Origin of the sequence: Phenylobacterium conjunctum (genome assembly GCF_042679085.1) — a bacterium.
GTDB classification, from domain to species: Bacteria; Pseudomonadota; Alphaproteobacteria; order Caulobacterales; family Caulobacteraceae; genus Phenylobacterium; species Phenylobacterium conjunctum.
In genome coordinates, this window is sequence record NZ_JBHTLQ010000021.1 from 1 (window position 1) to 54,412 (window position 54,412).

Here is a 54,412-nt window from a genome sequence, read left to right on the forward strand (position 1 = left end):
TGCCCGAGCGAGCGGTGCGGCTGGCGGCGACGCCGGTTCCGCCGCCCCGGCCCGGCGAACGCACCTTCAACACCGGCCGCACCCTGATGGACGCCCGCGCCCAGGCGGCCTGGAGCCGTTCGGCCCGACGGGCGGTACGGAGCCTGTCCGCAGGGGACTTCGGCTATGCCGATCCGGCCGGCGACCTCGCCCTGCGCGAGGCCATCGCCGCCTATCTGCGCGCCGCGCGCGGGGTCCGCTGCGAGGCCGATCAGGTGATCGTCACCACCGGCGCCCAGCACGCCCAGGACATTGTCGCCCGCGTGCTGCTGTCGCCAGGCGACGCGGTGTGGGCGGAGGATCCCGGCTATCCGGCCAGCCTGCGGATCCTTGAGGCGGTGGGCGCGCAGATCACGCCTGTGCCCGTGGATGCGGACGGCCTGGTCGTCGCCGAGGGGCGTCGCTTGGCGCCCGAGGCGCGGGCCGCCTTTGTCACGCCCTCGCACCAGTATCCCCTGGGCATGGCGCTCTCCATGGCCCGGCGGCTGGAGCTGCTGGCCTGGGCCCGCGAGGCCAGGGCCTGGGTGGTGGAGGACGATTACGCCAGCGAGTTCCGCTATGACGGCCCGCCGCTGACCGCCCTCCAGGGGCTCGATGGCGGCCAGCGGGTGATCTATGTCGGCACCCTGAACAAGGCGCTGTTTCCCGGCCTGCGCCTGGGCTACCTGGTGGCGCCGTCGGCCCTGGTCGAGCCCTTCCGCCAGGCCCGCCGGATGATGGACCGCCAGGCCCCGACCCTGACCCAGGCCATGGTGCTCGACTTCATGCAAAGCGGCGAGTTCGCCGCCCATATCCGCCGCCGACGGGTGGCCTATGGCGCCCAGCGCGACGCCCTGGTCCGCGCCCTCACCGAGCGGCTCGGCCACCGGGTCGAGGTCGCCCAGCCCGACCAGGGCCTGCACCTGGTGGCCTATCTCAAGGACGGCCTGGGCGACCAGGAGGCCGAGGCCCTGGCCGACGCCAACAATGTGACCGTCCAGGCTATCAGCCGCCTGTACCGGGGCGCCGCCCCCCGCCAGGGCCTGCTGCTCGGCTTCTCCGGCTTTCCCGTCCGGGCCATGGCGCCGGGGGTGGCGCGGCTGGCGCGGGCGATCGGCTAGGGGCTTCTCAGAGCCTTCCGGGTCCGAACTCCGCGGGGCGTTCAGCGAAATGGCCTTGCTCGAGCTGCTCAGTCTCATAGGTAAGTACCGTCAGGTCTCAATCCTGACCAACGCGCTCCGCCTCGCGCCCGAGGCTGGAACGCCCGCCCTGCCCCGCCGCCTGACCCCGCCCTGAGGACACCTTGACCGACCAGCCCGCCGACCGCACCGCCCTGGCCGCCGGGTTCGTCTGCTACCTGATCTGGGGGTTCGTGCCCCTGGCCTTCCAGGCCATGGGCCACCTGGGCGCCGGCGCCTGGGAAATCCTCAGTCACCGCACCCTGTGGGGATCGATCACGGCCCTGGCCCTGGTGCTGCTGGCCGGGCAGTGGGGCCAGACCCTGGGGGTGTTCCGCAACCCGCGCCTGCTGGGCGGGCTCGCCCTCTCAGCGGCCCTGATCGCCATCAACTGGAGCCTGTTCATCTGGGCGGTGAATTCCGGCCGGGTGCTGGAGAGCAGCCTCGGCTACTACATCACCCCCCTGCTCAACATGGCCGCGGGCGTGCTGCTGTTTCAGGAACGGATGGACCGCATCGGGGTCGGCGCCATCGTCCTGGCGGTGGTGGGCGTGGTCATCCAGACCCTGGCCCTGGGCCATCTGCCCTGGATCTCCCTGGTGCTGGCCTTCTCGTTCGGCGGCTATGGGGTGGTGCGCAAGCTCGTCCCGGCCGACGCCCAGACCGGCCTGCTGATCGAGTGCCTGATCCTCTCCGTGCCGGGCCTGGCCTATGTGATCTGGCTGGAGCAACAGGGGCTGGGGCACTTCACGGCCAGCCCGGCGGCTACCGCCTGGCTCGTGGCCGCCGGACCGATCACCGCCGTGCCTCTGGCCCTGTTCTCCTGGGCCGCGCGGCGGATCCCCCTGTCCTATATGGGCTTCCTGCAGTTCATCGGCCCGACCATCTCGTTCGGCATCGGCCTGGCGGAAGGCGAGGCCTTCAGCACCCTGCGGGCGGTGTCCTTCGTCTTCATCTGGGGCGGGGCGGCGGTGTTCACCTATGGCGCCTGGCGCCGGGCGCGGATGCTCAAGCCGGCCTAGATCCGCCGGTAGATCATCACCGAGCCGTCCTTCAGCTTGCCGCGCAGGGCCAGCCAGGCGCCGTCGGCGTCGTACCAGTCGTCGATCTCGGCCTCCTCGCGCAGGGACCAGAGCACCGCCGCGCGCCGGCCGTCCGGGGTGATCAGACTGTCCTGGCGCCGCCGGCCGGTCACCGACAACAGCTTGCCCTCCTGCGGATTGAACAGCGGGCCGCTCAGGGCCTGGGGGTTCCAGTGGGTCAGGGGCGCGGTGGTCGGCGCTGCGGTGATGCGCTTCTTGCCATAGGCGATGTTGACCGCATCAGCCTCGCGCACCGCCTCGACCGTGCGGCGGCGGCCATTGGCGTCGGTGATGGTGGACAGGCTGGCGAACCGGCCGCCGCGCCAGCGCTCGGTCGCCTGGTGCCGATAGCGGTAGATCGGCACGGCGCCGATCTTGACCAGCATCTCAACCTCGGTGGTGACGGTGGGGGAGGCGTCATCGCCGGAGAAGCTCATCCGGTGCTCGCCGATCTTCACGCCGTCGCGCTCCACCGAAAAGGCGAGGCTGCGGGGCAGGGCCAGGGCCGGCGTGGCGGTCAGCGCCAGGCCGGCGGCGAGGAAGCTGCGGCGGTGCAACGTCATGGGGCGGGCTCCGTCTGGTCCTGTCCAAGTCTACGCAAGCGCCGGCGGGGCGGATGCGCAAGCCTCAATCCGTCTTCAGGCTGGGGTCGAGCTTGAGCGCCCGGGCCTTGTCGGCCGCCGCCGCCGCCTTGTCGCCCAGGGCCTCGCGGACCCGGCCGCGGCGCAGCAGGGTAATCGCGTCGTCCGGAGCCATCTCCAGGGCCGCGTTCAGCTCTTCCAGCGCCCGGGTTTCGTCGCCCAGACGGTGGAAGGCCTCGCCCTTCAGAGACCGCGCCGCATAGTCCTTGGGCTCCAGGAAGAGCAAGGCGTTGAGGTCCCGGATCGCAGGGTCGTTGCGGCCTTGGGACATATAGACCAGGGCCCGGTTGAAGAGGGCGTCCAGCATCTTGGGCTCCAGGGCCAGGGCCTGGTTCAGCTCCGCCAGGGCGGCGTCGAAGCGATCCCGTTCCAGGTTGAACAGGCCCCGGGCGTTGAAAACCTCCGCCGACTTCGGCGCCGCCGCCAGGGCGGCGTCGAAATCGGCTTCGGCGCCCGAAAGGTCGCCCGCCTTGCTGCGGGCGCTTGCGCGGCCCAGCAGCAGCCGGACATCCGTGGGCGTGATCGCGAGCCCGCGGTCAAAGGCCTTGAGAGCGTCTCGGCCACGTCCAAGGCTGGACAACAGCTCGCCCTTGTCGGCCCAGGCCCGGGTCCAGGTCGGATCGGCCTTCAGGGCCTCGTCATAGAGCGCCAGGGCCCGGGCGGTGTCACCAGCGGCCTCAAAGCTTTCCCCGGCGAAGAGGGTCGCGCCGCCCTTCAGGTAGGCCTGGGCGGCCTCGGGCCAGGCCTCGGCGTCGGCATGCAAGCCCCCCTGTGCGATCCAGGCGTCGGACGAGTCGGGATCAAGCTTCAGGGCCCGTTCCACGGCGGCCAGGGCGACCGGGCGCTCGCCGCCCAACTGGGCTTGGTGGGCAAGGGACAACCAGATGCTGGGTGAGTCGGGGGCGAGCTCGGTCGCCTTGCGCAGATCAGCCATGGCGCCCACGGCGTCGCCCTTGCCGGACCTGTGCAGTCCGCGCTGGTGGTAGGCGTCGGCGCTGGGGTCCAGCGAGACGATGAGGTCGTCGTCGGCGAGGGCGCCGGCCCAGTCTTCAGCGTTAGCGCGGAGTTCGGCGCGAAGGCCAAGCGCTTCGACATCGTGGGGGTCGAGCTTCAGGGCGCTGGCGATCAGGGGCTCGGCCAGGTGCGGCTGGTCCTTGTCGAGATAGATCCGCGCCAGGTCGTGGAACCCGGACGCCTCCTGGGGGGCCACCTCGTTCAAACGGCGCAGGACCGGGATCGCTTCATCGACGCGATCAAGGTGATAGAAGGCTCTGGCCTTCAGCAACAGGGCTCCGTCGTTGTCTGGGGCGGCCTTGAGCACGCGTTCCGCCAAGGCGAGGGATTCCGCCGGCTTGTCCGCGAGGATCATGAAGCCGAGCCCGTTCATGGCCTCTGTGTTGTCGGGGTCCAGCTTGACCGCGGCCCGGTAGTCTGCGGCCGCGGCCTCCGGGCGCCCGGCCAGAATATTGGCGTCGCCCCGTAGCTTGAAGATGAAACTGTGGTCGGGCTCGGTCTTGATCACCACGTCATAGTCGGCCACCGCCCCGGCCCAATCCTTGACCCGGCCGCGGCTCAAGGCTCGGCCAAGCCGTGAGATCAGGTCGGAGGGATCGTTGAGAACTGCGGCGTCATAGGCGGCCAAGACCTTCTCGGCCGGTGCGTCCTCGGCGTCGAGCAGGTCGCCCAGCAGCCGTAGGGCCAGCTGGTTGCTGGGATCCAGGCGCAAGGACGCCTCCACGTCCGCGCGCGCGGCCGGCAGCCGCCTGAGCGCCAGCAGCGCATCGCCGCGGGTTGTCAGCAGATCGGTGTCCAAGGGGGCCAGGCGCAGGCCCTCGGTGGCGTCGGCGACCGCGGCTTCCAGCGTCTTGTCGTCGCTTCGCCTGATCCCGGCCCGGGCCTTGAGCGCGGCGATGCGGTCGGCCTGGGGCGCGGCGCGATCGTCGATCACCTGACCGCAGGCGCGCAGAGCCGCCTCCAGATTAGCGTCAGGGTTCGTGCAGATTTTCAGCGGCGATTCCGCGGCCAGGGCGGGGCCGGCCGCCAGCAGGGCGGCGGCGATGACGAAGGGCTTCATGGGGCCTCCTTGGGGCCGGGGGTGACGACCACCTGGATCGGCTGGGGCGAAAGCCAGCGGGCGGCGGCGGCGCGGACCTCCTCCAGGCCGACCTCGGCGGTGAGGCGGGGCAGGAGGCGGAGGTCCTCGGCGCGGTGGGGGAAGCGGGTTGAGCCGGCCATGCGGTCGGCCCAGGCGGTGTTGGTCTGCAGGGCGGCGGCGTAGCCCGACAGGGCGGGCTTGCGGGCGGCTTCCAGCTGGGCCGCGCTGGGTCCGGTCCTGGCGAGATCGGCGGCGACGCGCAGGGCGTCTAGGCGCACCCTTTCGGCGTCGGCGGGATAGGTCTCGATCTGGGCCTGCAACAGTCCCTGGTCGGCCTCATCCGGCGTGAGGGCGGTGACGTTCGGGGTGTAGGTGCGGCCCTGACGGTCGCGAACCTCGCGGGTCAGGGCGTCGGTGAGGATGTCGGCCAACAGCTCCGCCACGATCTCTTCCCGGCGGGTCTTGGGGCCGGCGCGGAACAGGGGCCAGGTCAGGCTGACCATCGCCTTGTCGGCGGGACCCTGATGGCTAAGGCGCAGGGGCGCCGGCGCCTGGTCCGGCAGGGCCAGGAAGGCGATATCCGTGCGCTGGCGGTTGGCGGGCTTGCGCGGCGGCAGGGCGCCGAAGGTGCGGGCCACCAGGTCGATGGCGGTCTTCTCGTCCAGGTCCCCGACAATCGTCACCTCCATCGGCGAGGTCGTCAGGGGCGCGCGGAGCAGCCGGTCGATGTCGGCCGAGCTCAGGGTCCCAAGGGTCTCCCGCGGCGGCGGGGCCTGGCCCGAGTCCGGGGCGAAGACCTGATAGACGGCGCTTGCCGCCACCACACCTGGATCGCCGCCGAGGTCGCGATAGGACTGGTCCACCACCGACTTCAGTCGCGCCGCCGGCTGCGGCCGGAAGCCGGGATCGCTGACATAGGCGGCGAGCACCTGCAGCTGCAGCAGCAGGTTGCTGGTCATCGGCGCGGCGGCCAGGGTGAAGGCCCGGTCGCCGATCCAAAGGTTGAAGTCCCAGTCGATGGGCGCCAGGGCCATGTCCGTCTCGCGCCAGGACTGCCGCCCAAGCCCGCCGGTCCGCAGCAGGCTGGCGGCCAGCCGCGCGCGATAGAGGTCGGCCGGGGCGATCTCCAGGCGGCCGTCGCCCAGCACCACCCGCACCTCGGCGGTCTCCTTGGCGAAGCTGGTCGACTTGACGTTCAACACCACGCCATTGCGGAAGGTGATGCGGACAAAGTCCGGCTGGGCCTCGCGCCGGGCCACGCGACCCGGTTCGCCGAAATCGGCATAGGCCCACTTGGGCCGGGGCGGGTCGACATAGGCCGGGGGCTCGGCCTCGGCCTCGGCCGCGGTCCAGGCCGCCAGCAGCGCCGTCCGAGACGGCGGCGCGGTCCCCAGGGCGTCAATCAGCGGCCCGGCCCCGGCCCAGTCGCGGGCGATCGCCTCGCGCAGATCGGCCGGGGTCAGGTCCTCCACGGCGCGGCCATAGGCGCTCATCAGGACGCGGGGGTCAGCGAACGGGGTGCGGTCCAGCAGCGACTGGACGATTTCGTCGGCCAGGTCCGTGGTCGGCTGGGTCTCGACGGTGGAGACGCCGCCGCGCAGGTCGGCGCGCGCCCGCTCCAGCGCCGCCTCCATCTCGGCCTCGGTCGGCCCGTCCCGGCGCAGGCGGCGAAGTTCCGACTGCAGGGCGATGAGGGCGGGCTCCCAGCCGCCTGGGTTGGGCGCGGCCTGCAGGCAGACCCGACGCAGATCCCGGTCCTCGGCCTCGGTCCAGGCCATGCCATCGACCATCTCGCCGTCACGATCCGCACGGGTCAGCAGCCGCTGATCAAGGATGTCGAGCCAAAGGTTGCGCAGGGCCACGCGGCGCCGGTGCTCGGCGTCATCCCGGTCGAGCGGTTCGGCCGGCTGCAGGCGGCAGATCCTGAGACGGTCATCAAGGCGAGCATCCTCCAGGCTCATGGCGTCGAGGCCGCGCCGCACATCGGGTGCGCCCCGGACGGCGCGGACCGGGGGCGGACCCTCTGCGGTCCAGGTCGAAAAGGCGGTCCTGATCCAGGTCTCCATCGCCTCCGTCGGCAGGTCGCCGGCTATGGCGATCACGGCCGTATCGGGCCGATACCAGCGGGCGTGGAACCTGCGCAGCTCCTGTGGTCCTGCGCTCCGCAGCACGCTTTCCAGGCCAATGGGCGCGCGGGCCTGGGAGCGCAGACCCTGGGCCTGGAACGCGCCGATCCGATCTTCCGCCGTCTGGTCGTTGGAGCCGCGCGCCTCCTTTTCCGCCAGGATCACGCCCCGCTCGTGGTCCACCGCCACGGGATCGAACACCACGCCCTCGGCCACGTCGCGGAGCCAGCGGAAGGCGAGATCCAGGTGGTCCCGGCCGCCATCGGGCAGGTCGATGACATAGAGGGTGGAATAGAGCCCGGTGAAGGCGTTGTGGTCCCGGCCAGCGCCCACCCCGATCTCGGCCAGCTGCTGTTCCAGCCGCCCTTCTGGAAAGTGGGTGGTGGCGCGGAAGGCCATATGCTCGACGAAGTGGGCCAGGCCGCGCTCGGCCTCGGTCTCCTCATAGCTGCCGACGTCGATGGCGAAGCGGATGGACACCGCGCCCTTGGGTGTCGCGCTGCGCATCACCGCATAGCGCAGGCCATTGGGCAGCACGCCTGTGCGCAGGTTCGGATCGGTCGGGGTGCGCCCGGCCCAATCCGGCGCGGCCGGGGCCTCTGCGGCGGCGGCCGGCGCAGCGACGGCTGGCGAGGCCACGACCACGCTAATCGCGGCGAGCGCCCCAAACACGGCTTTCCAGACCAAAACCCGCCCCCCAAGGACCTGTCGCAACCTAAAGTACCTATTTTGTTCCATTCGCCAAGAGGGTTGCTTAAGCGCCTGGTTCAACCCCTGGTCTGGGAGTTGCCAAGCCCGCCCGGCCCGCCGATATCTGGACCCGCCCCCTCACGCCCCCAGGAGCGCCCCCGATGCCCGCCCAGCACTGGCTCGTGAAGTCCGAGCCCGCCAAGTACAGCTACCAGGACCTTGAGCGCGACGGCTCGACCCTGTGGGACGGCGTGCGCAACAACCAGGCCGCCCTGTACCTCAAGGCCATGAAGCTGGGCGACCAGGCCTTCTTCTATCACTCCGTCGAGGGGCTGGCGGTGGTGGGGATCGCCGAGGTCTGTAAGGAGGCCTTCCTCGATCCCACCGATCCCAAGGGCCGGTTCGTGGCCGTGGAGTTCAAGCCGGTGCGCCCCCTGGCCCAGCCGGTGACCCTGGCGGCGATGAAGGCCGAACCGGCCCTGGCCGACATGGCCATGTTCCGCCAGTTCCGCCTGTCGGTCTGCCCGATCCGGGACGAGGAATGGGCGACGGTGCTGAGGTTGGCGGGGGAGTAGGCCCGCCGCCTTGTCGTCATCCCGGTTTCCCCGCAGGGGAAGACCGGGACCCATAAACACCGACTAGTCCGGACAGCCTCGCGCGTATGGGCCCCGGACAAGCGCTCCGCGCTTTCCGGGATGACACCAAGGACGATCTCCGAAGCTACGGCTCCACCGTCATCTGCGTCTGGGTCACGAGCGCCAGCAGCTTGCCGTCCTCCGCCGTGATCCTTGTCTGCCAGACACTGGACCGGCGGCCGATGTGCAGGGGGGTGGCTTCGCCGGTCACCGTGGTCCCGACCTTGGCCGAGCCCAGGAAGTTGGTCTTGGATTCCAGGGTCGTGGTGCGTGCGCCGGGCGGCAGGTTCAGGAACCCGCCGATGGCGCCCAGGGCGTCGGCGAAGGCCATGAAGGCGCCGCCGTGCAGGATGCCGCCGGCGGTGCACAGGTCCTCGCGCACGCTCAGGCGGCCGACCACCCGGTCCTTGGCGCGCTCCGTGATCTCCACGCCCATGAGGTTGGCGAACGGCATTCCGGTGTCAGCCATCAGTCTCTTCCCTTGCTCCATCCCTTGTCCCGCCTCTTTTGGCCCGCCTTGCGCCTGACGCCCCATCGGCGTAACGGGACGCTCCGCTTTTTCTTTGAGGAGGACCGCGATGAGCTATCGCGTCGCCGTCGTGGGCGCCACGGGCAATGTGGGCCGCGAAATGCTGAACATCCTCGAGGAGGTGGAATTCCCCATCTCGAAGATCCACGCCCTGGCCAGCCGCAAGTCGATCGGGGTCGAGGTTTCGTTCGGCGAACAGATCGTCCGCTGCGAGGACATTGAACAGTTCGACTTCTCCAAGGTCGACCTGGTGCTGATGAGCGTCTCGGGCTCGTTCTCCAAGGAATGGTCGCCCAAGATCGGCGCCGCCGGCCCGATCGTGATCGACAACTCCTCGGCCTTCCGCATGGACCCCGACGTGCCCCTGGTGGTGCCGGAGGTGAACCCGGACGATGTGGAATGGGCCGACCGCAAGAACATCATCGCCAACCCGAACTGCTCCACCGCCCAGCTGGTGGTGGCCCTGAAGCCCCTGCACGAGCGGGCGCGGATCAAGCGGGTGGTGGTCTCGACCTACCAGTCGGTCTCCGGGGCCGGCAAGGAAGGCATGGACGAGCTGTTCGACCAGACCAAGAACGTCTTCGTCCTGGGCGCCACGCCCCCGAAGAAGTTCCCAAAGCAGATCGCCTTCAACGTCATCCCCTTCATCGGGTCGTTCAACGACGACGGCTACACCGATGAGGAGGCCAAGATGTGGAACGAAACCCACAAGATGATCGATCCGGACATCAAGCTGACGGTCACCTGCGTCCGCGTGCCGGTGATGGTCGGCCACTCCGAGGCCGTGAACATCGAGTTCCACGAGCCCCTGGACGCCGACGAGGCCCGCGACCTGCTGCGCGAAAGCCCTGGCCTGATCGTCATCGATCAGCGTAACGACAAGGGCTACATCACGCCCAAGGAAGCCCAGGGTGAATTCCCGGTCTTCGTCAGCCGCATCCGCAATGACCCGACCGTCGAACACGGCATCAATCTCTGGGTCGTGGCCGACAATCTGCGCAAGGGCGCCGCCCTGAACGCGGTCCAGATCGCCCAGCTCCTGCACGAGCGGGACCTGATCAAGCGCTGAGAGATTTCATCTCGATGTCATCGAAAGGCCCGGCTCGCGCCGGGCCTTTTTTGTTATGGCGCATGGCGAGCCGCCGGGCCGGGGCGCAGACTGGCGTTGATAGGAAAAACCTATTCCATCGCGAGAAACTATCAATTTCCCCGATGCGCCTGGAGCCTGTATCAACCGCCCACGTTTCCTTCCGGAACGCCAACCAAGAGAGCGCCATGTCCCTGATCAACTCCGAAATCAAACCCTTCTCCGCCCAGGCCTATCAGAACGGCAAGTTCGTGAGCGTCTCGGACGCCGACCTGAAGGGCAAGTGGTCCGTGGTGTTCTTCTACCCGGCCGATTTCACCTTCGTCTGCCCGACCGAGCTGGAAGACCTGGCCGACACCTACGGCGAGTTCCAGAAGCTGGGCGTCGAGATCTACTCGGTCTCCACCGACACCCATTTCAGCCACAAGGCCTGGGCCGACACCTCGCCCGCCATCGGCAAGATCAAGTACGTCATGGTCGGCGACCCGTCCGGCGTGATCACCAACAACTTCGGCGTGATGCGCGAAGGCCAGGGCCTGGCTGACCGCGGCACCTTCCTGGTCGACCCGCAAGGCGTGATCCAGTTCATGGAAATCACCGCCGAAGGCATCGGCCGCAACGCCGCCGAACTGCTGCGCAAGGTCAAGGCCGCCCAGTACGTCGCCTCGCACCCCGGCGAAGTCTGCCCGGCCAAGTGGGAAGAAGGCGAAAAGACCCTCGCCCCGTCCCTGGACCTGGTCGGCAAGATCTAAAGACCCGAGACGCGCCGTCCTGGCCGAACCCCCCGTCCGCTCAAGACGCGGCCGGGGCGGCGCAACCCTCCCCCGACTTGATATGGCGCGGCTCGCGCCTGGAGTTCCGCCATGTTGGATCAAGGCCTGAAGGCCCAGCTGAAGTCCTATCTGGAAAACCTGCGCCACCCGATCGCGCTGGTCGCCAGCCTGGACGCCTCGCCCAAGTCGGCCGAGATGAAGGCCCTGCTGGAAGACATCGCGGAAGCCTCCGACAAGGTGGCCGTCGCCTTTGACGGCGATGACGCCCGCAAGCCGTCCTTCACCATCGGCGTCCCCGGCGAGCCCGCCCGCATCAGCTTCGCGGGCCTGCCCATGGGCCATGAGTTCACCTCGCTGGTGCTCGCGCTGCTGCAGGCCGGCGGCCACCCGCCGCGGGTGGAGGCTGACGTCATCGAACAGATCAAGGCGCTGGACGGCGACTTCGTGTTCGAGACCTATTTCTCGCTCTCCTGCCAGAACTGCCCCGACGTGGTGCAGGCCCTGAACCTGATGAGCGTGGTCAATCCGCGTATCCGTCACACGGCTATCGACGGCGCCCTCTTCCAGGCCGAGGTCGAGGCCCGCAAGGTGATGGCGGTGCCCACCGTGATCCTGAACGGCGAGACCTTCGACCAGGGCCGCATGAGCGTCGAGCAGATCCTGGCCAAGCTGGACACCGGCAAGGCCGTCCGCGACGCCGAGAAGCTGAAGGCCAAGCCGGTGTTCGACGTGTTGGTGGTGGGCGGCGGTCCGGCCGGCGCGGCCGCGGCCATCTATGCGGCGCGCAAGGGTATCAAGACGGGCCTCGCCGCCGAGCGCTTTGGCGGCCAGGTGCTGGACACCATGGCCATCGAGAACTTCATCTCCGTCCCCCACACCGAAGGCCCGAAGCTGGTCTCCGGCCTGGAGGCGCATGTGCGCGACTACGAGGTCGACGTCATGAACCTGCAGAAGGCGGTTAAGCTGGTCCCGGCCAAGGCCGAGGGCGGCGTCCACGAGATCGAGCTGGAAAGCGGCGCGACCCTGAAGGCCAAGTCGCTTGTGCTGGCCCCCGGCGCCCGCTGGCGCCAGATGGGCGTGCCCGGCGAGGACCAGTACCGCAACAAGGGCGTGGCCTACTGCCCGCACTGCGACGGCCCGCTGTTCAAGGGCAAGCGCGTGGCGGTGATCGGCGGCGGCAATTCGGGCGTGGAAGCGGCCATCGACCTGGCCGGCATCGTCTCCCACGTGACCCTGATCGAGTTCGACGCCCAACTTCGCGCCGACGCGGTCCTGCAGAGGAAGCTCGCCAGCCTGCCGAACGTCACCGTCATCACCCAGGCCCTCACCACCGAGGTGTTGGGCGACGGGAACAAGGTGACCGGCCTCGTCTATCGCAACCGCGAGACCACCACCGAGCACACCGTCGAGCTGGAAGGCATCTTCGTCCAGATCGGTCTGGTGCCGAACACCGAGTGGCTGGCGGGCGCGCTCGCGCTCACCCCGCGCGGCGAGATCGAGGTGGACGCCCATGGCCGCACCTCCCTGCCCGGTGTGTTCGCCGGCGGCGACGCCACCACGACGCCGTTCAAGCAGATCGTCATCGCGCTCGGCGAAGGCGCCAAGGCCTCGCTGTCCGCCTTCGACTACCTGATCCGCCTGCCGGCGGAGACGGCGGACGCCGCGCAGGCGGCGTAACTCCGTCCGCTCATCCCCGCGAAGGCGGGGATCCATGCGGCAGCGCGACGGGCGGCGGACTCAGCTTAGGTCCCCGCTTTCGCGGGGATGAGCGGATTTGTGTGCTCTATCAATCTTCCCCAAACCATAGGTTCAACCTATATGGGCCCCATGCTGCCCACCATTCGCCAGCTCCAGTACCTGAAGCTGCTCGCTGAGCACGGCGCCTTCGGCAAGGCCGCCGAGGCCGCGCACGTGACCCAGCCGACCCTGTCGGCCGGTATCCAGGAGCTGGAACGGACGCTTGGCGCCCCGGTGGTGGATCGGGCGCGGTCCGGGGTGATCCTCACGGCGGTGGGCGAGGCGGCGCTGTCGCGCGCCAACCTGATCCTGAATGAGGCCGAGGAGATGGTGCAGGCCGCCCGCCACGCGGCCCAGCCCCTGACCGGGCGCTTCCGGCTGGGGGTCATCCCCACCATCGCCCCCTTCCTGCTGCCCAAGGCCCTGCCGCTGTTGCGGACGCGGTTCCCCAAGCTGCGGCTGTTCCTGCGCGAGGACCTGACCCAGCGCCTGATCGCGGCCCTGAAGGCCGGCCAACTGGACGCGGCCCTGATCGCCTTGCCCTTCGACATGGCGGGTCTGAACTACGCCCACGTCTCCGATGACGAACTGCTGGCCGCCGTGCCGGCCAATCACCGCCTGGCCGCCGCGCCCAAGACCTCGCCGGTGGCGCTGGAGGGCGAGGACCTGATCCTTTTGGAAGACGGCCACTGCCTGCGCGACCATGCGCTCGCCGCCTGCGGCCTCAGACCGCCCAAGGCCACCGGCGAGGAGGAGGCCTTCGCCGCCACCTCCCTGCCGACCCTGGTGCAGATGGTCGGCTCAGGCCTGGGCGTCACCTTCCTGCCGGCCATGGCGGTGAAGGCCGGCCTGGCCGAGGCCGCCCCCGTCGAGGTGCGGCCGCTCAGCATGGAGCATCCCAGTCGCGAGATCGTCGTCGCCTGGCGGGCGGGCTCCAGCCGCGGGGCCGAAGGCCGCCTGCTGGCCGAAGCCCTGAGGGACGCTTAGTCTTTCCTGAGCCGGATCAGGGCTTCCTGCGCCACGCTGGCCACCAGCTTGCCGTCGCGGTTGTAGATCGAGCCGCGGATGAAGCCACGGCCGCCGGAGGCCGAGGGGCTGTCCTGGTCGTACAGGTGCCAGTCGTTGAAGTTGGTCGGCTCGTGGAACCACATGGCGTGGTCCAGGCTGGCCGACTGGAAGCCCTTGGTCTGCCAGTGGACGCCATGCGGGCGCATGGAGACCGACAACAGGCTCATGTCCGAGGCGTAGGCCAGGATCGCCTGCTGCATCTTGATGTCGTCGCCGATCGGCTGGACCGACCGGAACCAGATCTGGTTCTCCGGATCCTTCGGCGGCGGGTTCTTGCCCTTGAAGAAGAAGCCGCCGTCCACCGGGCGCAGGTCGATGGGCCGCGGGCGCTTCATCCAGGTGGTCAGGTGCTCGGGCAGGCCCTCCATGGCCTCGGCCCAGACCTCGGCCTCGGGGCGCACGGTTTCCGGATCCGGCGCGTCCGGCATGGTCGACTGGTGGACGAATCCGTCTTCCGGCACCTGGAACGAGGCGGCCAGGTTGAAGATCTGCCGGCCGTGCTGGATGGCGATCACCCGACGGGTGGTGAAGGAGCCGCCGTCGCGGGCCCGGTCCACCTCGAAGACGATCGGAACCTTCGGATCGCCCGGGCGGATGAAATAGCAGTGCAGGGAGTGGCAGACCCGGTCGTCCACCGTCGCATAGGCCGCCAGCAGAGACTGGGCGATCACCTGGCCGCCGAAGATGCGGGGTCCGGAATCCTTGCTGTTCTGGCCGCGGAAGAGATTCACTTCCAGCTGTTCCAGGGCGAGGGCCTCGGTCAGGATTTCCATCTGGTCCATGCTTACTCTTGAAAATTGCTGCGCTGCGAAAGCGCTCGCTCTACCCCTCGTAGGCCAGCGGGGCAAGGCGACGCACCGGCAGGCGAAGGTGGCGAAACGTCGCCTGATGGGTCAAAAGGCCGCCCATGTCCTTCGACGTCACCATGCTGACCATGTTCCCCGAGGCCTTTCCTGGGCCGCTCGGCGTCTCCCTGATCGGGACCGCCTGGCGCGAGCAGGGCCTTTGGTCCTTGGAAACCCTGGACATTCGCGGCTTTTCCAAGGATAAGCGCGGCTTCCTCGACGACACCCCTGCGGGGGGCGGTCCGGGACAGGTGATGCGGGCCGATGTGATCGCCGCGGCGCTGGACAGCGTCGAGGTGCGCGGACGTCCGCTTTTGTACATGAGCGCCAGGGGTCGGCCCCTGACCCAGGCGCGCGTGAGTGAGTGGGCCAAGGGGCCGGGACTGATCGTCCTGGCCGGGCGGTTCGAAGGGGTGGACCAGCGGGTGCTCGACGCCCGGGGGTTCGAGGAGGTCACCGTCGGGGATGCGGTGCTCGCCGGTGGCGAGGCGGCGGCCCTGGTGACCATCGAAGCGTGCGTAAGGCTCGTGCCCGGCGTCCTCGGCCAGGCGGAGAGCTTGAGTGAAGAGAGTTTCGAGGACGGGCTCCTGGAGCATCCGCAGTACACGCGACCGCGGACCTTCGAAGGGCTCGATATTCCCGAGGTGCTGTTGAGCGGCCATCACGCTGAAGTGCGGAAGTGGCGGCGGGCGCAGCGGGAGCAAGCGACGCGGGAGCGGCGCCCGGACCTCTGGGCGGCCTATCTCGCCAATCAACAGGCAAAGGGCGAGTAAAGCCCAGTAAGGATGAAGACCATGAATCTGCTGCAGCAGCTGGAAAAGGAAGAGGCCGATCGCCTCCTCGCCACCCGCTCGATCCCCGACTTCAAGCCGGGCGACACCGTGCGCGTGAACGTGAAGATCAAGGAAGGCGACCGCGAACGCGTCCAGGCCTACGAAGGCGTCTGCATCGCGCGCCAGGGCCAAGGCATCAACGAGAGCTTCACCGTCCGCAAGATCTCCTTCGGCGAAGGCGTGGAACGTCTGTTCCCGATCCACTCGCCGAACATCGACTCCATCGAAGTGAAGCGTCGCGGCGTCGTCCGTCGCGCCAAGCTCTACTACCTGCGCGACCGTCGCGGTAAGTCGGCCCGGATCGCCGAGCGTCAGATGACCTCGACCAAGGACACGACGCCCGCCGGCGAATAAGCCTCCAGGCGACACTGTTCAGAAGCGGCGGCTCCGGTGACGGAGCCGCCGTTTTCGTATCTGGCGTCTGAGCAGCCTCCTAACCCAGCCCTCACCCCCAAGGGGGGCGAGGGTTCTCTGCTCCCTCTCCCCGCGGGCGGGGAGAGGGCTGAGGTGAGGGGCTAGCGCCGCCCTTCGGCGGCGAACCGCGACAGGCCCTCGACCAGGTGGTCGAACATCAGGCGCATGCGCCGCGAGCCCTTCAGGGTCTCGGGCATGGCCACCCACATCTCCAGTTCGAAGTGGAAGGCGTTGGCGAGCACGGGCACGAGGCCATAGCGGCGGCCCAGGGCGTGCTGGATGGCGCCTATGCCCAGGCCCGCGCGCACAGCGGCGATCTGGGCCGCGTCGTTGTCCGTGCGGAAATTGAAGATCTCGCGGGTGATCTCGCGGCCCACATTGACCCCCTCCAGCGCCTCGATCGCCGGCCGCGCCCGGTCAAAGCCGATCAGCAGGTGATTGGGCTCCAGGTCGTCGATGCTCGTGGGCATGCCCCGGCGCTCGATATAGTCCGGCGTCGCATAGAAGCCGACCCCGGTGGTCCCGACCTTGCGCGCGACCAGAGAGCCTTGCGTCGGGCGCATCATCCGCACGGCGATGTCGGCGTCGCGGCGCGACAGGTCCTCGGTCTTGTTGGACAGAACCAGCTCGATCTGGATGTCCGGGTGCAGCTTGACGAACTCCGCCAGGATCGGCGGCAGCACTTCGGCGCCCATGATGTCGCTGGCCGCCAGGCGGACCACCCCACCCTTGGTGTCGGCCACGCCGGAGGCGTCACGGACCGCGCAGGCGGCGGCCGCGGCCATTTCCTCCAGGTGGGGCTTGAGGGTCTGGGCGAGGTCGGTGGGGGTCAGGCCCCGGGGCGAGCGGACGAACAGCGGCGCGCCCAACGCGGTCTCCAGGGCCTCGATGTGACGGCCCAGGGTCGGCTGGGTCAGGCCGCGCGCGCGGGCGGCGGCGGAAAAACTGCCGGCCTGCATGACTGCGTGCAGACTTTGAAACAGGTCCCAGGCCGGATCGCTCATGCGCTTATGAATACCTGTTCCAATATAATCCGCAATTCCGTTTAGCCGGTCCCGGGGAGAGGATCATCAGGCCTTCAAGCAGATGGAGAGGCCCCGATGGTTGAACAATCCCCCGCCAATATTGCGGCCCGTACGGCCCTGCTCATCGGCGCCACCGGTTCGATCGGCGGCGCGGTGGGTCGCGCCCTGATGGCGCACGGCTGGACCCTGCGGATCATGGCCCGCAGCCCGGATCGCGCCCGCCGCGAGGCGCCCGAGTTCGCCGCCTGCGACTGGGTGCGCGGCGACGCCCTCAACGCCGATGATGTTCTGGCCGCGGCCCAGGGGGTCCAGCTGATCGTCCACGCCGCCAATCCCAATGGCTATGCCGGCTGGGCCAAGCTCCTGCCGCCGATGATGGAGGCGGTGATCGCCGCCGCCAAGGCGACCGGTGCGCGGATCCTCTATCCCGGCAATGTCTACAACTATGGCCCCGACGCCTGGAGCCACATCACCGAGGACGCCCCGCAGAACCCGAAGACCCGCAAAGGCGCGATTCGCGTCACCCTGGAAAAGCGCCTGGCCAAGGCCGCGCGCGAAGAGGGCGTGCGCACCCTGATCGTCCGGGCCGGCGACTTCTTCGGCCCCGTCTCCGACAGCTCCTGGCTCACCGAGGGCTGGGTGAAGAAGGGCAAGCCCCTGACCGCCTTCAGCATCCCCGGCCCGCTGGAGGTCCTGCACGACTGGGCCTACCTGCCCGATCTGGCTGAGACCATGGCGCGGCTGGCCGACCGGGAGGCCCGGCTCGCCGATTTCGCGGTCTACAATTTCCGCGGCCACGTCCTGACCAATGGCGAGATGGCCGACGCCCTGGACCGCGTGGCCGGCCGCAGGCTGAAGCGCAGCCGCCTGCCCTGGATGGCGCTGATGCTCGCCGCGCCCTTCGTCGAGATGCTGCGCGAGATGCTGGAGATGCGCTATCTCTGGGACAATCCCGTGGTCATGGACAACGCCAAGCTGGTCGCCGAACTGGGCGAGGAGCCGCACACGCCGCTGGATCGCGCCCTGAGGATCGCCCTGGAGGGACAAGGCTGCCTCAAACCCGTGGTCGCAAAGGCTGCCTGAGGCAAAAACTTGCGGCGAGGGCGCTGGACTTCGGCGCCCCTCCGACCCTACATGCCGCCCATGGCCGGCAAGACACTTTACGACAAGATCTGGGACGCCCACGTCGTCGCTCAACAGGACGGCGAGGCGATCCTCTACATCGACCTGCACCTCATCCACGAGGTGACGACGCCCCAGGCTTTCGCAGGCCTTCGGGCCGCCAAGCGCCCCGTGCGCCGGCCCGACCGGACGCTCGCCGTGGCCGACCACAACATCCCCACCGAGGGCCAGGCGCTGGGCGTCGGCAAGGTGGCGGACGACGAGGCGCGCCTGCAGCTCCAGACGCTCGAGCAGAACGTCAAGGCCAACGGCATCGAGTTCTTCCCCATGGGCGACATCCGCAACGGGATCGTCCACGTGGTGGGGCCTGAGCAGGGCCGCACCCAGCCGGGCATGACCATTGTCTGCGGCGACAGCCACACCTCGACCCACGGCGCCTTCGGGGCCCTGGCCCACGGGATCGGCACCTCGGAGGTCGAGCACGTCCTGGCCACCCAGACCCTTCGCCAGAAGAAGGCGAAGAACATGCGGGTGACCATCGAGGGGACGCCGGCCCCCGGCGTCGGCGCCAAGGATTTCGCGCTCGCCGTCATCCGCGAGATCGGCACCGCCGGCGGCACCGGCTATGTGATCGAGTACGCCGGCGACGCCGTGCGGGCCCTGTCCATGGAAGGCCGCATGACCCTGTGCAACCTGACCATCGAGGGCGGGGCGCGGGCAGGCCTGGTGGCGCCGGACGAGACCACCTTCGCCTACATGATGGGCCGCCCGGCCGCGCCCAAGGGCGGCGCCTGGGAGATAGCGGTCAGCTACTGGAAGACCCTGGTCAGCGACGCCGACGCCGTGTTCGACCGCGAAATCCGCATCGACGCCGCCGCCATCGCGCCGCTGGTCACCTGGGGCACCAGCCCTGAGGACGTCATCGCCATCACCGACGTGGTGCCGGACCCCGACAGTTTCGCCACCCCGGACAAGCGGGCCTCCGCGGCGCGGGCCCTGGACTATATGGGCCTCAAGGCCGGCCAGCCGATCAGCGAGGCCAAGGTCGACGTGGTGTTCATCGGCTCGTGCACCAACAGCCGCATTGAGGACCTGCGCGCCGCCGCCCAGGTGGTCCAGACCGCCTTCGTCAACGGCAAGCTGGTCGCGCCCGGCGTACGGGCCATGGTGGTGCCGGGCTCAGGGCTCGTGAAGGAACAGGCCGAGGCCGAGGGCCTGGACGCCATCTTCAAGGCCTCGGGCTTCGACTGGCGCGAGCCGGGCTGCTCCATGTGCCTCGGCATGAACCCGGACAAGCTGGCGCCCGGCGAACGCTGCGCCTCGACCTCGAACCGCAACTTCGAGGGCCGTCAGGGTCGCGGCGGCCGCACCCACCTGGTCAGCCCGGCGATGGCCGCCGCCGCCGCCATCGCCGGTCACCTGGCCGACGTCCGGGACTTCCTCTGAAGGGGACAGCCATGATCACCGCCCTGGACCACGTCGCGCTGGCCGTGAACGACCTGGACGCGGCGATCGCGTCCTACACCGCCCTGCTGGGCCGCGAACCCAACTGGGTGGGCGGTGACGGCGGGGCGCGGCACGCCTGGTTCCAGCTGCCCAACATGGCCCTGGACGTGATCACGCCCCATGGCGAGGGCGCGTTCGGCGCCACCATCGCCAAGCACCTGGCCGAACATGGCGAGGGCATCTGGGCTGTGGCCTTCACCGTGGCCAATGTGGAAGAGAGCCAGAAGCTGGCCCAGCGCCGGGGCCTTCGCGGCTCCAGGCCCGGCCCGACCCGCTCGACCCACGATGACGGCCGCAAGCGCTACTGGACCACCACGGCGCTGAACGCCGCCGACACCGGGGGCCTCAACATCCTGCTCTGTGATCCGCCCCGCAGCGGCGAGCCCTGGCCCCTGTCGCCGGCGACCGGCGACGAAGGCGCGGCGGTCACCGAGCTCGACCACGTGGTCGTCCAGACCGTCAATTGCGACCGAGCGCTCGCCATCTGGGGCGCGAAGCTCGGTCTCGACCTGCGGCTTGATCGCTCCAATGAAGGCTGGGGCGTGCGCCAGCTGTTCTTCCGCACCGGCTCGGCCGTGGTGGAGATGGCCGCCAGCCTGAAGACGCCCGCCTCCGACGGCCCCGACAGCTTCGGCGGCCTCGCCTGGCGGGTCGCCGACGCCGACGCGGTGCGAGCCCGCCTGGCCGCCGCCGGCTTCAACGTCTCCGAGGTCCGCATCGGCCGCAAGCCGGGCACCAAGGTCTTCACCGTCCGCGACGCCGCCGCCGGCGTGCCGACCATCCTCATCCAGCAGAACGCATCCTAAGGCCGCCCGATGAAAGCCTTCACCAAGCTCGACGCCAAGCTGGCCCCCCTGCCGCTGGCCAACATCGACACCGACCAGATCATTCCTAAGCAGTTCCTCAAGACCGTGGAGCGCGAGGGCCTGGGCCGGGGCCTGTTCTATGACTTCCGCTTTGACGGCGACGGCAAGGAGCGTGGCGACTTCGTGCTGAACCGGCCGGAGTACAAGGGCGCGGGCGTCCTGGTGACCGGCGACAACTTCGGCTGCGGGTCGAGCCGCGAGCATGCGCCCTGGGCCCTGATGGATTTCGGCATCGACTGCGTGATCGCCACCAGCTTCGCCGACATCTTCTACAACAACTGCTTCCAGAACGGCTTGCTGCCGGTGGTCCTAAAGGCCGAAGAGGTCCAGGCTCTGATGGACGAGGCCAAGGGCGGCAACCATATGGCCACCGTCGACCTGGAAGCCCAGACCGTCACCTCGCCGTCGGGCCAGGTCTTCAGCTTCGAGATCGACGCCGCCCGCAAGGAGAAGATGCTGAAGGGCCTCGACGCCATCGGCGAGACCCTGCAGTCGGCCCGCGACATCGACGTCTTCGAGCAGAAGCGCGCCATCTCCCAGCCCTGGCTGGAAGACGCATGAGCCTGATCATCGCCGGCACGGTGCGGGTGCCGCCGGAGAACCTGGAGCGCTTCCGGCCGCACATGCTGGCCATGCTGGCGGCCAGCCGGGCCGAGGACGGCTGTATCGAATATTCCTACGCCGAAGACGTGGCCGAGCCCGGCCTGATCCGGGTGTTCGAGGCCTGGCGCGACCAGACGGCGATCGACGCCCACTTCCAGACCGCGCATATGGCCGAATGGCGGTCGCACTGGCCCAGTTTCGGGGTTTCCGACCGCCGTCTGTTCGCCTACGAGACGGCCTCGCAACGCTCTCTCTGATCCGCTCATCCCGGCGAACGCCGGGATCCAGATTCACCCGCCGCAGACCGTGACTTCGCGCCCTACGCCCAGACCTATGACCTGGATCCCGGCATTCGCCGGGATGAGCGGGACAACAAACTACCCAAAGGTTCTCCCATGACCGACCTCCTCCTCCTGCCCGGCGACGGCATCGGCCCCGAAGTGATCGCCGAGGTGCGCAAGGTCGCCCGCGTGCTCACCCCCGACCTGCAGATCGCCGAGCGGCTGTTCGGCGGCTCGTCCTATGACGAGCACGGGGTCCCGCTGACCGAGGAGGCGCTCGCCGCCGCCAAGGCCGCCAAGGCGGTGCTGATGGGCGCGGTGGGCGGGCCGAAGTGGGCCAACGCCCCCCGCGACAAGCGCCCGGAAGCCGGCCTGCTGGCCCTTCGCGCCGGCATGGAGGTGTTCGCCAACCTGCGTCCGGCCCTGTGCTTCAATGCGCTCGCCGACGCCTCCAGCCTGAAGCGCGAGGTGGTCGAGGGCCTGGACTTCATGATCGTCCGCGAGCTGACCGGCGGCATCTATTTCGGCTCGCCCCGCTTCATCGAGGACGTCCCCACCGGCGGCAAGCGCGCCGTGGACACCCAGGTCTATACGACCGCCGAGATCGAGCGCGTGGCCCGCGTCGCCTTCGAACTGGCCCGCGGCCGGCGCAACAAGGTGACCTCGGCCGAGAAGTCCAACGTCATGGATTCCGGCCTGCTCTGGCGCCAGGTGGTCACCGACCTGCACGCCCGCGACTATGCCGACGTCGAGCTGGAGCACATCCTGGCCGACAACGCGGCCATGCAGATCGTCAAGAACCCCAAGCAGTTCGACGTCATGGTCACCGACAACCTGTTCGGCGACATCCTGTCGGACATCTCGGCCCAGCTGACCGGCTCGCTCGGCATGCTGCCCTCGGCGGCGTTGGGCGAGGCCGGCAAGCCTGGCCTCTATGAGCCCATCCACGGCTCGGCCCCGGACATCGCCGGCCAGGGGATCGCCAACCCGCTGGCGGCCATCCTGTCCTTCGAGATGGCTCTGCGCTGGTCGCTGGATCAGGCTGAGGCCGCCGACAAGCTCTATGCGGCGGTGATCAAGGCCCTGGACAGCGGCGCCCGCACCCGCGACCTGGGCGGCGCCCTCACCACCGCCCAGATGGGCGACGCGGTGATCGCGGCGCTCTAGAGCGCGGTATAGGCCGCTTCGATCAGCCGCCGGGCCCTGGGGTCGCCCAGGAGGTCGGCGGACTGGCGGTTCATGACATAGGCGCCGGCCAGCCCCGTTTCGGGGTCGGCGAAGGCGCAGGACCCGCCCCAGCCGGAGTGGCCGAAGGTCTCGGCCCCCGGTCCCCAGGGATGGACAGTCTCATTGCGCATGACGCCCGCGCCCCAGCTCATCTCATAGGGCAGGACCAGGTCCTGGCCGCGGATGCGCTCCCGCGAGAGCTCGGCGATCAGGGCCGGCGCCAGCACCATTTCGCCCTCCAGCCAGCCGCCATTGGCCAGCGCCCCCATCAGTCGGGCGAGGCCCAAGGCCGTGGCGTGGCCATTGGCCGAGGGGATCTCGATGCGGCGCCACTCCGCCTGGCCGCGGCCGGCCGGCGACGACCAGGCGGTCTGGAAGGCGGCGGCGAGGGCCGGGTTCGGCGCCCCGAACTTGGCCAGCGCCGAGGGCCGCTGCAGGTCGGCCACCCGGCCATGCTGGTCGTCGGGCAGGCCGATCCACAGGTCGAGATTAAGCGGCGCGGCCAGGTCCTCGCGCAGGGCGGTTCCCATGGTCCGCCCATCAACCCGACGGAAGATCTCGCCCGCCAGGTAGCCATAGGTGATCGGGTGATAGCCGCTGGCGGTTCCCGGCGGCCACAGGGGCGCCAGGGCGGCCAGCTTGGCGCAGATGGCGTCCCAGTCGAACCACAGGGCCGGATCCATCGCCTCGGGAAAGCCGGAGAGCCCGGCCTGGTGGCTCATCACCTGCTCGACGGTGATCCCGGCCTTGCCGGCTTGGGCGAAGTCCGGCCAGACCTCGGCCACCGGCTGGGCGTAGTCGAGCCTTCCCGCCTCCACCAGCCGCGCGATCAGGATCGCGGCGATGGCCTTGGTGGTGGAAAAGACCGGGGTCAGGGTCGCCGCGTCGAAGGCGCGCGTGCGGGCGCGGTCGGCGTGCCCGGCCCAAAGATCAACCACCACCTCGCCGCGCTCCACCAGGCAGAAGCGCGCGCCCAGCTCCCGGCCGGCGTCGAAATTGGCGGTGAAGGCCTCGCGGACGGAGGCGAAGCGGTCCGGGCAGACGCCGTGGACCTCGACCATCTAGGCCAGGCGCTCCATGCGCACGGTGGGCGAGGTGGCCTTCATCTTCTGGCCCATGGTCACGATGGGCAGTTCTGCCGATCCGAAGGTCTGGGCGGCGACGATGGTCTCCGCCACCCCGCTGACCGCGCGGGCCAGGGCGTAGGAGGTGGTCAGGCCGTCGATCAGGGCCGCGCCATAGAGGGCCGAGAGCAGATCGCCGGTGCCCTTGGGGGCCGAGTCGGCGCGCTGGTGGGCGGCCAGCCAGGCTTCCTTCTTGTCGGCATAGACCACGCCGATCTCCGAGCCGCGCTGGACCGAGGAGACCAGGACCGGCTTGCCCAGCAGGCGGGCGGAGTGCAGGGCCTGGGTCGGGGTGCGAGCCTCGGCCCCGGTCATCCGCTGCAGCTCCCAGGTATTGGGGGCGACGATGTCGGCGCGCGGCACCAGGTCGGTCAGCACAGCCTCGGCCACATCGGCTGGGACATAGAGCCCCTTGCCGGCGTCGCCGATGGTCGGGTCGACGATGATCACCGGCTTGCGGGCCTCGCGATCACGCGGCGCCCCGCGCACGGCGTCGATGGCCCGGGCCGCGGCGCGCACCTGGGGGGCGGAGGCGAAATAGCCGGTGAGCACCAGGTCCGTCTGGGCGAAGAGGCCGTTGGCCTCGATGCCGTCCAGCATGCCCTCCAGGGCTTCGACCGGCACGGCCGCGCCGCCGGGCGCGCCCCAGCCGGGGTGGCGGCCATAGAGGACCGTCGGGGCCACCATGCAGTCGATGCGGAAATGAGCCAGGGCGAGCGCCTGGGCGCCCCCGCCGACGCGGCTGGCGGAGACATGACTGGAAAGAATGAGCGCAAGCGGCATGGCGGTTTGCTTAGCCGACGGCGTCTTGGCCGTCATCCCCGGTTTGGGGCGGCCAGGCCCGGGAAGAACTCAGGATGAGGCCGGACCCGAAAAGAAGAGGCGGCCGAGGCCCGCGCCGGACTGGAAACAGCGCAGGCCCCGACCGCCGGGGTAGATCCTAGTAGCGGTAGTGCGAGGGCTTGAACGGGCCCTCGACCGGCACGCCGATATAGTCCGCCTGTTCCGTGGACAGCTTGGTCAGCTTGGCGCCGAGCTTTTCCAGGTGGAGCAGGGCCACCTTCTCGTCCAGGTGCTTGGGCAGGGTGTAGACGTCGGTCTTGTAGCTGTCACGGTTGGTGTGCAGCTCGATCTGGGCCAGGGTCTGGTTGGTGAAGCTGGCGCTCATCACAAAGCTGGGATGACCCGTGGCGTTGCCCAGGTTCACCAGGCGGCCTTCCGACAGGACGATGATCTTCTTGCCGTCCGGGAATTCCACGTGGTGGACCTGCGGCTTGATTTCGTCCCACTTGAAGTTGCGCAGGCCGGCGATCTGAATTTCAGAATCGAAGTGGCCGATGTTGCAGACGATGGCGTTGTTCTTCATCCGCCGCATGTGCTCGACGGTCAGGACGTCCTTGTTGCCGGTGGCGGTGACGAAGATGTCCGCCTTGTCGGCCACGTCGTCCATGGTCTGGACCTCAAAACCTTCCATGGCCGCCTGCAGGGCGCAGATCGGGTCGATCTCGGTGACCACGACGCGGGCGCCGCCATTGCGCAGGGACTGGGCCGAGCCCTTGCCGACGTCGCCATAGCCCAGGACCACGGCGACCTTGCCCGACAGCATCACGTCGGTGCCGCGGCGGATGGCGTCCACCAGGCTCTCGCGGCAGCCATACAGGTTGTCGAACTTGGACTTGGTGACGCTGTCATTGACGTTGATCGCCGGGAACGGCAGTTCGCCGCGCTCGGCCATCTGGTACAGGCGGTGGACGCCCGTGGTGGTCTCTTCCGACACGCCCTTGATGGCGTCGCGGATGGCCGAATAGAAGCCCGGCTTTTCCTTGATGTAGCGCTTCATCACCGTGAACAGCGCTTCTTCTTCCTCGTTCTGCGGGTTGGCCAGGATCGAGATGTCCTTCTCGGCCTTGGGGCCGAGGACGCAGAGCAGGGTCGCGTCGCCGCCGTCGTCGAGGATCAGGTTCGGATAGCCGCCGTCGGACCATTCGAAGATCCGGTGGGCGTAGTCCCAGTACTCCAGCAGCGTCTCGCCCTTGGTGGCGAACACCGGGGTGCCGTTGGCGGCGATGGCCGCGGCGGCGTGGTCCTGGGTCGAGAAGATGTTGCACGAGGCCCAGCGGACGTCCGCGCCCAGGGCTTCCAGGGTCTGGATCAGCACGGCGGTCTGGATGGTCATGTGCAGGGAGCCGGCGATGCGGGCGCCCTTCAGCGGCTGGGCCTTGCCGAACTCGGCGCGCACGGCCATCAGGCCGGGCATCTCGGTCTCGGCGATGGCGATCTCCTTGCGGCCGAAGTCGGCGAGGGAGATGTCTTTGACGACGTAGTCGGTCATGTCGGTCCTTGCGGGCGAAAAGAGGCTTTTCCGCTCTATAGCGGTCACCGCGCAGGGTATCAACTTACATATAAGGAATTCTTTATATGCACTCGCGCGGGGCGAAGCCGTCGCTCAGCGCCAGAATTTCTCGCTCTCGGCCACACGTGCGGCGGCCTTGCGGGCCCGCTTCAGGCCCCGCTTGCCGGTTCTGGCCCGCGCGGCGACCAGGCTCGTGGCCGCCTCCCGCTGGGCGAGGTCGAGCCGCAGCCCATCGAGCAGGGCCTTGGCCACGACGGCGTCATTGAGGGCGCCCAGCTCGTCCTGAAGGGCCTTGACCCGGGTCACCAGCCGGGCGGCGGGCCTGGCCGGGAACAGGCTGGCGAAGGCCTCGGCCGCATAGCGCAGCCCCTTGGCCTTGAGGCGCAGGCGGTGACGGCCGGCGACGTCCAGGGTCTCGAAATCCCCGGCCAGCCGCTTCCAGGCCTTCCAGCGTTGGGCGAGCGCGCGGGCGGCGAAGGCCCGGGCCGGCTCGGCCCGTCGCTGGGCGGGCGCCTTGCCCGGTCCGGCCACCCAGGCCCCGGTCTCGATCCAGGCCGCGGCCTCGATCACCAGGTCGCGGAACCGGCCCGAGGACAGGGCCGCGCAGGCCTTGGCGTAGGCGTGCGCCCGGGCCTGGGCCAGGGGCTCGGCCAGTAAGGCCGCCTCCGGCGCGCCCTCCAGGCTGGCGATGAAGACATCCAGGTCGCGGGCCTCGCCGCAGGTTCCGGCCAGCCATTTCAGCCCGGCGCGGATGCCGGGAGCCTCGGCGTCGCCCACCAGGTCGGCGCAGGCGGCGATGGCGCTGCGCAGGCGGCGCACCGCCACCCGAAGCTGATGCAGGGCCGCCTCGTCCGAGGTCTCGCGCACCAGGGCGGCGTTGGCGGCGATGGCCGACAGGCTGGCCCGCGCGATGACCTGGAAGGCCTCGGCCGCGCTCAGGTCCGCGTCCAGGGCGATCTTCTCCAGCCGCCGCGGCGCCAGCAGCGCGCCGTCCCCCAGGGCCTGGCCCTGGGCGGCCTTGCCCTCATAGGACAGGTAGAGCGGCGCGGTCTTCGACAGCTCGCGGGCCAGGTCGAACAGGGCGCGCGGCGACCCCGCCTTTAGCTCCAGCTCCAGCTCGCTGATCTCCCGGCGCGCATCGCCGGCCTGGATGGTCCCGAGGTCGGCGGCGATCTCCACCGCCGCGCCATGATAGGTCACCACCCGCTGGCGGCGCTCCACCGCCACGGTGAAGGCCGGCGCCAGGGCGCGGCGGCGCGGCCCGGTCAGGGCCTTCTTCAGGGCCGGCATGTCGAGGTCCAGGGCTTCGACCCGCTGCTCGTACTCTTCGCGTCCAAAGCCGTCGCCGCGCTTCAGGGTCTGGACGTGCTTGCCGCCGCTCTCGCGGACCCGCAGCGAGATGCGCCGCGCCTTCAGCCGGCCGTCGGGGGTGTCGAAATAGGTGGCTCGCAGCGCCTTGAGCTCGGTCTCGCCCTCCGGGGCGGCGGCCAGCAGGGCGTCCAGATCGCGGGGTTCGCAGAGGAACTTCAGCTCGATCTCGCGCTCGGGACCGGAAGATCTTGGACCAGACAGGGGCGCCTCCTCTGCGTCTGGCGACGGGCTCGTCCATAGCACCGCGCGGGGCGTAACGCATGAGCCAGATCAATCCAAGGTTTGCCTGCCGCAGCGCGACCGGTGTAAGCGGACCGACCCAAATTGAGGAATAGGTTATGAACGCCCCCGTCCTGAACCTCTCCGCCCCGGCTTCGCCTGCGCCCCGTCACGACTGGACCCTCGAAGAGGTCGAGGCCCTGTTCGAAACGCCCTTCATGGACCTGGTGTTCCGGGCCGCGGAGGTGCACCGCGCGAACTTCGACCCGTCGGAAGTCCAACTGTCCCAGCTCCTGTCGGTGAAGACCGGCGGCTGCCCGGAAAACTGCGGCTATTGCAGCCAGTCCCAGCACTTCAAGACCGCCACCACCGCCTCCAAGCTGATGGACGCTGAGGCCGTGATCGCCGCGGCCCGCGACGCCAAGGCCGGCGGCGCCCAGCGCTTCTGCATGGGCGCGGCCTGGCGCGACCTGAAGGATCGCGACACGCCCAAGGTCGCCGAGATGATCCGCGGGGTGAAGGCGCTGGGCCTGGAGACCTGCGCGACGCTGGGCATGATGACCCGCGATCAGGCCCAGGCGCTGAAGGACGCGGGCCTCGACTACTACAACCACAACCTCGACACCGGGCCGGACTATTACGACAAGGTGGTCACCACCCGGACCTACCAGGACCGGCTGGACACCCTGGAGGCGGTGCGCAGCGTCGGCATGAAGACCTGCTGCGGCGGCATTGTCGGCATGGGCGAGACCCGGCGGGACCGGGCCGGCCTGCTGCATGCCCTGGCCACCCTGCCGACCCACCCGGAAAGCCTGCCGATCAACGACCTGATGCCGATCCCCGGCACGCCGCTCGGGACTTCCGAGCCTGTCGACGGGCTGGAGTTCGTGCGCATGGTCGCCGTCGCCCGCATCGTCTGCCCCAAGAGCGTGGTGCGCCTGGCCGCTGGCCGCGAGCACATGTCCAATGAGCTCCAGGCCCTGTGCTTCCTGGCCGGGGTGAACTCGATCTTCATCGGCGGCCGCCTGCTGACCACCAACAACCCCGACCAGGACAAGGACGCGGTGCTGCGCAAGGAGCTGGGCCTGCGGCCGATGACGATGGCCTGAGGCCAAACGTCAACAAGGGTGTCATCCCGGAAAGCCGCGCCAGCGGCTTATCCGGGACCCATACACCCTGATTTTTCAGGACAAACCTGTGTCTATGGGTCCCGGTCTTTCGCTGACGCGAAAACCGGGATGACAGCAGGGTTGAGGGTGCGGCCTAGCCCAATCCCCCCCAACGCCCTATCTGGCATTCACCGGAGGGGCCGCGTGACATCCATCATTTCCGTTCAAGGTCTGTCCAAGACCTATGCCGGGGGCTTCCAGGCCCTCAAGACCGTGGACCTGGAGATCCGCAAGGGCGAGATCTTCGCCCTGCTGGGCCCCAACGGCGCGGGCAAGACGACGCTGATCAGCATCATCTGCGGCATCGTCAATCCGAGCACCGGAAGCGTCACCGCCGACGGCCACGACATCCTGAAAGACTACCGCGCCGCCCGCCAGGCGATCGGCCTGGTGCCGCAGGAACTGTCCACCGACGCCTTCGAGACCGTCTGGGCGACAGTGCGCTTCTCGCGCGGCCTGTTCGGCAAGCCGCCGAACCCGGCCTATCTGGAGAAGGTGCTCCGCGACCTGTCCCTGTGGGACAAGAAGGACGAGAAGATCATGGCGCTCTCCGGCGGCATGAAGCGCCGGGTGATGATCGCCAAGGCCCTGTCGCACGAGCCGCGCATCCTGTTCCTGGATGAGCCCACCGCCGGCGTCGACGTCGAGCTGCGCCGCGACATGTGGGAGATGGTGCGGGCCCTGCGCGAGAGCGGCGTCACCATCATCCTGACCACCCACTATATCGAAGAGGCCGAAGAGATGGCCGACCGCATCGGGGTGATCCGCAAGGGCGAGATCATCCTGGTGGAGGACAAGGACGTGCTGATGCGCAAGCTGGGCAAGAAGCAGCTGACGCTCACCCTGCAGACGCCTCTGACCGCCATTCCAACCGACCTGGCCGATGCGCCGCTAGAGCTCTCGGCCGATGGCCGCACGCTCACCTACACCTTCGATGCGCAGGCCGAAGAGACCGGGATCGCCGCCCTGCTGCGCCGGCTGTCGGCGGCGGGCGTGGACTTCACCGACCTCAACACCTCCGAGAGCTCGCTTGAGGAGATCTTCGTCAGCCTGGTGAGCGAGCGCGCATGAACCTCTACGCCATCCAGTCCATCTACCGCTTCGAGATGGAGCGCACCTGGCGCACGATCATCCAGTCCATCGCCTCGCCAGTGATCTCGACCTCGCTCTATTTCGTGGTGTTCGGGTCGGCCATCGGCGGCCGCATGGCCCAGATCGACGGGGTCTCCTACGGCGCCTTCATCGTGCCGGGTCTGATCATGCTGTCGGTGCTGACCGAAAGCATCTCCAACGCCAGCTTCGGCATCTACATGCCCAAGTGGTCGGGAACGATCTATGAGCTGCTGTCGGCCCCCGTCTCCCCGCTGGAGACGGTGATCGGCTATGTGGGCGCGGCCGCCTCGAAATCGGTGATCCTGGGGGTCATCATCCTGGCCACGGCCCGGGTCTTCGTGCCCTTCGAGATCGTCCACCCGTTCTGGATGATCGGCTTCCTGGTGCTGACCTCGGTCACCTTCTGTCTGTTCGGCTTCATCATCGGGGTCTGGGCCGACGGCTGGGAGAAGATGCAGATCGTGCCGATGATGATCGTCACGCCCCTGACCTTCCTGGGCGGCAGCTTCTATTCCATCGACATGCTGCCGCCGCTGTGGCGCCAGATCACCCTGTTCAACCCGGTGGTCTACCTGGTCTCCGGCTTCCGCTGGAGCTTCTACGGAATCTCCGACGTCGGCGTGGGCCTGAGCCTCGGCATGACCTTCGTCTTCATGCTCGCCTGCCTCGCCGCCATCACCTGGATCTTCCGCACCGGCTACAGGTTGAAGGTTTGATCCCACAGGGTGTCATCCCGGAAAGCGCGCAGCGCTTGTCCGGGACCCAGATGCGCTGGGCCTTCCGGAGATTTCGGTGTCTATGGGTCCCGGTCTTTCGCTGACGCGAAAACCGGGATGACAGTCCCGGGCCCTACTCGTCCTCGCCGAACTTGTCGGAGACCAGGGCGATCAGGGCGTCGAGGGCTGGGGTGGCTTCGGGGCCTTCGGCTTCGACCTCGATGCAGCAGCCGGGGCCGGCGGCCAGCATCATCAGGCCCATGATCGAGCGCGCGTCCACGGTCTGCCCGTCCTTGGAGACCTTGACCTCGGCGTCGAAGGACGAGGCCAGCTTGACGAACTTGGCCGACGCTCGGGCGTGCAGGCCGCGCTTGTTGATGATTTCAACGCTTCTTGTCGACGTCACTTTTCCCCCGCCAGGACGTAGGACGCCACGGAAATGTACTTGCGTCCAGCCTCCTGTGCGTGGGCCACGCAATCCTCGAGCGGCAGCTTGGCGCGGACGCTGGCCAGCTTGATCAGCATCGGCAGGTTCAGGCCGGCGATGACCTCGGCCTTGGTCTGTTCCATCACCGAGATGGCGAGGTTGGAGGGCGTGCCGCCGAACATGTCGGTGAGTAGGATCACGCCGGCGCCGACGTCCACCCGCCCACAGGCGTCCAGGATGTCCTTGCGACGCCGTTCCATGTCGTCGTCCGGCCCGATGCAGATGGCGGCGACCGCGCTTTGCGGGCCGACCACATGCTCCATGGCGAAGACGAACTCCTCGGCCAGGCGCCCGTGCGTGACGATCACGAGGCCGATCATTTGAACCTTCTCAACGGGAATCCCCAGCCCGCACGCGGCGGCGTCCGGCCGCGCAGGCGCCTTGATACGCTCCTTCCGCGCCGCCTCCAAGATGCTGCAATGCGCGCGCGAGCTTGCCGGGCGCGGAAGCTTCAAGCAGCGGGAGAATGACCAAGGGTAAGCTCAACCCTAAATGCTCCACCCGGGCGGGCGCCGGGATGCGATCCGGTACGCCCGGACGCGCCGCCAGGGCAATGCGGCAAAATGCGAGGGCGGGCTGGGTCACCACGTCCAGGCCCCGGACCTCCATGCGCCCGGCCAGGGTGTCCGGCGCGCGGCCATAGAGCGCGCCCCCGCTTTCCCAGATCACCACCCGGTCGTCCGCCACCAGCCGGAAGCCCTGGCCCAGGGCCCGCAGCGCCAGGTCGCTCTTGCCGCTGCCGGACGGGCCTTCGATCAGCACCCCGCGCCAGCCGGCGGGGCTCCAAAGGGCGATGAGCCCGGCGTGCAGGATCACCGCCGGGCCTCCGGCAGGACGACGATGAACCGTGCGCCCTGCACGGCGCCGGCCGCGTCCACCCGGTTTTCGGCCCGGATCGTCCCGCCATGGGCCTGGACGATCTGGCGGGCGATGGACAGGCCCAGGCCGGAATTGCCGCCGAAGGCCGCGCCCTTGGGCCGCGAGGTGTAGAAGCGCTCGAACACGGTCTCCAGATTGTCCGGCGGCACGCCTGGCCCGTCGTCCTCGACCACGGCCAAGGCCTCGCCGCGCTGGCGCTCCAGGGTCACCCGGACCTCGCCGCCCTCGGGACTGAAGGAGCGGGCGTTGTCGATCAGGTTTCGGAACACCTGGCCGATGGGGCCTTCTCGGCCGGAGACCAGGATCGGCTCCAGGGTCTGCGCCGGTGTGAAGCGCACGCCGACCTCGCCGGGCCGGGCCTGGGCGTCATAGAGCTGGACGATCTCGCCCATCAGCCGGCCCAGATCGAAGGCCCGCGGGTCCTCCCGCGACAGCTCGGCGTCCAGGCGCGAGGCGTTGGAGATATCGGTGACCAGCCGGTCCAGGCGCTGGACGTCCAGTTTCAGGATCCGAAGCAGCCGTTCGCGGGCCGCAGGGTCGGTGACGATGTCCAGGGTCTCCACCGCCGAGCGCATGGAGGTTAGCGGGTTCTTGATCTCGTGGGCCACGTCGGCGGCGAACCGCTCGATGGCGTCCATCCGCTCCGACAGCGCCCCGGTCATGGCCTCGAGCGAGCGGGTCAGGTCGCCCAGCTCGTCCTGGCGCCCGGCGATGTCGGGCAGGGAGATGGCGCGGGCCCGCGACAGGCGCACCCGGTCGGCGGCGCGGGCCAGGCGGCGCACCGGATGGGCGATCAGGTTGTTCAGCAACAGGGACGAGGCCAGGGTCACGGCGATCGACAACAGGATGAAAGGCAGCATGGCCGCCCGCTGGCGGGCGATCACCTGGTCCACGTCGCCGGCCTCCAGGGTCAGCACCCCCAGCACCGCCTGGACATGCTGGATCGGCAGGGAGACCGAGACCACCTGCTCGCCGTCGTCGCCCAGGCGCATGCCGGCCCGATGCTGGCCGTTCAGGGCCTCGCGGACTTCCCGCGCCAGCGCCTCCTTGGCCCGGTTCGGCGGCCCCGGAGGCGCCGCCGGCGCCTGGAGCTGCAGATTGACGCCGCCGTCGCCGTCCCGCGCCCGGGCCGGCGGCAGCACCTTCCACTCCACCCGGTCGGCGACCCAGTACGAATCGGCGATCAGCTTGCCGTGGGCGTCGAACAGCCTGGCCCGCTGGGTGCGCGGGTTGGACAACAGCTGCAGCACCTGGCTCGCATAGCCGGCGTCAAGCGCGGGGGTGGGTTCGCCCACCGTGGCGGTCTGGTCGATGATGGTGGCGATCAGCTCGCCCTGGGTGGCCAGGCTGTCGATGCGCGCGTTCACGAGGCCGCGGCGCAGCTCGTTCAGCACCAGGGCGCCGACGATCAGGATCGCCAGGCCCAGCATGTTGAGCACCAGGATCAGGCGGCCGATGCGTGAGTTCGGCAACCACCTGAGCCAGCCTGGACCGGGACCCCGGTCAGGCTTCGCGGTAGCGGTATCCGACGCCATAGAGGGTTTCGATCGCGTCGAACTCTTGATCCACTTCGCGGAACTTCTTGCGCATGCGCTTGATGTGGCTGTCGATGGTGCGGTCATCGACATAGACCTGATCGTCGTAGGCCGCGTCCATCAGGTTGTCGCGGCTCTTCACGAAGCCGGGCCGCTGGGCCAGGGACTGCAGCAGCAGGAACTCGGTGACCGTCAGCTTCACCGGCTTGCCGTCCCACAGGCAGTCGTGACGCGCCGGATCCAGGGTCAGCTTGCCGCGCTTCAGGGCCCGCGCGGCGGCGTCCGCCGCGGCCGGAGCCTGGGCTTCCTCGTCGTCCGCGCCGGCCCGGCGCAGCACCGCCTTCACCCGCTCCAGCAGCAGGCGCTGGCTGAAGGGCTTGTGCATGTAGTCGTCGGCGCCGAGGTTGAAGCCGAGGATCTCGTCGATCTCCTCGTCCTTCGAGGTCAGGATGATCACCGGCAGGTCGGAGGTCCGGCGCAGGCGGCGCAGGACTTCCATGCCGTCCATGCGCGGCATCTTCACGTCCAGGATCGCCAGGTCCGGCGGGTCGTTCTCCAGGGCGGCCAGCCCGGCGGCGCCGTCATAATAGGCCTTCACCGTGTGGCCGTGGCTTTCGAGGGCGAGGCTGACCGACGTGACGATGTTTTCGTCGTCGTCCACCAGGGTGATCTTGGCCATGTCTTGGGGTCGTGTCCTTCGCTGTTGCGAACGGTGGAGGTGTTCGCAAGCTAATCGTACCGCACAATGGCCTCAATGGGGCGAGTGTGGCCGAGCTCTATAAGGCTGAAACGAAAACGGCCTGCGTCTGATCCCTAGGCTGCGGCGATAAATCTCACCTTAAGCTTGTTGGGAGACCCTTGTTCGACCACGGGGGACGGGCATGGCCGGCGCGCAAATTCACTACGAGCTCTTCATCCGCAAGGCGGTGGGCGGCGCCTGGACCCTCGACATGGCCACCGAGGATCGCGGCCTGGCGGTGAAGTCCGCCGAAGAGATGATGAAGGCCGGCAAGGTCGTGGCGGTGCGGGTCAACAAGGAGACCCTGGACCCCGAGACCCGCGAGTTCCGCTCCGTCTCCATCCTGACCCTGGGCGCCGCTGAACCCGCCAAGAAGGCCCAGCCGGAACGGGACAACGAGCCGCTCTGCTTCACCCCCCAGGACCTCTACACCGCCCATGCCCGCGAGCGGATCGGACGGCTGCTGGACAACTGGCTGGACCGCCGCAGCGCCACCCCCTTCGAGCTTCTGCACCGCCCGGACCTGGTGGAGGAGCTGGAGAGCTCAGGCACCGACCTGCAGCACGCTATCCAGAAGATCGCCATCCCCGAGGCCCAGGCCCGCGGCAAGTCCGTGCACGAGCTGATGCGCACCTTCCAGGCCCTGACCGAGCGGGCCATCGAGCGGATCCTGAAGGACGCCCGCAAAGGGAACCTGCCCGACGTCGACAAGGAAGGCTTCGCCAAGGCCGCCGAGCGGGTCAGCAAGGAGCCGGAGCGCACCTACCTGCTGGGCGCCGGCGTCGCCGCCTCCATCGCGCCCGGCCGCAACTGGTCGGAAAAGGTGCTGCGCCTGCTCGACCTGGCCGACGCCGCCCCGACCTTCGGCCCGCCCCGGGGGCTGGCGCTGTCGGTGATCGAACAGCCCCTGGCCGAGATCCTGGGCTCCCGCGCCGGGCTGGACGACCTGATCGGCAAGGACCTGGACCTGGGCGTGCGCCTGGCGGCCATGAGCCGGCTGGCGGCGGCCGGCGCGGTCGAGGCGCTGATGAAGATCGAGCCCATGGTGGCCAAGATCATGCCGCCCCAGACCGAGGCCACCGAACGCCTGGCCAAGTGGCTGGCCACCGAGGACTTCCAGGCGGTGCGCGTCGCCATCGCCAAGCGGGTGCTGCGTGACCTGACCGGCCCCCGGCGGTTGAAGCCCAATGATCCGGTGGCCGAGATCGAGGTGATGCGGGCGCTGGCCATGGCGCTCACCGCCGCCGCCGACAGCCTGGTGCCGCTGGACGATGTCCAGGCCGCCTTCGTCACCCGCTCGCGCTCGCTGCTCACCGCCGACTTCGTGGAGGGCTACCTGTCCCGCGACCGCTCGGCCCGCGACGAGGTCCAGTCCCTGGTCTGGCTGGTGGAGAACGTCATCGGCGCCGCCAACAAGCGCCAGGCCGGCCGCTACCTGGCCGGCGCCGTGGCCGGCATGAAGTTCGAAAAGGAATTCCGCAACGGCCCCGACGCGCCTGGCCTGAAGCTGGAGGCCCTGGCCGGCCTGCAGCAGGCCGTCGCCCGCTCCGGCCTGGCGGTGGAGGACTACGGCCCCCTCCAGGCCAAGCTCGGCGACGTGGGCGGCATGGTCGAAGCCGATTCAAAAGTGGTGGCGGTGATCGCCAAGGCCCAGACCTCGCCGGCCCTGCGGCTCCTGGTGCTGCTGCGCATGGCCGCCGGCCAGATCGCCCCCCTGGGCCCCGCCGCCGACCGGGCGCGGGTCGAGGCCCTGAAGCTGATCCGCCTGGACGAGACCCGCAACGACCTGGCCAACGTCCCCGAACGCATGGGTCAGATCCGCGACCTGATGGCCCAGATCAAGGCGGCTTAGAGCCCGGACCCACGAACGGCGTGAGGTGTCCTTCTCCCCTTGTGGGAGAAGGTGGCCCTGCGGAGCAGGGTCGGATGAGGGGTCTCTCAAACCTCTCCGGGAAGGCAATTTCCGGCAATTGCGGAAAGGGGCGTGCGACCCCTCATCCGTCGGGCTGCTCGCCCGACACCTTCTCCCACAAGGGGAGAAGGAACCCATCTAGCCGGATTCCACTCAGCCTGATTGACCGGCCCCTATAGCCCCAGCACGTCCTTCAACGCGCCAGCCACCAACGCCACATCCTCATCCGTCATCCCCGGATAGAGCGGCAGGGACAGACAGCGGGCGTACCAGGCGTCCGCCCCCGGCAGAGGCTGATCGCCATAGAGGCCCACATAGTAGGGCTGGCGGTTGACCGGGATGTAGTGGACCTGGGTTCCCACCCCGCGCGCCTTCAAGGCCTCGACCACCTCCAGCCGGGTCTTGCCCAGGCCCTTGAAGTCGATCAGGGCGACCATCAGGTGCAGGGCCGGGTCGCTCCAGTCGGGGCGGGCTGCGATCCGCAAACTGGGCGCCAGGGGCGCGAGCGCGGCTTCATAGAGCGCCGCCAGCGCCCGCCGGCGGGCCGCGAACCGGTCGAGCTTCTTCAGCTGCGACAGGCCGAGCGCGCACAGGATGTCCGGCAGGCGATAGTTGAAGCCCGGCTCCGGCATCTCGTACCACCAGGGCTCGCACCCCTGCGGCCGGACCATGCCGTGGGTCCGCAGGGAGCGCAGGCGTTCGGCCAGGCCCGCGTCATTGGTCGTGACCATGCCCCCTTCGCCGGTGGCGATGGTCTTCACCGGATGGAACGAGAAGGTGGCCATGGCCGAATGCCGGCCGTCGCCCACCTGGTTTCGGACATTGCCGAACACCGCCTCCGAGCCCAGGGCGTGGGGGGCGTCCTCCACCAGCACCGCGCCATGCTCTGCCGCCAAGGCCGCCAAGGCCGGCAGTTCGGCCACGTCGCCGCGCAGGTGCACCGGCAACACCGCGCGCAGCCGCCGGTCGCCCACCTTGCCCAGGGCCTGCGCCAAGGTGTCCGGCGTCATCAGGCCGGTGTCGGGATCGACGTCGGCGAAGATCACGTCGGCGCCGACATAGCGGGCGCAGTTGGCGGTCGCCAGGAAGGTGACGGCCGGGGCGATGCAGACCTCGCCCGGCTTCACGTCCAGGGCCAGCATGGCCAGGTGCAGGGCCGCCGTGCCGTTGGAACAGGCCACCGCATGGCCCGCGCCCACCTTGGCGGCGAAGGCGTCTTCAAACGCCTGGACCGTCGGGCCGGTGGTCAGGAAATCCGCACGCAGGGCCTCGGCGACCGCCGCGATGTCGTCATCCTCGATGGTCTGGCGGCCATAGGGCAGCATGGGTTCAGTCCCCGGCTCGCCTACGCGGCGGCGTCTCGGCCAGCAGGTCCAGCAGACCCTGTCCGCTCAGCCACTCGTCATTGGAGTCCGAGGCGTAGGAGAAGCCGTCCGGCGCCATGGCGTGGTCGAAGGCGAAGGACTTGCGGGCGTATTCCACGAAGGCCGGCTCAATGGCGTAGCGGTCGCCAAGGTCCACCGTGGTGCGGGCGTCGTCCACCGAGATCATCATCTCGTGCAGCTTCTCGCCGGGCCGGATGCCGATCACCTTGATGGGCAGGCCGGGCGCCAGGGCCTCGGCCAGGTCGGTCATCTTCATGGAGGGGATCTTGGGCACGAAGATCTCGCCGCCGCGCATAAGGCTGAGCGAGGACAGCACGAAATCGACCCCCTGGTTCAGGGTGATCCAGAACCGCGTCATGCGCGGGTCGGTGATCGGCAGCTCCTTGACGCCCTGGGCCAGCAGCCGCTGGAACAGGGGCGCGACAGAGCCGCGCGAGCCCACCACATTGCCATAGCGGACCACGGCGAACCGGGCGCCGATGTCGCCGGACAGGTTGTTGGCGGCCACGAAGGTCTTGTCGGAGGCCAGCTTGGTCGCGCCGTACAGGTTGGCGGGGTTGCAGGCCTTGTCGGTGGACAGGGCCACCACCTGCTTCACCCGGTTGGTCAGGCAGGCCCAGACCACGTTCTCGGCGCCCAGCACATTGGTGTGGATGCATTCGGACGGATTGTACTCCGCCGCCGGCACCTGCTTCAGGGCCGCGGCGTGGATCACGATATCCACCCCCCGGAAGGCCAGGGTCAGGCGCTCGCGGTCCCGCACATCGCCCAGGAAGAAGCGCATGGCGGACATCGCCTCGGGGCCGAACTTCTCGGTCAGGTCGATCTGCATCTCGTGCTGCTTCAGCTCGTCGCGCGAGAAGACGATCAACTTGCGCGGCTTGAACCGGGACAGGACGGTCTCGATGAACCGCCGGCCGAACGAGCCGGTGCCGCCCGTGACCAGGATCACCTTGCCGTCGAGATCAGGGAGGTTGTTGGCGAAGCGATGCACGGCGGTCTCTTTCGGGCGGATGCGAATCTTCGCCGCACTGTCCGCGCCCGCGCGTAAAGAGACCGCTAACCATGATGTGGCGTCCTGTCGCGCATGAACCGCCGCCGCATTCTCGCCGCCGCCGCCCGGCTCGCGGGCGTCCTCCTGGTCGGCCTTCAGCCTCAAGCCGCCCTGGCCAGCGGCAAGAAGACCGAGGCCGAGGGCGACAAGAAGTCCGGCGGGACCACTTACATCGCCATCTCGACCCTGACCGCGACGGTGCTGAAGCCGGACGGCCGGCGCGGCGTGCTCAGCATCGACCTGGGCCTGGACATCCCCGACAAGGCGCTGCGGGAACGGACCACCCTGGTCCTGCCGCGTCTGCGCGCCGCCTTCATCCAGACGGTGCAGATCTACGCCGCCGGCATGCCCCAGGGCCCGCCCCCCAGCGTCGACTACCTGTCCCGCGAACTCCAGCGCCAGACCGATGTCACCCTGGGCCAGAAGGGCGCCAAGCTCCTGATGGGCTCGGTGCTGATGAACTAGGCTCGGCGAGGCCGGCCATGACGGCGTGTTAGCGGGAACTAGCCCCCGCCGCCTCATCCATGAACCGGGCCAGGGTCAGGTCCAGCTCGGTCACGCCGTCGGCGTCGTGGGTGGTCAGGGTGACCTCGACCCGGTTGTAGACATTGAACCACTCCGGATGGTGGTCCAGCTGCTCAGCCTTGAGCGCGCAGCGCGCCATGAACCCGAAGGCGGCGTTGAAGTCCGCGAACCGATAGGCCCGGAAGATCGCCTCCCGCGCGCCCTCGGCCCGCCGCCAGTGCGGCAGCTGGGCGAGGACGGCCTCAATGGGCTGGCGGGCCGGCCGGCTCACGGCTCGTCGCCGGGATCGAAGGTCATGCCGGTGATGTCGCCCAGTTCGCGCAGGGTCTGGGTGACCGAGACCACCTTGATCGCCTTCATGCCCAGCTGAGAGGCCGGCTTGCAGTTGATGCCGAGGTCGTCGAGGTAGACGCAATTCTCCGGGGCGACCCCCAAGAGCTCGCACATCATCTGGTAGATCTTCGGGTCGGGCTTGCGCACGCCGGCCTTGGAGCTTTCGATGATGGCGTCGAACAGCGGCATGACCTGGCCCATGGCGCCGGCCATGCGCTGGCCAGCGTCCTGGCCCGGGCTGTGCTCGGAGACCACGTTGTTGGTGATGCAGCCGACCTTGTAGCGGGCCTTGCAGGCCTTCAGCGCCTCGACCATCGGCGGCCGCAGCCGGCCTGACAGCAGCGGCAGGACGTCGGCGCCGCGCACCGGATGGCCGAGCGCGGTGGATTCTTCCAGGAACAGGGTGTCGAAGGCGCCGGCCCCGATCTCGTTCCGCTCGAACAGGGCCCAGGCGTTGGTGTCGGGATTGGTGGCGTTCACCCGCCGGATCAGGTCCTTGGGCAGGCCGCGCTCGGCCTCGTACCGGTTGAAGGCCTCGAAGGGCGAGGAGGTGAACACCCCGCCGAAATCCCAGATCACCGCTTCCAGAGCCATCGTGCCGTCCGATCCCGCGTTCACTTGAAAAATGCGGCGCGACGCTAGTTAGGCGAACCCCGACGTGCAAGAGAGTTGGCCCGATGTCGCTCGCCAGCCTGCCTCGCCCGCTTCGCCTCGCCCTCTATGCCGGGGCCGCCGCCGTCCTTCTGGCGCTGACCCTCGCGCCGTCGGAAGACCTGCCCTCTGTGAACCTGTGGGACAAGGCCGAGCACGCCGTGGCCTGGATGGTGCTGACCGGCCTGGGCCTCGTCCTGTCGCCGCGCAGGCCCCGCGCCATCGCCGGGTTCGCCCTGGCCTTCGGCGCCCTGGTGGAGATCCTGCAGGGCCTGCTGCCCATCGGCCGGGACGCCGATATCCGCGACCTGCTGGCCGACAGCGTCGGCATCGGCGCGGCCCTGCTGGTCTATCTGCTGGTGCGTGGGGCGCGCCGGCGGTGAGCCCGCGCCACACCCCCTGGGCGGAGGCCCGCGACTTCTCCATCGGCCTGAGGCCCATCACGCCCGAGGCCTGGCTGGAGGGCGGCGAGGCCGATCCGTCCGCCCGCAAGGACGCCCTGCTGGCCGCCCATGGCGACCTGGTCTGGGGAGAGACCGACGGCTCGCGCCCCGGCCAGGCCGAGGCCGCCGGCCTGGTGGCCGAGGCGCTCGGGCGGGACTGGAGGCCGGTCACCGACAGGGACGACCCGCCGCTTCTGGCCGCCGCCCGCCAGGTCGCCGACGACCTGATCCTGATGGAAAAGCGCGACGGCGCCTGGCGCCTGACCGCGTTGAGCCTCTGCGCGCCGACCTTCTTCACCGCCCCGGAGGTGCTGGGCAAAAGCCTGGCTGAGCTGCACGGCCCGGTGAACGGCTTCGCCGAGCGTTTCCTGGCCCGGGTGGAGCGCATCTTCGAGGGCCTGCGGCCTGACCTGATCCTGGAGCGGCGCAACTGGACCGTGGTCAATTCCGGCGACAGCTTCACGCCCTTCTCGGCCCCCGTGCGCGCCAGGGTGGGCGAGATCACGCCGCAGACCGCCGGCCAGGCCCTCTATACCCGCGTCGAGCGCCAGACCCTGCGGCGGTTGCCGGACACCGGCGGCGCCCTCTTCACCATCCGCATCTGGCTCGATCCCCTGGAGCGGGTCGCCGAGACGCCGGAGAGCCTGGCGGCTTTCGCCCAGGCCTGGCGCGAGGCCCCCGAGCCTTTTCGCGCCTACAAGGGGTTTTCGCTTTATGCGCCCCTGGTCGAAGCCTTCCTTCGCGCCCAGGGTGAAACTCACAGCGTTAACGTGTAACGATCCTCATCGTCCGGCGGTCATTCAGTTCCGAGCCGCCGGAGGGGCCATGCGCCTCAGCCTCATCCTTACCGCCGCCCTGACCGCCCTGGTCCTCAGCGGCTGCGATCAGCTGCCCCGCATCGCGGTTCTGCCGCCGAAATCGGGCGACTGCTGCCAATGCGCCACCCCGGCCAAGTCCGCCTGTCCCACCACGACCGCCGCCGCGCCCGCGGCGGTCCCGGCGGCCAAGATCCCCGCCGAGCCGGTGATGGAGGCCGAGGCGCCCACCGCCCCGGTCCAGCGTCGCCACGTGGTTCGCGCCCACAGCCAGGCCCAGGTTCAGGTGCGGCGCCAGACCTTGACCTATGCCGGCGGCCCGGCCCCGGCGCCGGCCTATGACGGCCAGGTCTATGTGCCGGAGACCCACGCCTACGCTCGCGTCGACGCGCAGGAGACCCGGACCGAACGCTATTCGGAACGCCAGGAGTCCTACGGCTACGTTCAGGGCGGCCACGCCCAAGGCGCCTATGTCGAGAACGGCTACGCCCAAGGCGGCTATGTCCAGGGTGGCTACGTCCAAAGCGGCTACGCCCAGGGCGGCCCGCCGCGTGGCCCGTGCCCCTGCGGCCCGACGCCGGCGGCCGGCCGCGACCGCGACGGCTTCCTGACCTGGCCGGGCAAGCTCGCCCAGCGACCCTAAGCCCCGCCTCCGCGCGCGGCCCGCGATTTGCGGCCGAGCTTCCCACGGTCCCGCTTCGGGACAAGTCCGGGAAACGAGAACCAAGATGCGATCGCCCAACGGCCCCCTGTTCAAGCGCTACGAAATCGTCGCCATCGTCCTGTTCCTGACCGCCGCCGCGGCCATCGCCGGCATGGGCCTGGTCTACTAGGCGCAACTATTCAGCGCTTGAAAAACTCCCCATTTCGAGTACCCCCAGATCTGGGGTAGGGTTGCGGCGCGCGTGAATCTCTCCACTGTCGCCACAACCAGGGATGGGGGGCCAGCACGTCAAGATGAAGCCGAGATTGGTCTCGAGGCTCAGCAGCGAATACCTGCTCTGGTTCCTGGGCCAGGTCCGGCAGGCGTTCGACGGCGACGTGATCAAGGGCGTGATCTTCCTGGCGGTCACCCAGGCCAATGTGCGCCACATCGACGAAGGCTCTCCCGCCGGCTGGACCGAGCTGGATAATCCGCCGCCGGACAACCTGCGCCGGCCGGTCTCCGCCGGCGCCGTGGCCGTGGCCCTGGGCGTGCCCAAGGAAACCGCCCGCCGCAAGATTCGCGAACTGGTCAGCGCCCGCTTCTGCGCCCTGGCGCCGGGTGGGGTGATCGTGCCGCGGCGGGTGTTCCTGCGGCCCGGCAACGCCTCGGGCCTGAAGCGCAACGCGGAGCACCTGCGCGCCCTGTTCTCCGCGCTCGACCGGCACGAGGTAGGCCTGGTGCGCCGCTACTGCCTGGCCGTGGGCGAGGCGCGCCTGCGTCAACTGGGCCGGGTCAGCACCGACTTCACCCTGCGCGCCACCGGCATCCTGCGCGGCCTCTGCGACGGCGAGCTGCTGGCCGGACTGATCTTCCTGTCGATCAATGTCGCCAACGTCCGCCACATCACCGCGGCGCACGAACCCCTCTACGCCACCGCCGAAGACCCGCCGCCGAACAGCGAGCGCCATCCGATCTCCGCCCTGGCCCTGTCCCGCGAGCTCGGCATTCCCGCCGAGACCGTGCGCCGTCATGTGCGCCAACTGGAGGCCGCCGGCTATTGTATCGCCGTCAAGGGCGGGCTGGTCGTCCCCACCGAGGTGCTGATGCAGCCCAAGTTCAAGGCCGCGGTGGCCCAGGCGGCGGAGAACCTGGTCTGGCTGCTTGAGGAGCTGGTGCGGGTCGGGGTCCTGCAACTGCGGTCCGAACCATCGCTGCCCGAGCCGGTGGCCGGCTGACCCCGCCGATGATCCTGGCCGCCTTCCGCAGCGGGCGCCTGACAAACTGTTCCGGGACTGTCACATCCCCGTGCCACTTAGCCGGCGTGCGGAGGACTTGAGATGACGGCGCGGATCCTGCCCCTGACGGGGGTCGAGAACTTCCGGGACTATGGCGACTACGCCGGCCGCGGCGGGCGCGTGGCGGCGGGACGCCTCTATCGCTCCGCCCACCACGGCAAGGCGACGTCAGAGGACCTGGCGGTCATCGGCGGCCTGGGCCTGGCCGCCGTCGTGGACCTGCGCCGCCCGATGGAGCGGGACGCCGAGCCCACCCCGCGCCCGCCGGGCTTCGCCGGCCAGGTGATCGAGTGCGACCTGGGCGACCGGGCCGAGGCGCCCCACGTCGCCTTCCTGCGCGAGACTGACCTGACGCCGGACAGCGTCACCGCCTTCTTCATGGACTACTACGCCCACGCCCCCTTCGAGCCCCGGCACCTGGAGCTGTTCCGGCGCTATTTCGAGGCCCTGGTCACCGTCGATGGGCCGGTGCTGATCCACTGCACCGCCGGCAAGGACCGGACCGGCCTGCTGGCGGCCCTGACCCACCATGTGCTGGGCGTGGCCCATGACGACATCATCGCCGATTACCTCCTGACCAACCAGGCGGCCCGGCTCGAGGCCCGCGCCCCAACCGTCGCCGAGAACCTGGAGAAGATGCTGGGCAAGCGGCCGTCGGACGTCGCGGTCCACGCCTTCCTGGGCGTGGAGGCGGCCTATCTGGAGCGCGCCCTGCAGGCCATCGTCGAGGCTCGCGGCTCGCTGGACGCCTATCTGGCGGACCTCGGCCTGGACGCCGCCGCGGCCGAGACCCTGCGCGCCCGACTGATCAGCTAAGCCAGTCCAGCATGCCGAGCTTGGCCATCCAGGCCAGGCTCATATGCACATTGCGCCGCTTCGGTCCGGGGAAGCCGACCAGGATGTCGCGGACCGACAGCGGCCCTTCGGCGGTCAGCCGGCGCAGGATCTCCGCGTGCTCCTCCGGCCCTGCCCGCCAGGCGCCGAACGCCTTGTCCAGGATGAGCTCGCCCGCGCGGGCCAGGTCCGCCTCGCCGATCCCCGGTCGGACGCTCAGCCTGGCGTTCAGGCGCAGGACGTGGGTGGGGAAGGCGTCGAAGTCGGTGAAGGGATCGCCGCTCACCGGGTCGGTGACGGGCAGGGGCGCCGGGCCGGGGCTTGCGGCGCGGACCGCCGCCAGCTCGTCGATCAGGCCGCGGATCTGGCGCGCCACCACCGGCCAGTCGCAGAACGACGCCACCCGGGCGCGGCCCGCCTCGCCCATGCGGCGGCGCAGATCCGGATTGTCGATCAGGGCGGCCAGGGCCTCGGCGGCGCGGCCCACATGCACCGCTGTGTGCTGGGCGATGGCCCCCACATAGTTCTGGTAGGTGTCGAACTGGACCAGGTGGCGCGCGGTCATGTGTTCGCCCATCACCCTTGGCGGCCCGCCGAGCGTCGGGATCAGGAAGCCCTCCATCCCGTCGCGCACCGTGTAGCGATAGCCGTCCCAGTCGGACACGACCACGGGCAGGCCGGCGGCCATGGCCTCGATCGGCGTGATTCCGAAGGTCTCCTGGATGTTGTCGACCAGGGAGATGAAGATGTCCGAGGCGGCCCAGAGCTCGCCCAGCAGTTCGCGGTCATTGCCGTTCAGCAGCTCCAGCCGCACCGATGGCGCATAGGCCTTGGCGGCGGAGACATAGAATTCGCGGTCCCGGTCCCCGCCGGGGAACCAGCCGGACATGGCGAACACCACCTTGCGGCCGGTGCGGGCGGCGGCCTCCTCCACGGCGCGGAACATCGGCTGCGGGAAGGCCTTCTCGAAGAAGGACAACCGCCCGACCCACAGGACCAGCACATCGTCCGGTTCCAGGCCCAGGGCCTCGCGGCGGCTGCGGCGGACCTGCGGGCGGTCGGCCAGGGCGGCCATGGCCGGGCCGTCCACTCCCAGCGGAATGAGCGGCAGGCGCGGCTGCGGCCGCTTGGTCGCCCCCATCCGGTCGGCCAGATGGTCATGCCAGGAGTCGAACAGGGCCTGGGTGGCGTCGCGCACCACCGGCGAGGTGCAGATGATCGCGTCCCAGTCCTGGGTCGGCGCGGCCAGGTTCGACACCAGGTCCTGGCGGATGGCCGGCGGCGCCAGGGTGTGGATCAGGCCGATCAGACTATAGGCCCGGTCCCCCGCCTGCCGGCGTCGCTGCCAGGCCAGGTCCGACAGGGTCAGGCTGCCGCGCAGCAGGGCGCCGGCCTGGATCGCGGGCTGCAGGTTCAGGATCGGCCCGGCCCCCAGCTCGACCGGCGGCGTCTCGCCGGGGAACAGGCTCTCGGCCAGGCCCTCGGGGGTGATCTCGCGCACGGTCAGGAAGTCCAGGCGCGTGAAGTCCGCGTGCCGCGCCAGGGCCTGGTAGAGCTGGAGATTGGCGATCCGCTGGCCGAAGGGGTTCTCGGGCAGGCCCACCTGGCCGGAGGGGCTGTAGATACTCAGGCTCTGACCCAAGGTGCTCGGTCTCCAACTCACCGGACGCCGACGTCCGCCACTGGGCGCAGACCATGCCCACGCCGCGGTCGGACAACAAGCCCACGGCCGGCCTTTGCGGCCCGCTTGCGCGCGGCCGGAAATGGTCTATCTATGAAAAGGCTAACGGAGCTTCAGTCGACATGGCCCAGGCCCTCGACATCGCCGTCCTCTTCTGCGCCGCCCTCTCCGGGCTGGCCATGGTCGCGCGCGCCGCCAGCAAACCCATGTTCGCCATGATGATTATCACCACCCAGCCCAGGGGCCGGCGGCGAACGCGCGCGTCTTAGGACGCCACAAGCCAGACGATCGCAAGATCAGCCGCCCCGCTCCCTCCCGGACGCGGGGTTTTTTATTGCGCGCGTCCGGTGCTTCCCCACTCCACCAAAGGATCCGACCACCATGACCGCCGTTTCAGACCTGGCCGCAGAGCCCAGCCACGCCGACCGCCTGCACGTCTTCCTCGTCGCCGCCCGCCACGCCCGCGCCGCCCTGCGGGCCATCGAGGACGGCCTGTGGATGTCCGGGGCCGAACTTTGCGGCCTGTCCCTGCGCCCGGTGGGCCAGATCGTCGAGGGCGTCGTGCGGCTCAAGGGCCTGAACGACCCGCAGGCCGACCGGCTCGCCGACCGCCTGGCCTCTGGCCTCGGCGTCCAGGGCGTCCGCGTCGAGCATCATGTGGGGCTCAAATGACCTGGCCCGCCAACGTCCAGCCGTCCCGTCGCCATGTCTTCCTGGTCGAGACCGACCAGGGGCCGGACGTCCTCCTGCGGGTGCTGGGTCCCTTCGCCCTGATGGGCGCCCGCATCGTCGGCCTGGGGCTCACCCCGGGAGAGGGCCGCCAGGACCTGCGCATCGAGGTTGAGCTTGAACCGGACGCCGCGGGCCAGATCGGCCGGCGCCTGGACGCCATGCCGGCGGTGCGTGGGGTCGGGCTGGGTTGGGTGACCCCGGTTTAGCCCGAGACCCGGTCGCTCCCGGCCAGCAGCCGATAGACGCTGGCCCGGCCGATGTTCAGCTCGCGGGCGATCTCGGTGGCGCCCTTGCCCTGGGCCTTGAGGGTGCGCACCGCCTCCACCGGAATGGTCGCCGGCCGGCCGCGATAGGCGCCGGCGCGCTTGGTCCGCGCCACCACCTCGGCTTTGCGTTCCCGCTTGGACGCCTGCTCGAAAGCCGCCAGGCTGCGCACCGCCTGAAGCACCGCCTCGCCCTGGGCCCCGGAGGTGTCGAGCCCGGCCTCGCCCAGGGCCACCAGGGCCACCTTGCGGTCCTGGAAGCGGGCCAGCACCCCGGCCAGCTCGCTCAGGGAGCCCGCCACCCGATCCAGGCTGGCCACCACCAGCACGTCGCCTTCTGCGGCGCAGTCGAGAATGTTGCCGAGTTCGCGCCGCCCGCCCTTGCGGGCCTCAAAGAAGATCTTGCCGCAGCCATTGGCCCGCAGCGCGGCGAGCTGCGCCTTGATCGGCGGGCCGCCATCCGTGTCTCGAACGTAGCCGATGCGCGCCACGAAGCCTCCTTACGCGCCCGAACTGGTGGGCGGACCTGTCTCGCAGGTTGCAAGGTGCGGGCTTTTGAGACGCTTGGCGACGCGGCGTACTGTCGCCCTCAAGTTGGGTGTATTCTTTGTGCAACCAACGCGCGTTCGTCGAACGCTGTTCGCGTCAGGCGGCGTCGTAGAGCAGCCGCGCGGCGGCCAGGTCCTGCACCACATGGCCCAGCGACTTGTAGACCGTGACCTGGTCGCGCGACTGGCGGCCGGTCAGCGCGCCTGAGAACACCTGGCCGATCTCCCCCACCAGATGGGCGTCACTGATCAGGCCCGCGGCCTTGGCGGACAGGAACTCGGCGCCCTGGGCCAGCACGCCCTCGCGGCTGTCGGCGATGAAGCGGGCGCGGACCACCAGCTCGGAATCGACCTCCACCGGCCCGGCGTAGCTCGAGCCCACCAGGTTCAGGTGGGTTCCGGGGGCGACCCAGGCGCCCATCAGGATCGGCTCGCGGGCCGCGGTGAGCGTGCAGATGATGTCGGCCTCGGCGACGGCGGCGGGTGCGTCCGGCGCGGCGGCCACCGCCAGGCCGGTCTCGGCCGCCATCTCCCGCGCAAAGGTCTCGGCCCGGCCAGGATCGCGGCCCCAGACCGTGACCGCCTGCAGCCGGCGCACGCGCGAGATCGCCCTCAAGTGGGTGCGGGCCTGCTCGCCATAGCCCAGCAGGGCCAGGCGGCTGGCGTCCGGGCGGGCCAGGACGTCGGTCGCCGCGGCGCTGGCGGCGGCGGTGCGGATCGCGGTGACCTCGCCGGCATGAAGCACACAGACCGGCGCGCCGCTCTCGGCGTCGAACAGCACGATCACCCCCTGGTGCGACTGGACGCCCTTGGCGAAGTTCTCCGGAAACACGCTGATCAGCTTGGCGCCGAACATCGCCCGCTCGCCGAGCGCCCCCGGCATCACCCCGAACATCCGCCCGTCCGCCATGGGGATGATCGACCGCAGCAGCTGGCGGGTCTCCCCGGCCGAAAAGGCGATCATCGCCTCGCGCACCGCCGGGATGCAGACCTCATAGGTCAGGCGCTGGGCCACCTCGTCCCGGTCGATGAATCGCATGAGCCCCTCCATTGGTCCCCAACCTAGCCCGCGCCGCCGCCCCCGGCCCAGGCCTTCCGGGGCCAAATGCCCTCCCAGGTAGCGCTCGACCTCACCGCCAGGCTGTGAGACTCTGCCAAGCTTAGTGTTCCAGAGCAGAGCCTAGGACGAGGCCATGCCCCATCGTTACGCGCACGAGGCGAACATCGCCCGTTACCGCCAGCTGCTTGAAAAAGAGTCGGACCCCGACCGCCGCGCGGTCCTGCAACAGCTGCTGATCAACGAGGAAAGCGGCGTCTTCGCCGCCCCGGAGGAGGACGACGAGGCGGACCCGGCGACCTAGAGCAGCATGGCGTGCTCGGCCCGCAGGGCCGCCACCAGGGCGTCCACATCCTGTTCTGTGGTGAACAGGCCAGGCGAGACCCGGATCGCGGGGCCTCGGGAGATGCCGGCGCGCCAGACCGTATGGACCTTGTGCGCCTCGAACAGCCGGCGCTGCACCTTCTGGGCGTCGGCGTCCGTGGCCATGCCCTTCAGGCGGAAACTGGTCACGGCGCAGTAGCGGGCCGGATCGTCTGGCACGCAGATCTCGACATTGGGGAGATCGGCGACGGCGTTGACCCATCGGTTCCGCAGCTTCCGCATCCTGGCCTCCTTGGCCGCGGCGCCTACGGCGAAGTGAAAGTCCACGGCGGTTGGGATGGTCATCACCGCCGCGAAATTGACGGTCCCCGGCGCCACCCGGGTGTTGATGTCATCGGCGGGCTGGTTGTGGTTCTCATAGGCGATATCGATATCGGCCAGCCGCCCCTTGCGGATGTACAGGGCGCCCGTGCCCAGGGGCGCTGAGGTCCACTTGTGCACCGACCAGCCGACGAAATCGGCGCCCAGGTCGGGGATCTGGAAGTCGATGCAGGCTACTCCGTGGGCGGCGTCCACCACCGTGTCGACCCCGCGCGCCCGGGCCATGGCGACGATCTCTCGAACCGGTGTGACCAGCCCCGTACGGTTGGACACCTGCGTGACCAGGAGCAGCTTGGCCTCCGGCGTGGCCTTCAGCACCGCTTCATAGGCCGCCAGGATGTTGGCGGTGGTGGCGGGCTCGGGCATGGCGAACTTCACCACCCTGGCGCCGCGATGGGTCCCCAGCCACTGCATGGCCGCGAGCATGGCGTCATAGTCCAGATCGCAGCAGATCACCGCGTCTCCAGCCTTCAGAGGCCTGTAGTTGACGATCAGCATTTGCAGGGCGTCCGCCCCGCTGCGGGCGATCGCGATCTCGGCGGGCGAGGCCCCGACCTGGCGCGCGACGGCCGCCTGGGCTCGCGCGGCCTCGGTGGTCCAGCCCTCGCCGCCGGGCAGGACATTGCGGGCCCACACGGCGTTGGCGCTGTTCACCAGAGTGGTGTTGCGCGCAAACGCCTCGGCGACGACGCGAGGCATCATGCTCCAATAGCCGGCCTCCAGGTTGTGGACGCCGGGCATGACGTCGAATTGCGCCGGCAGGTCGTCCGCGGAGATGGATCCCGCCGCCAGCGCGGGCGCGGCCCAGGTCAGGCCGGGCGCGGCCGCCGCCAACAGCCCTGGCCCGCAGGCCGCGGCGGATTTCAGGAACAGGCGGCGGTCGGGGTTCGGCATGGGCGGGTCCTGGCGGGTGTCAGGACCCAACAGGACCGTCGGCGCAGGCCGCGACAAGCGTCACGCGCGGCGGCGCGTACGATTGTGCCCAGACGGTCAGGGTTTGGGCGCAGCCTGCCGCAAACCCGGTGGCTCAGTCTGATCTTGCGGAGAATGGCGCACCCGACACGATTCGAACGTGTGACCTTTGCCTTCGGAGGGCAACGCTCTATCCAGCTGAGCTACGGGTGCGTGCTGAAGCGGAAGGGGCTTCTAGCGGAAAGATCGGGGAAGCGAAAGTCTAGACCGCAGCCGGCGCCGGCTGGGTGGTGAGCGAGACGAACACGTCCTCCAGGTCCGGGTCTTCGGTGGCGATATCCTTGATGTGCAGGCCGGCCCCGCGCACGGCGGCGAGCACCTGTTCGACGCTGGACTGGCCGGTGCGATAGGTCACCTGGAAGGCGCCGCCATTGCGCAGCTTGGTCTCGAAGCCCGCCAGCTGCGGGGCCTCCGCCATCGGCTCCTCCGGCGTCACCACCACGGCGCGGGTGTCCATGCGGGCCAGGAGCGTCGTGGTCGGCTCGCAGGCGACCACCTGGCCGCGGTTGATGATGGCGATCTGGTCGCAGAGCTCCTGGGCCTCTTCGAGGTAGTGGGTGGTGAGCACGATGGTCACGCCCTTGGCGTTCAGCTCCAGCACATAGCGCCACAGCTGGCGGCGCAGCTCGACGTCCACCCCGGCGGTGGGCTCGTCCAGGATCAGCACCGGCGGATTGTGCACCATGGCCTTGGCGACCATCAGGCGGCGCTTCATGCCGCCCGACAGCTGGCGGACATAGGCCTGGGCTTTGTCGGCGAGGCCCAGCGCGGTGAGCAGCTCCATGGTCCGGCGCTCAGACGGCGGCACGCCATACATGCCGGCCTGGACCTCCAGCGATTCCTTGGGCGTGAAGAAGGGGTCGGCGGCGATTTCCTGCGGCACCACGCCGATGGCGGCGCGGGCGTCGCGCGGGCGCTCGTCGATGTCGCGGCCCCAGATCAGCACCTTGCCAGAGGTTTTCTTGGTCAGGCCGGCCAGGGTGTTGATGAAGGTCGACTTGCCCGCGCCGTTGGGGCCGAGCAGGCCGAAGATCGAGCCGCGCGGGATCTTCAGGTCGATGCCCTTGAGCGCCTGCATCTCCGGGCTGGTCTTGGTGGCGGGATAGGTCTTCACCAGGCCCTGGGCCTCGATGGCGTAGTCGGGAAGGCTCATGCGGACCTTGAGGAAATCACTGGATCAAATGGCGTCATTGACGTCGAAAGGGGTGCTCGCATACCTAGGCCCGCAGACGCCGCTCGCCAAGCTTCGTCGCCGGAGAATTCCATGGCCAAAGCCCCGACCCAGCCCACCACCGCCGAGACCTCGGTCCCCGTGGGCCCCGCGCCTGAGACCATCACCGTCCACTCGCACCGCGTGGCCTGCGACGGCGTCGGCGGCGCGCTTGGCCACCCGCGGGTCTTCCTGGAGATGGGCGCCTCGGGCTTTGTCGAATGCCCCTATTGCGATCGCCGCTTCGTCCTGGCCCACGGCGACGAGGGCCATGAGGACGAGCTGAAGGCGCCGGGCGTCTACGAAGGCTCGCACGGCCACTAAGCCTTGCCCTCCGGCAGCTGACACCAGGGTGGCGGCAGCCGTCTGTCGAGGTCCGGTTTCCGCGAGCGTGTCACGACGCCAGGCCCCATATCGTCCAGGCTGAAACGCCAATGGGGACGAGCATGAGCCACGCCGCGACCTTCCACGCCCTGCACAAGGGCCCCGATATCCTGATCCTGCCCAATGCCTGGGACGCCGCCAGCGCCGCGATCATGGCCGATGCGGGCGCCAGGGCCGTGGCCACCTCCTCGGCGGCGGTAGCCTGGGCGCACGGCTATGCCGACGGCGACCACCTGCCGGTCCCGATCCTGATCCGGGCGCTGGAGGAGATCGCCCGCATCTTGCCGGTTCCCCTGACCGCCGACATCGAGGGTGGCTATACCGACGACCTCGCCACCCTGGCCGAGACCATCCGCGCGGTGATCGGCGCCGGCGCCGTCGGGATCAATCTGGAGGACGGGACCCGCGATCCTGACCTGCACGCCCGCAAGATCGAGGCGGCGCGCAAGGCTGCGGCCGGCGCCGGGGTCGACCTGTTCATCAACGCCCGCACCGATGTCTATCTGAAGCGCCTGGTCCCGGCCGAGCAGGCCGAGGCCGAGGCGGTGCGCCGGGCGGGCCTCTATGCGGGCGCGGGCGCCAGCGGGATCTTCATCCCCTTCGCCAATGACGCCGCCCTGATCGGCCGGCTGGCGGCGGCTGTGGCCCTGCCCCTGAACATCATGGGCTTCGCGGGCGTGCCGAAGGCCGCGGACCTGCAGGCCCTCGGCGCGCGCCGCCTGTCCTCGGCCACGGGCCTGTTCCGGGCGGCCTTCGCCACGGTGAAGCGCGTGACGGAAGCTTTCCTCGCCGACGGCGATCCCGACGCGGTGGCCCAGGCGGCGCAGGGCGCCCCGGATCTGAACGCCCGGTTCGGCTGAACCCGCCTGGCGACCCAGCTGTGTCATCCCGGTTTTCGCGTCAGCGAAAGACCGGGACCCATAGACACCGATCCATCCTGCAAACTCCCGCCCATATGGGTCTGGGACAAGCCGCTGGCGCGGCTTTCCGGGATGACATCGGCGCAAGTCCTGAGCGTGGCCAGAGACCTGTCAGCAGCCTGCGCATTCCTTGGCGCTGAGGCGTGACCCGGGACGCGGTCGGCCCTATCTTCGGCCCATGACCGATCTTGCGCCCGACGCCGCCCTGCCCGATCTGCCCCGCCTCGCCACCCAGGACGGCCCGGCCACGCGGCTGTACCTGATCGACGCCTCGGGCTTCATCTTCCGGGCCTTCCACGCCCTGCCGCCCCTGACCCGCAAGACGGACGGTCTGCCCATCGGCGCCATCTCCGGTTTCTGCAACATGCTGTGGAAGCTGCTGGTCGAGATGAAGGCCCAGCCGGACGGCCCGACCCACCTGGCCGCGATCTTCGACCACTCCGAGAAGACCTTCCGCAACCACCTGTACGACCAGTACAAGGCCCACCGCCCGCCGCCGCCAGAGGACCTGATCCCGCAGTTCCCCCTGGTGCGCGAGGCCGCCCGGGCCTTCGGCGTCCCGGCCCTGGAGCTGCCCGGCTATGAGGCCGACGATCTGATCGCCGCCTATGCCTGTAAGGTGCGCGACGCCGGCGGCCTGGTGACCATTGTCTCCTCGGACAAGGACCTGATGCAGCTGGTCGGCGAGCGGGTCTCCATGCTCGACACCATGAAGAACCTGCGGATCGGCCCGGAACAGGTGATGGAGAAGTTCGGGGTGTCCCCGGACAAGGTGGTCGACGTCCAGGCCCTGTGCGGCGACAGCGTCGACAACGTGCCGGGCGCGCCGGGCATCGGCATCAAGACCGCCAGCGCCCTGATCAACGAGTATGGCGACCTCGACACCCTGTTGGCCCGGGCCGGCGAGATCAAACAGCCCAAGCGCCGCGACACCCTGATCGAATTCGCCGACCAGATCCGCCTGTCGCGCCAGCTGGTCCAGCTGGACTGCGACACCCCCCTGCCGGTTCCCCTGGAAGACCTGGTGGTGGCCGAGGCCGACGCCGACGTGCTGGCCAAGTTCCTGGACGAGATGGAGTTCCGCACCCTGGCCCGCCGGGTCAGCGGCGGCGGCCAGCCCTCGTCCAGCCTGGCCGCGGCGCCGGGCGGGTCGCCTGCGCCCACGCCCCTGCCGGTGGCCGATCAAGGCCCCATCGACGTCACCAAGTATGTCTGTGTCCGCGACCTCGAAACCCTGAACGCCTGGGTGGACAAGGCCCGCGCCAAGGGGATCGTCGCCTTCGACACCGAGACCGACGCCCTGTCCTCGGCCAACGCCGGGCTGGTGGGCGTGTCCCTGGCCGTCGCGCCGGGCGAGGCCTGCTACATCCCGCTGGGCCACGAGCACGAAGGGGGGCTCGCCTTCGACGCCCCCGCCGACCTGGAGCAGATTCCTCTGGCCGACGCCATCGCGGCCCTGAAGCCGATGCTGGAAGATCCGGGCGTCCTGAAGGTGGCCCAGAACGCCAAGTACGACATGGCGGTCCTGTCCCGCTACGGCGTCCGCGTGGCGCCGGTCGAGGACACCATGCTGATCAGCTATGTGCTGGAGGCCGGGCTGCACAATCACGGCATGGACGAGCTGTCCAAGCTGTGGCTCGGCCATTCGCCGATCCCGTTCAAGCAGGTCACCGGGACCGGCAAGGCCCAGAAGAGCTTCAAGCACGTCGCCCTGGAGCCGGCCACCTGCTACGCCGCCGAGGACGCCGACGTCACCTTGCGCCTCTACGAGCTGTTGCGGCCCCGCCTGCCGCGCGAGGGCCTGCTGAGCGTCTACGAGACCCTGGAGCGGCCCATGGCCGGGGTGCTGGCCGATATGGAATGCGCCGGCATCCGCATCGACCCCGAGCGCCTGCGCCAGCTGTCCAACGACTTCTCGGTCCGCATGGGCGAGCTGGAGGCCGAGGCCCATCGCCTGGCCG

Annotated in this window: 56 protein-coding genes and 1 tRNA gene (1 of these 57 cut by a window edge); 32 read left to right on the top strand and 25 right to left on the bottom strand. The window is 69.5% G+C overall.

Annotated features, from left to right (window positions below; all coding sequences use genetic code 11):
• Together pdxR and rarD are read left to right on the top strand one after the other, a co-directional pair.
• Positions 1–1,139 (top strand): MocR-like pyridoxine biosynthesis transcription factor PdxR (gene pdxR / locus ACFQ27_RS10710; protein ID WP_377353578.1); only part of this gene is annotated, 1,139 nt, incomplete at its 5' end.
• 182 nt (positions 1,140–1,321) lie between these two features.
• Positions 1,322–2,218 (top strand): EamA family transporter RarD, encoded by an 897-nt coding sequence (gene rarD / locus ACFQ27_RS10715; RefSeq protein WP_374344229.1) that lies wholly within the window; start codon positions 1,322–1,324, stop codon positions 2,216–2,218.
• Here rarD and ACFQ27_RS10720 read toward each other — a convergent pair.
• The 3 genes from ACFQ27_RS10720 to ACFQ27_RS10730 form a co-directional block, all read right to left on the bottom strand.
• Entirely contained in the window at positions 2,215–2,841 is a 627-nt protein-coding gene (locus ACFQ27_RS10720; RefSeq protein ID WP_377353579.1) for a DUF6134 family protein, read from the bottom strand. The genes rarD and ACFQ27_RS10720 overlap by 4 nt on opposite strands.
• Positions 2,842–2,905: 64 nt before the next feature.
• On the bottom strand, positions 2,906–4,993 hold the full coding sequence (locus ACFQ27_RS10725; RefSeq protein ID WP_377353580.1) for a tetratricopeptide repeat protein: 2,088 nt from the start codon (positions 4,991–4,993) through the stop codon (positions 2,906–2,908).
• Complete coding sequence (locus ACFQ27_RS10730) at positions 4,990–7,827, bottom strand: M16 family metallopeptidase (RefSeq protein WP_377353581.1); 2,838 nt, start codon at positions 7,825–7,827, stop codon at positions 4,990–4,992. The genes ACFQ27_RS10725 and ACFQ27_RS10730 overlap by 4 nt, the downstream gene beginning before the upstream one ends.
• 164 nt (positions 7,828–7,991) lie before the next feature.
• Here ACFQ27_RS10730 and ACFQ27_RS10735 point away from each other — a divergent pair, with 164 nt between their 5' ends.
• Positions 7,992–8,405, top strand: coding sequence for an EVE domain-containing protein (locus ACFQ27_RS10735; RefSeq protein WP_374344237.1), 414 nt, complete (start codon positions 7,992–7,994; stop codon positions 8,403–8,405).
• Between the two features lie 145 nt (positions 8,406–8,550).
• On the opposite strand, the gene ACFQ27_RS10740 is transcribed toward ACFQ27_RS10735, so the two are convergent.
• Positions 8,551–8,934 carry a PaaI family thioesterase gene (locus ACFQ27_RS10740; protein WP_377353582.1) on the bottom strand — a complete coding sequence of 128 codons (384 nt, stop codon included), beginning with the start codon at positions 8,932–8,934 and terminating at the stop codon, positions 8,551–8,553.
• A gap of 109 nt (positions 8,935–9,043) precedes the next feature.
• Here ACFQ27_RS10740 and ACFQ27_RS10745 point away from each other — a divergent pair, with 109 nt between their 5' ends.
• The 4 genes from ACFQ27_RS10745 to ACFQ27_RS10760 all read left to right on the top strand — a co-directional run bounded on the left by ACFQ27_RS10745 (position 9,044) and on the right by ACFQ27_RS10760 (position 13,578).
• Positions 9,044–10,063 (top strand): aspartate-semialdehyde dehydrogenase, encoded by a 1,020-nt coding sequence (locus ACFQ27_RS10745; RefSeq protein WP_377353583.1) that lies wholly within the window; start codon positions 9,044–9,046, stop codon positions 10,061–10,063.
• 206 nt (positions 10,064–10,269) lie between these two features.
• A complete protein-coding gene (ahpC, locus tag ACFQ27_RS10750; RefSeq protein ID WP_374344243.1) occupies positions 10,270–10,833 on the top strand; it encodes an alkyl hydroperoxide reductase subunit C in 564 nt (187 codons plus the stop codon).
• A gap of 111 nt (positions 10,834–10,944) precedes the next feature.
• The gene (ahpF, locus tag ACFQ27_RS10755; RefSeq protein WP_377353584.1) at positions 10,945–12,531 is read left to right on the top strand and encodes an alkyl hydroperoxide reductase subunit F; all 1,587 of its coding nucleotides are present in this window, start codon (positions 10,945–10,947) and stop codon (positions 12,529–12,531) included.
• Positions 12,532–12,681: 150 nt separating this feature from the next.
• Positions 12,682–13,578 (top strand): hydrogen peroxide-inducible genes activator, encoded by an 897-nt coding sequence (locus ACFQ27_RS10760; RefSeq protein ID WP_374344247.1) that lies wholly within the window; start codon positions 12,682–12,684, stop codon positions 13,576–13,578.
• Here ACFQ27_RS10760 and ACFQ27_RS10765 read toward each other — a convergent pair.
• The gene (locus ACFQ27_RS10765) at positions 13,575–14,441 is read right to left on the bottom strand and encodes an acyl-CoA thioesterase (RefSeq protein ID WP_374344249.1); all 867 of its coding nucleotides are present in this window, start codon (positions 14,439–14,441) and stop codon (positions 13,575–13,577) included. The genes ACFQ27_RS10760 and ACFQ27_RS10765 overlap by 4 nt on opposite strands.
• Before the next feature lie 125 nt (positions 14,442–14,566).
• Between ACFQ27_RS10765 and trmD the strand changes: the two genes are divergently transcribed.
• Positions 14,567–15,277 carry a tRNA (guanosine(37)-N1)-methyltransferase TrmD gene (trmD, locus tag ACFQ27_RS10770; RefSeq protein WP_377353585.1) on the top strand — a complete coding sequence of 237 codons (711 nt, stop codon included), beginning with the start codon at positions 14,567–14,569 and terminating at the stop codon, positions 15,275–15,277.
• Positions 15,278–15,298: 21 nt separating this feature from the next.
• Entirely contained in the window at positions 15,299–15,691 is a 393-nt protein-coding gene (rplS, locus tag ACFQ27_RS10775; RefSeq protein ID WP_374344253.1) for a 50S ribosomal protein L19, read from the top strand.
• A 161-nt stretch (positions 15,692–15,852) separates the two neighbouring features.
• Here the strand turns inward: rplS and ACFQ27_RS10780 are convergent, their stop codons facing one another.
• Entirely contained in the window at positions 15,853–16,755 is a 903-nt protein-coding gene (locus tag ACFQ27_RS10780; protein ID WP_377353586.1) for a LysR family transcriptional regulator, read from the bottom strand.
• Positions 16,756–16,851: 96 nt separating this feature from the next.
• Between ACFQ27_RS10780 and ACFQ27_RS10785 the strand changes: the two genes are divergently transcribed.
• The 6 genes from ACFQ27_RS10785 (at position 16,852) to leuB (ending at position 22,321) form a co-directional block, all read left to right on the top strand.
• Positions 16,852–17,859: an NAD-dependent epimerase/dehydratase family protein gene (locus ACFQ27_RS10785; protein WP_377353587.1), complete on the top strand. Its 1,008-nt coding sequence runs from the start codon at positions 16,852–16,854 to the stop codon at positions 17,857–17,859.
• A 60-nt stretch (positions 17,860–17,919) separates the two neighbouring features.
• Positions 17,920–19,344 (top strand): 3-isopropylmalate dehydratase large subunit, encoded by a 1,425-nt coding sequence (gene leuC, locus ACFQ27_RS10790; RefSeq protein ID WP_377353588.1) that lies wholly within the window; start codon positions 17,920–17,922, stop codon positions 19,342–19,344.
• An 11-nt stretch (positions 19,345–19,355) separates the two neighbouring features.
• Positions 19,356–20,210 (top strand): VOC family protein, encoded by an 855-nt coding sequence (locus tag ACFQ27_RS10795; protein WP_377353589.1) that lies wholly within the window; start codon positions 19,356–19,358, stop codon positions 20,208–20,210.
• Positions 20,211–20,219: 9 nt separating this feature from the next.
• Complete coding sequence (gene leuD, locus ACFQ27_RS10800; protein ID WP_374344263.1) at positions 20,220–20,831, top strand: 3-isopropylmalate dehydratase small subunit; 612 nt, start codon at positions 20,220–20,222, stop codon at positions 20,829–20,831.
• Positions 20,828–21,130, top strand: a complete 303-nt coding sequence (locus ACFQ27_RS10805; RefSeq protein WP_374344265.1) for a putative quinol monooxygenase — start codon at positions 20,828–20,830, stop codon at positions 21,128–21,130. The genes leuD and ACFQ27_RS10805 overlap by 4 nt, the downstream gene beginning before the upstream one ends.
• Positions 21,131–21,268: 138 nt before the next feature.
• Entirely contained in the window at positions 21,269–22,321 is a 1,053-nt protein-coding gene (gene leuB, locus ACFQ27_RS10810; RefSeq protein ID WP_377353591.1) for a 3-isopropylmalate dehydrogenase, read from the top strand.
• Here the strand turns inward: leuB and ACFQ27_RS10815 are convergent.
• From ACFQ27_RS10815 to ACFQ27_RS10830, 4 genes are all read right to left on the bottom strand, one after another.
• A complete protein-coding gene (locus ACFQ27_RS10815) occupies positions 22,318–23,442 on the bottom strand; it encodes a serine hydrolase domain-containing protein (protein WP_377353592.1) in 1,125 nt (374 codons plus the stop codon). The genes leuB and ACFQ27_RS10815 overlap by 4 nt on opposite strands.
• Positions 23,443–24,288, bottom strand: coding sequence for a bifunctional hydroxymethylpyrimidine kinase/phosphomethylpyrimidine kinase (locus tag ACFQ27_RS10820; protein ID WP_374344271.1), 846 nt, complete (start codon positions 24,286–24,288; stop codon positions 23,443–23,445).
• A gap of 157 nt (positions 24,289–24,445) precedes the next feature.
• A complete protein-coding gene (gene ahcY, locus ACFQ27_RS10825) occupies positions 24,446–25,837 on the bottom strand; it encodes an adenosylhomocysteinase (protein ID WP_374344273.1) in 1,392 nt (463 codons plus the stop codon).
• 114 nt (positions 25,838–25,951) lie between these two features.
• A complete protein-coding gene (locus ACFQ27_RS10830; protein WP_377353593.1) occupies positions 25,952–27,472 on the bottom strand; it encodes a CYTH and CHAD domain-containing protein in 1,521 nt (506 codons plus the stop codon).
• 95 nt (positions 27,473–27,567) lie between these two features.
• On the opposite strand from ACFQ27_RS10830, the gene bioB reads away from it, so the two are divergent.
• The 3 genes from bioB to ACFQ27_RS10845 all read left to right on the top strand — a co-directional run bounded on the left by bioB (position 27,568) and on the right by ACFQ27_RS10845 (position 30,446).
• A complete protein-coding gene (gene bioB / locus ACFQ27_RS10835; protein WP_374344277.1) occupies positions 27,568–28,557 on the top strand; it encodes a biotin synthase BioB in 990 nt (329 codons plus the stop codon).
• Between the two features lie 186 nt (positions 28,558–28,743).
• Complete coding sequence (locus tag ACFQ27_RS10840) at positions 28,744–29,688, top strand: ABC transporter ATP-binding protein (RefSeq protein WP_374344560.1); 945 nt, start codon at positions 28,744–28,746, stop codon at positions 29,686–29,688.
• Complete coding sequence (locus ACFQ27_RS10845; protein WP_374344279.1) at positions 29,685–30,446, top strand: ABC transporter permease; 762 nt, start codon at positions 29,685–29,687, stop codon at positions 30,444–30,446. The genes ACFQ27_RS10840 and ACFQ27_RS10845 overlap by 4 nt, the downstream gene beginning before the upstream one ends.
• Positions 30,447–30,579: 133 nt before the next feature.
• Here ACFQ27_RS10845 and ACFQ27_RS10850 read toward each other — a convergent pair whose 3' ends face one another.
• From ACFQ27_RS10850 to ACFQ27_RS10870, 5 genes are read right to left on the bottom strand one after another with little or no spacing between them, the layout of a single operon-like run.
• Positions 30,580–30,852: an HPr family phosphocarrier protein gene (locus ACFQ27_RS10850; protein ID WP_374344281.1), complete on the bottom strand. Its 273-nt coding sequence runs from the start codon at positions 30,850–30,852 to the stop codon at positions 30,580–30,582.
• A complete protein-coding gene (locus ACFQ27_RS10855; protein WP_377353595.1) occupies positions 30,849–31,253 on the bottom strand; it encodes a PTS sugar transporter subunit IIA in 405 nt (134 codons plus the stop codon). The genes ACFQ27_RS10850 and ACFQ27_RS10855 overlap by 4 nt, the downstream gene beginning before the upstream one ends.
• Before the next feature lie 10 nt (positions 31,254–31,263).
• Positions 31,264–31,749 carry an HPr kinase/phosphorylase gene (locus ACFQ27_RS10860; RefSeq protein WP_377353596.1) on the bottom strand — a complete coding sequence of 162 codons (486 nt, stop codon included), beginning with the start codon at positions 31,747–31,749 and terminating at the stop codon, positions 31,264–31,266.
• Positions 31,746–33,347: a stimulus-sensing domain-containing protein gene (locus ACFQ27_RS10865; RefSeq protein ID WP_377353598.1), complete on the bottom strand. Its 1,602-nt coding sequence runs from the start codon at positions 33,345–33,347 to the stop codon at positions 31,746–31,748. The genes ACFQ27_RS10860 and ACFQ27_RS10865 overlap by 4 nt, the downstream gene beginning before the upstream one ends.
• Positions 33,316–34,026 (bottom strand): response regulator transcription factor, encoded by a 711-nt coding sequence (locus ACFQ27_RS10870; protein ID WP_374344289.1) that lies wholly within the window; start codon positions 34,024–34,026, stop codon positions 33,316–33,318. Before ACFQ27_RS10870 ends, ACFQ27_RS10865 begins: the two co-directional genes overlap by 32 nt.
• Positions 34,027–34,228: 202 nt before the next feature.
• Here ACFQ27_RS10870 and ACFQ27_RS10875 point away from each other — a divergent pair, with 202 nt between their 5' ends.
• Positions 34,229–35,938 carry a hypothetical protein gene (locus ACFQ27_RS10875; RefSeq protein WP_374344291.1) on the top strand — a complete coding sequence of 570 codons (1,710 nt, stop codon included), beginning with the start codon at positions 34,229–34,231 and terminating at the stop codon, positions 35,936–35,938.
• A gap of 233 nt (positions 35,939–36,171) precedes the next feature.
• Here the strand turns inward: ACFQ27_RS10875 and pseC are convergent, their stop codons facing one another.
• Together pseC and pseB are read right to left on the bottom strand one after the other, a co-directional pair.
• Positions 36,172–37,323, bottom strand: coding sequence for a UDP-4-amino-4,6-dideoxy-N-acetyl-beta-L-altrosamine transaminase (gene pseC, locus ACFQ27_RS10880; RefSeq protein ID WP_377353599.1), 1,152 nt, complete (start codon positions 37,321–37,323; stop codon positions 36,172–36,174).
• A gap of 4 nt (positions 37,324–37,327) precedes the next feature.
• Positions 37,328–38,377: a UDP-N-acetylglucosamine 4,6-dehydratase (inverting) gene (gene pseB, locus ACFQ27_RS10885; RefSeq protein ID WP_377353601.1), complete on the bottom strand. Its 1,050-nt coding sequence runs from the start codon at positions 38,375–38,377 to the stop codon at positions 37,328–37,330.
• A gap of 93 nt (positions 38,378–38,470) precedes the next feature.
• On the opposite strand from pseB, the gene ACFQ27_RS10890 reads away from it, so the two are divergent.
• Positions 38,471–38,902, top strand: a complete 432-nt coding sequence (locus ACFQ27_RS10890; protein ID WP_377353602.1) for a hypothetical protein — start codon at positions 38,471–38,473, stop codon at positions 38,900–38,902.
• A gap of 28 nt (positions 38,903–38,930) precedes the next feature.
• Here the strand turns inward: ACFQ27_RS10890 and ACFQ27_RS10895 are convergent, their stop codons facing one another.
• Both ACFQ27_RS10895 and ACFQ27_RS10900 read right to left on the bottom strand, forming a co-directional pair.
• The gene (locus ACFQ27_RS10895) at positions 38,931–39,233 is read right to left on the bottom strand and encodes a 4a-hydroxytetrahydrobiopterin dehydratase (RefSeq protein ID WP_377353603.1); all 303 of its coding nucleotides are present in this window, start codon (positions 39,231–39,233) and stop codon (positions 38,931–38,933) included.
• On the bottom strand, positions 39,230–39,889 hold the full coding sequence (locus tag ACFQ27_RS10900; RefSeq protein WP_374344301.1) for an HAD-IA family hydrolase: 660 nt from the start codon (positions 39,887–39,889) through the stop codon (positions 39,230–39,232). The genes ACFQ27_RS10895 and ACFQ27_RS10900 overlap by 4 nt, the downstream gene beginning before the upstream one ends.
• 83 nt (positions 39,890–39,972) lie before the next feature.
• Between ACFQ27_RS10900 and ACFQ27_RS10905 the strand changes: the two genes are divergently transcribed.
• The 5 genes from ACFQ27_RS10905 (at position 39,973) to ACFQ27_RS10925 (ending at position 43,961) form a co-directional block, all read left to right on the top strand.
• Positions 39,973–40,329, top strand: a complete 357-nt coding sequence (locus ACFQ27_RS10905; RefSeq protein WP_374344303.1) for a VanZ family protein — start codon at positions 39,973–39,975, stop codon at positions 40,327–40,329.
• The gene (locus ACFQ27_RS10910; protein ID WP_377353604.1) at positions 40,326–41,165 is read left to right on the top strand and encodes a heme-dependent oxidative N-demethylase subunit alpha family protein; all 840 of its coding nucleotides are present in this window, start codon (positions 40,326–40,328) and stop codon (positions 41,163–41,165) included. The genes ACFQ27_RS10905 and ACFQ27_RS10910 overlap by 4 nt, the downstream gene beginning before the upstream one ends.
• 49 nt (positions 41,166–41,214) lie before the next feature.
• The gene (locus ACFQ27_RS10915) at positions 41,215–41,847 is read left to right on the top strand and encodes a hypothetical protein (protein WP_377353605.1); all 633 of its coding nucleotides are present in this window, start codon (positions 41,215–41,217) and stop codon (positions 41,845–41,847) included.
• Between the two features lie 314 nt (positions 41,848–42,161).
• The gene (locus ACFQ27_RS10920; RefSeq protein ID WP_374344309.1) at positions 42,162–43,085 is read left to right on the top strand and encodes a hypothetical protein; all 924 of its coding nucleotides are present in this window, start codon (positions 42,162–42,164) and stop codon (positions 43,083–43,085) included.
• A 102-nt stretch (positions 43,086–43,187) separates the two neighbouring features.
• On the top strand, positions 43,188–43,961 hold the full coding sequence (locus ACFQ27_RS10925; RefSeq protein ID WP_374344311.1) for a tyrosine-protein phosphatase: 774 nt from the start codon (positions 43,188–43,190) through the stop codon (positions 43,959–43,961).
• On the opposite strand, the gene ACFQ27_RS10930 is transcribed toward ACFQ27_RS10925, so the two are convergent.
• Positions 43,954–45,621 (bottom strand): glycosyltransferase family 4 protein, encoded by a 1,668-nt coding sequence (locus tag ACFQ27_RS10930; protein ID WP_377353606.1) that lies wholly within the window; start codon positions 45,619–45,621, stop codon positions 43,954–43,956. The two genes, ACFQ27_RS10925 and ACFQ27_RS10930, sit on opposite strands and share 8 nt — an antisense overlap.
• A 161-nt stretch (positions 45,622–45,782) precedes the next feature.
• On the opposite strand from ACFQ27_RS10930, the gene ACFQ27_RS10935 reads away from it, so the two are divergent.
• From ACFQ27_RS10935 to ACFQ27_RS10945, 3 genes are all read left to right on the top strand, one after another.
• On the top strand, positions 45,783–45,929 hold the full coding sequence (locus ACFQ27_RS10935; protein ID WP_374344315.1) for a hypothetical protein: 147 nt from the start codon (positions 45,783–45,785) through the stop codon (positions 45,927–45,929).
• Between the two features lie 112 nt (positions 45,930–46,041).
• On the top strand, positions 46,042–46,332 hold the full coding sequence (locus tag ACFQ27_RS10940; protein ID WP_377353607.1) for a hypothetical protein: 291 nt from the start codon (positions 46,042–46,044) through the stop codon (positions 46,330–46,332).
• Positions 46,329–46,598, top strand: coding sequence for a hypothetical protein (locus ACFQ27_RS10945; RefSeq protein ID WP_377353608.1), 270 nt, complete (start codon positions 46,329–46,331; stop codon positions 46,596–46,598). Before ACFQ27_RS10940 ends, ACFQ27_RS10945 begins: the two co-directional genes overlap by 4 nt.
• On the opposite strand, the gene ACFQ27_RS10950 is transcribed toward ACFQ27_RS10945, so the two are convergent.
• Together ACFQ27_RS10950 and ACFQ27_RS10955 are read right to left on the bottom strand one after the other, a co-directional pair.
• Positions 46,595–47,146 carry a recombinase family protein gene (locus ACFQ27_RS10950; protein WP_377353609.1) on the bottom strand — a complete coding sequence of 184 codons (552 nt, stop codon included), beginning with the start codon at positions 47,144–47,146 and terminating at the stop codon, positions 46,595–46,597. The two genes, ACFQ27_RS10945 and ACFQ27_RS10950, sit on opposite strands and share 4 nt — an antisense overlap.
• 154 nt (positions 47,147–47,300) lie before the next feature.
• Complete coding sequence (locus ACFQ27_RS10955) at positions 47,301–48,242, bottom strand: ornithine cyclodeaminase family protein (protein WP_377353610.1); 942 nt, start codon at positions 48,240–48,242, stop codon at positions 47,301–47,303.
• 154 nt (positions 48,243–48,396) lie between these two features.
• Here ACFQ27_RS10955 and ACFQ27_RS10960 point away from each other — a divergent pair, with 154 nt between their 5' ends.
• Complete coding sequence (locus ACFQ27_RS10960; RefSeq protein ID WP_377353611.1) at positions 48,397–48,564, top strand: hypothetical protein; 168 nt, start codon at positions 48,397–48,399, stop codon at positions 48,562–48,564.
• On the opposite strand, the gene ACFQ27_RS10965 is transcribed toward ACFQ27_RS10960, so the two are convergent.
• From ACFQ27_RS10965 to ACFQ27_RS10975, 3 genes are all read right to left on the bottom strand, one after another.
• Positions 48,561–49,859 (bottom strand): aminotransferase class V-fold PLP-dependent enzyme, encoded by a 1,299-nt coding sequence (locus tag ACFQ27_RS10965; protein WP_377353612.1) that lies wholly within the window; start codon positions 49,857–49,859, stop codon positions 48,561–48,563. The two genes, ACFQ27_RS10960 and ACFQ27_RS10965, sit on opposite strands and share 4 nt — an antisense overlap.
• A gap of 154 nt (positions 49,860–50,013) precedes the next feature.
• A tRNA-Arg gene (locus ACFQ27_RS10970) sits at positions 50,014–50,090 on the bottom strand.
• A 49-nt stretch (positions 50,091–50,139) separates the two neighbouring features.
• Positions 50,140–51,090 carry an ABC transporter ATP-binding protein gene (locus tag ACFQ27_RS10975; protein ID WP_377353613.1) on the bottom strand — a complete coding sequence of 317 codons (951 nt, stop codon included), beginning with the start codon at positions 51,088–51,090 and terminating at the stop codon, positions 50,140–50,142.
• 111 nt (positions 51,091–51,201) lie between these two features.
• Here ACFQ27_RS10975 and ACFQ27_RS10980 point away from each other — a divergent pair, with 111 nt between their 5' ends.
• The 3 genes from ACFQ27_RS10980 to polA all read left to right on the top strand — a co-directional run.
• Positions 51,202–51,471: a zinc-finger domain-containing protein gene (locus ACFQ27_RS10980; protein WP_374348579.1), complete on the top strand. Its 270-nt coding sequence runs from the start codon at positions 51,202–51,204 to the stop codon at positions 51,469–51,471.
• Between the two features lie 122 nt (positions 51,472–51,593).
• On the top strand, positions 51,594–52,391 hold the full coding sequence (locus ACFQ27_RS10985) for an isocitrate lyase/PEP mutase family protein (protein ID WP_377353614.1): 798 nt from the start codon (positions 51,594–51,596) through the stop codon (positions 52,389–52,391).
• Between the two features lie 238 nt (positions 52,392–52,629).
• A protein-coding gene (gene polA / locus ACFQ27_RS10990; protein WP_377353615.1) for a DNA polymerase I crosses the window boundary here: on the top strand, positions 52,630–54,412 show its 5' portion. Its footprint extends 1,079 nt past the window's final position; 1,783 of the gene's 2,862 nt are visible here — the first part of the coding sequence; it begins with the start codon at positions 52,630–52,632; the stop codon falls past the right edge of the window.

Bases quoted from the DNA above. Each gene is read 5' to 3' on its own strand.
- leuD (WP_374344263.1), top strand. From the start codon at position 20,220: ATGAAAGCCTTCACCAAGCTCGACGCCAAGCTGGCCCCCCTGCCGCTG.
- ACFQ27_RS10845 (WP_374344279.1), top strand. From the start codon at position 29,685: ATGAACCTCTACGCCATCCAGTCCATCTACCGCTTCGAGATGGAGCGC.
- ACFQ27_RS10940 (WP_377353607.1), top strand. From the start codon at position 46,042: ATGACCGCCGTTTCAGACCTGGCCGCAGAGCCCAGCCACGCCGACCGC.
- ACFQ27_RS10980 (WP_374348579.1), top strand. From the start codon at position 51,202: ATGGCCAAAGCCCCGACCCAGCCCACCACCGCCGAGACCTCGGTCCCC.
- ACFQ27_RS10965 (WP_377353612.1), bottom strand. From the start codon at position 49,859: ATGCCGAACCCCGACCGCCGCCTGTTCCTGAAATCCGCCGCGGCCTGC.
- pseC (WP_377353599.1), bottom strand. From the start codon at position 37,323: ATGCTGCCCTATGGCCGCCAGACCATCGAGGATGACGACATCGCGGCG.
- trmD (WP_377353585.1), top strand. From the start codon at position 14,567: ATGTCCTTCGACGTCACCATGCTGACCATGTTCCCCGAGGCCTTTCCT.
- ACFQ27_RS10725 (WP_377353580.1), bottom strand. From the start codon at position 4,993: ATGAAGCCCTTCGTCATCGCCGCCGCCCTGCTGGCGGCCGGCCCCGCC.
- leuB (WP_377353591.1), top strand. From the start codon at position 21,269: ATGACCGACCTCCTCCTCCTGCCCGGCGACGGCATCGGCCCCGAAGTG.
- ACFQ27_RS10745 (WP_377353583.1), top strand. From the start codon at position 9,044: ATGAGCTATCGCGTCGCCGTCGTGGGCGCCACGGGCAATGTGGGCCGC.
- ACFQ27_RS10780 (WP_377353586.1), bottom strand. From the start codon at position 16,755: ATGAGCGATCCGGCCTGGGACCTGTTTCAAAGTCTGCACGCAGTCATG.
- ACFQ27_RS10795 (WP_377353589.1), top strand. From the start codon at position 19,356: ATGATCACCGCCCTGGACCACGTCGCGCTGGCCGTGAACGACCTGGAC.
- ahpC (WP_374344243.1), top strand. From the start codon at position 10,270: ATGTCCCTGATCAACTCCGAAATCAAACCCTTCTCCGCCCAGGCCTAT.
- ACFQ27_RS10820 (WP_374344271.1), bottom strand. From the start codon at position 24,288: ATGCCGCTTGCGCTCATTCTTTCCAGTCATGTCTCCGCCAGCCGCGTC.
- ACFQ27_RS10855 (WP_377353595.1), bottom strand. From the start codon at position 31,253: ATGATCGGCCTCGTGATCGTCACGCACGGGCGCCTGGCCGAGGAGTTC.
- ACFQ27_RS10875 (WP_374344291.1), top strand. From the start codon at position 34,229: ATGGCCGGCGCGCAAATTCACTACGAGCTCTTCATCCGCAAGGCGGTG.
- ACFQ27_RS10785 (WP_377353587.1), top strand. From the start codon at position 16,852: ATGGTTGAACAATCCCCCGCCAATATTGCGGCCCGTACGGCCCTGCTC.
- ACFQ27_RS10975 (WP_377353613.1), bottom strand. From the start codon at position 51,090: ATGAGCCTTCCCGACTACGCCATCGAGGCCCAGGGCCTGGTGAAGACC.
- ACFQ27_RS10905 (WP_374344303.1), top strand. From the start codon at position 39,973: ATGTCGCTCGCCAGCCTGCCTCGCCCGCTTCGCCTCGCCCTCTATGCC.
- leuC (WP_377353588.1), top strand. From the start codon at position 17,920: ATGGCCGGCAAGACACTTTACGACAAGATCTGGGACGCCCACGTCGTC.
- ACFQ27_RS10805 (WP_374344265.1), top strand. From the start codon at position 20,828: ATGAGCCTGATCATCGCCGGCACGGTGCGGGTGCCGCCGGAGAACCTG.
- ACFQ27_RS10935 (WP_374344315.1), top strand. From the start codon at position 45,783: ATGGCCCAGGCCCTCGACATCGCCGTCCTCTTCTGCGCCGCCCTCTCC.
- ACFQ27_RS10815 (WP_377353592.1), bottom strand. From the start codon at position 23,442: ATGGTCGAGGTCCACGGCGTCTGCCCGGACCGCTTCGCCTCCGTCCGC.
- ACFQ27_RS10760 (WP_374344247.1), top strand. From the start codon at position 12,682: ATGCTGCCCACCATTCGCCAGCTCCAGTACCTGAAGCTGCTCGCTGAG.
- ACFQ27_RS10735 (WP_374344237.1), top strand. From the start codon at position 7,992: ATGCCCGCCCAGCACTGGCTCGTGAAGTCCGAGCCCGCCAAGTACAGC.
- ACFQ27_RS10960 (WP_377353611.1), top strand. From the start codon at position 48,397: ATGCCCCATCGTTACGCGCACGAGGCGAACATCGCCCGTTACCGCCAG.
- ACFQ27_RS10900 (WP_374344301.1), bottom strand. From the start codon at position 39,889: ATGGCTCTGGAAGCGGTGATCTGGGATTTCGGCGGGGTGTTCACCTCC.
- ACFQ27_RS10955 (WP_377353610.1), bottom strand. From the start codon at position 48,242: ATGCGATTCATCGACCGGGACGAGGTGGCCCAGCGCCTGACCTATGAG.
- ACFQ27_RS10865 (WP_377353598.1), bottom strand. From the start codon at position 33,347: ATGGCGTCGGATACCGCTACCGCGAAGCCTGACCGGGGTCCCGGTCCA.
- ACFQ27_RS10765 (WP_374344249.1), bottom strand. From the start codon at position 14,441: ATGGACCAGATGGAAATCCTGACCGAGGCCCTCGCCCTGGAACAGCTG.
- ACFQ27_RS10985 (WP_377353614.1), top strand. From the start codon at position 51,594: ATGAGCCACGCCGCGACCTTCCACGCCCTGCACAAGGGCCCCGATATC.
- ACFQ27_RS10740 (WP_377353582.1), bottom strand. From the start codon at position 8,934: ATGGCTGACACCGGAATGCCGTTCGCCAACCTCATGGGCGTGGAGATC.
- bioB (WP_374344277.1), top strand. From the start codon at position 27,568: ATGAACGCCCCCGTCCTGAACCTCTCCGCCCCGGCTTCGCCTGCGCCC.
- ACFQ27_RS10945 (WP_377353608.1), top strand. From the start codon at position 46,329: ATGACCTGGCCCGCCAACGTCCAGCCGTCCCGTCGCCATGTCTTCCTG.
- ACFQ27_RS10915 (WP_377353605.1), top strand. From the start codon at position 41,215: ATGCGCCTCAGCCTCATCCTTACCGCCGCCCTGACCGCCCTGGTCCTC.
- ahpF (WP_377353584.1), top strand. From the start codon at position 10,945: ATGTTGGATCAAGGCCTGAAGGCCCAGCTGAAGTCCTATCTGGAAAAC.
- ACFQ27_RS10870 (WP_374344289.1), bottom strand. From the start codon at position 34,026: ATGGCCAAGATCACCCTGGTGGACGACGACGAAAACATCGTCACGTCG.
- ACFQ27_RS10890 (WP_377353602.1), top strand. From the start codon at position 38,471: ATGAACCGCCGCCGCATTCTCGCCGCCGCCGCCCGGCTCGCGGGCGTC.
- ahcY (WP_374344273.1), bottom strand. From the start codon at position 25,837: ATGACCGACTACGTCGTCAAAGACATCTCCCTCGCCGACTTCGGCCGC.
- rplS (WP_374344253.1), top strand. From the start codon at position 15,299: ATGAATCTGCTGCAGCAGCTGGAAAAGGAAGAGGCCGATCGCCTCCTC.
- ACFQ27_RS10920 (WP_374344309.1), top strand. From the start codon at position 42,162: ATGAAGCCGAGATTGGTCTCGAGGCTCAGCAGCGAATACCTGCTCTGG.
- ACFQ27_RS10925 (WP_374344311.1), top strand. From the start codon at position 43,188: ATGACGGCGCGGATCCTGCCCCTGACGGGGGTCGAGAACTTCCGGGAC.
- ACFQ27_RS10720 (WP_377353579.1), bottom strand. From the start codon at position 2,841: ATGACGTTGCACCGCCGCAGCTTCCTCGCCGCCGGCCTGGCGCTGACC.